The 56,218-nt window shown below is 44.3% G+C and carries 67 protein-coding genes; 21 read left to right on the top strand and 46 right to left on the bottom strand.

Annotated features, from left to right (window positions below):
* Positions 1-30: 30 nt before the first annotated feature.
* From O8C65_01320 to radC, 5 genes are all read right to left on the bottom strand, one after another.
* The gene (locus tag O8C65_01320) at positions 31-312 is read right to left on the bottom strand and encodes a hypothetical protein (protein MCZ7355548.1); all 282 of its coding nucleotides are present in this window, start codon (positions 310-312) and stop codon (positions 31-33) included.
* Positions 313-455: 143 nt separating this feature from the next.
* The gene (gene mobB / locus O8C65_01315) at positions 456-929 is read right to left on the bottom strand and encodes a molybdopterin-guanine dinucleotide biosynthesis protein B (GenBank protein MCZ7355547.1); all 474 of its coding nucleotides are present in this window, start codon (positions 927-929) and stop codon (positions 456-458) included.
* The gene (gene fdhD / locus O8C65_01310) at positions 926-1,672 is read right to left on the bottom strand and encodes a formate dehydrogenase accessory sulfurtransferase FdhD (GenBank protein MCZ7355546.1); all 747 of its coding nucleotides are present in this window, start codon (positions 1,670-1,672) and stop codon (positions 926-928) included. Before fdhD ends, mobB begins: the two co-directional genes overlap by 4 nt.
* A 1-nt stretch (position 1,673) precedes the next feature.
* Positions 1,674-2,285: a molybdenum cofactor guanylyltransferase gene (locus tag O8C65_01305; protein MCZ7355545.1), complete on the bottom strand. Its 612-nt coding sequence runs from the start codon at positions 2,283-2,285 to the stop codon at positions 1,674-1,676.
* Between the two features lie 2 nt (positions 2,286-2,287).
* On the bottom strand, positions 2,288-2,974 hold the full coding sequence (gene radC / locus O8C65_01300; protein ID MCZ7355544.1) for a DNA repair protein RadC: 687 nt from the start codon (positions 2,972-2,974) through the stop codon (positions 2,288-2,290).
* A gap of 114 nt (positions 2,975-3,088) precedes the next feature.
* Between radC and O8C65_01295 the strand changes: the two genes are divergently transcribed.
* Positions 3,089-3,247: a hypothetical protein gene (locus O8C65_01295; protein ID MCZ7355543.1), complete on the top strand. Its 159-nt coding sequence runs from the start codon at positions 3,089-3,091 to the stop codon at positions 3,245-3,247.
* A gap of 194 nt (positions 3,248-3,441) precedes the next feature.
* Here O8C65_01295 and O8C65_01290 read toward each other — a convergent pair whose 3' ends face one another.
* Together O8C65_01290 and O8C65_01285 are read right to left on the bottom strand one after the other, a co-directional pair.
* A complete protein-coding gene (locus tag O8C65_01290; GenBank protein ID MCZ7355542.1) occupies positions 3,442-3,732 on the bottom strand; it encodes a non-histone chromosomal MC1 family protein in 291 nt (96 codons plus the stop codon).
* A 226-nt stretch (positions 3,733-3,958) separates the two neighbouring features.
* Positions 3,959-4,378, bottom strand: a complete 420-nt coding sequence (locus tag O8C65_01285) for a rhodanese-like domain-containing protein (GenBank protein MCZ7355541.1) — start codon at positions 4,376-4,378, stop codon at positions 3,959-3,961.
* A gap of 124 nt (positions 4,379-4,502) precedes the next feature.
* Between O8C65_01285 and O8C65_01280 the strand changes: the two genes are divergently transcribed.
* A complete protein-coding gene (locus O8C65_01280; protein ID MCZ7355540.1) occupies positions 4,503-5,348 on the top strand; it encodes a sulfide/dihydroorotate dehydrogenase-like FAD/NAD-binding protein in 846 nt (281 codons plus the stop codon).
* Positions 5,342-6,715, top strand: a complete 1,374-nt coding sequence (gene gltA / locus O8C65_01275; GenBank protein MCZ7355539.1) for an NADPH-dependent glutamate synthase — start codon at positions 5,342-5,344, stop codon at positions 6,713-6,715. The genes O8C65_01280 and gltA overlap by 7 nt, the downstream gene beginning before the upstream one ends.
* A gap of 1 nt (position 6,716) precedes the next feature.
* Here gltA and dnaJ read toward each other — a convergent pair whose 3' ends face one another.
* The 7 genes from dnaJ to O8C65_01240 all read right to left on the bottom strand — a co-directional run bounded on the left by dnaJ (position 6,717) and on the right by O8C65_01240 (position 16,147).
* Positions 6,717-7,853, bottom strand: coding sequence for a molecular chaperone DnaJ (dnaJ, locus tag O8C65_01270; protein ID MCZ7355538.1), 1,137 nt, complete (start codon positions 7,851-7,853; stop codon positions 6,717-6,719).
* Between the two features lie 92 nt (positions 7,854-7,945).
* Positions 7,946-9,796, bottom strand: a complete 1,851-nt coding sequence (dnaK, locus tag O8C65_01265; protein MCZ7355537.1) for a molecular chaperone DnaK — start codon at positions 9,794-9,796, stop codon at positions 7,946-7,948.
* Positions 9,797-10,375 (bottom strand): nucleotide exchange factor GrpE, encoded by a 579-nt coding sequence (gene grpE / locus O8C65_01260; GenBank protein MCZ7355536.1) that lies wholly within the window; start codon positions 10,373-10,375, stop codon positions 9,797-9,799. It abuts the gene before it with no gap.
* Positions 10,376-10,513: 138 nt separating this feature from the next.
* Complete coding sequence (gene thsA / locus O8C65_01255; protein MCZ7355535.1) at positions 10,514-12,157, bottom strand: thermosome subunit alpha; 1,644 nt, start codon at positions 12,155-12,157, stop codon at positions 10,514-10,516.
* A gap of 230 nt (positions 12,158-12,387) precedes the next feature.
* On the bottom strand, positions 12,388-13,734 hold the full coding sequence (locus tag O8C65_01250) for an MBL fold metallo-hydrolase (protein ID MCZ7355534.1): 1,347 nt from the start codon (positions 13,732-13,734) through the stop codon (positions 12,388-12,390).
* A gap of 142 nt (positions 13,735-13,876) precedes the next feature.
* Positions 13,877-15,253, bottom strand: a complete 1,377-nt coding sequence (locus O8C65_01245) for a (Fe-S)-binding protein (protein ID MCZ7355533.1) — start codon at positions 15,251-15,253, stop codon at positions 13,877-13,879.
* 63 nt (positions 15,254-15,316) lie between these two features.
* Positions 15,317-16,147, bottom strand: coding sequence for a hypothetical protein (locus O8C65_01240; GenBank protein ID MCZ7355532.1), 831 nt, complete (start codon positions 16,145-16,147; stop codon positions 15,317-15,319).
* A 190-nt stretch (positions 16,148-16,337) separates the two neighbouring features.
* Here O8C65_01240 and O8C65_01235 point away from each other — a divergent pair, with 190 nt between their 5' ends.
* The 3 genes from O8C65_01235 to O8C65_01225 all read left to right on the top strand — a co-directional run bounded on the left by O8C65_01235 (position 16,338) and on the right by O8C65_01225 (position 18,315).
* A complete protein-coding gene (locus O8C65_01235) occupies positions 16,338-16,697 on the top strand; it encodes an RNA repair domain-containing protein (protein MCZ7355531.1) in 360 nt (119 codons plus the stop codon).
* 159 nt (positions 16,698-16,856) lie between these two features.
* Positions 16,857-17,114, top strand: a complete 258-nt coding sequence (locus tag O8C65_01230; protein MCZ7355530.1) for a hypothetical protein — start codon at positions 16,857-16,859, stop codon at positions 17,112-17,114.
* A gap of 118 nt (positions 17,115-17,232) precedes the next feature.
* Entirely contained in the window at positions 17,233-18,315 is a 1,083-nt protein-coding gene (locus O8C65_01225; protein MCZ7355529.1) for a TIGR04084 family radical SAM/SPASM domain-containing protein, read from the top strand.
* Between the two features lie 51 nt (positions 18,316-18,366).
* On the opposite strand, the gene O8C65_01220 is transcribed toward O8C65_01225, so the two are convergent.
* The 3 genes from O8C65_01220 to O8C65_01210 are packed head-to-tail and all read right to left on the bottom strand — an operon-like array spanning position 18,367 to position 19,477.
* Positions 18,367-19,026: a translation initiation factor IF-6 gene (locus tag O8C65_01220; GenBank protein ID MCZ7355528.1), complete on the bottom strand. Its 660-nt coding sequence runs from the start codon at positions 19,024-19,026 to the stop codon at positions 18,367-18,369.
* Between the two features lie 23 nt (positions 19,027-19,049).
* Positions 19,050-19,313: a 50S ribosomal protein L31e gene (locus tag O8C65_01215; protein ID MCZ7355527.1), complete on the bottom strand. Its 264-nt coding sequence runs from the start codon at positions 19,311-19,313 to the stop codon at positions 19,050-19,052.
* 11 nt (positions 19,314-19,324) lie between these two features.
* Positions 19,325-19,477: a 50S ribosomal protein L39e gene (locus tag O8C65_01210; protein ID MCZ7355526.1), complete on the bottom strand. Its 153-nt coding sequence runs from the start codon at positions 19,475-19,477 to the stop codon at positions 19,325-19,327.
* Between the two features lie 170 nt (positions 19,478-19,647).
* Between O8C65_01210 and O8C65_01205 the strand changes: the two genes are divergently transcribed.
* Positions 19,648-19,836 (top strand): hypothetical protein, encoded by a 189-nt coding sequence (locus O8C65_01205; protein ID MCZ7355525.1) that lies wholly within the window; start codon positions 19,648-19,650, stop codon positions 19,834-19,836.
* Positions 19,837-19,901: 65 nt separating this feature from the next.
* Here O8C65_01205 and O8C65_01200 read toward each other — a convergent pair whose 3' ends face one another.
* The 4 genes from O8C65_01200 to O8C65_01185 are packed head-to-tail and all read right to left on the bottom strand — an operon-like array spanning position 19,902 to position 23,255.
* Complete coding sequence (locus O8C65_01200; GenBank protein ID MCZ7355524.1) at positions 19,902-20,564, bottom strand: NAD-binding protein; 663 nt, start codon at positions 20,562-20,564, stop codon at positions 19,902-19,904.
* A gap of 4 nt (positions 20,565-20,568) precedes the next feature.
* Positions 20,569-21,567 (bottom strand): potassium channel protein, encoded by a 999-nt coding sequence (locus tag O8C65_01195; protein MCZ7355523.1) that lies wholly within the window; start codon positions 21,565-21,567, stop codon positions 20,569-20,571.
* A gap of 50 nt (positions 21,568-21,617) precedes the next feature.
* Complete coding sequence (locus O8C65_01190) at positions 21,618-22,973, bottom strand: PFL family protein (GenBank protein ID MCZ7355522.1); 1,356 nt, start codon at positions 22,971-22,973, stop codon at positions 21,618-21,620.
* 3 nt (positions 22,974-22,976) lie between these two features.
* The gene (locus tag O8C65_01185; GenBank protein MCZ7355521.1) at positions 22,977-23,255 is read right to left on the bottom strand and encodes an ACT domain-containing protein; all 279 of its coding nucleotides are present in this window, start codon (positions 23,253-23,255) and stop codon (positions 22,977-22,979) included.
* A gap of 225 nt (positions 23,256-23,480) precedes the next feature.
* On the opposite strand from O8C65_01185, the gene O8C65_01180 reads away from it, so the two are divergent.
* The 3 genes from O8C65_01180 (at position 23,481) to O8C65_01170 (ending at position 26,072) form a co-directional block, all read left to right on the top strand.
* A complete protein-coding gene (locus O8C65_01180) occupies positions 23,481-24,080 on the top strand; it encodes a hypothetical protein (protein MCZ7355520.1) in 600 nt (199 codons plus the stop codon).
* 85 nt (positions 24,081-24,165) lie between these two features.
* On the top strand, positions 24,166-25,341 hold the full coding sequence (locus tag O8C65_01175; protein ID MCZ7355519.1) for a hypothetical protein: 1,176 nt from the start codon (positions 24,166-24,168) through the stop codon (positions 25,339-25,341).
* A gap of 38 nt (positions 25,342-25,379) precedes the next feature.
* Positions 25,380-26,072 carry a CPBP family intramembrane metalloprotease gene (locus tag O8C65_01170; protein MCZ7355518.1) on the top strand — a complete coding sequence of 231 codons (693 nt, stop codon included), beginning with the start codon at positions 25,380-25,382 and terminating at the stop codon, positions 26,070-26,072.
* Positions 26,073-26,083: 11 nt separating this feature from the next.
* Here O8C65_01170 and O8C65_01165 read toward each other — a convergent pair whose 3' ends face one another.
* Positions 26,084-26,425, bottom strand: a complete 342-nt coding sequence (locus O8C65_01165; protein MCZ7355517.1) for a hypothetical protein — start codon at positions 26,423-26,425, stop codon at positions 26,084-26,086.
* A 589-nt stretch (positions 26,426-27,014) separates the two neighbouring features.
* On the opposite strand from O8C65_01165, the gene O8C65_01160 reads away from it, so the two are divergent.
* The 7 genes from O8C65_01160 (at position 27,015) to O8C65_01130 (ending at position 32,868) form a co-directional block, all read left to right on the top strand.
* On the top strand, positions 27,015-27,830 hold the full coding sequence (locus O8C65_01160) for a hypothetical protein (protein ID MCZ7355516.1): 816 nt from the start codon (positions 27,015-27,017) through the stop codon (positions 27,828-27,830).
* Between the two features lie 143 nt (positions 27,831-27,973).
* Positions 27,974-29,092, top strand: a complete 1,119-nt coding sequence (gene cfbD, locus O8C65_01155) for a Ni-sirohydrochlorin a,c-diamide reductive cyclase catalytic subunit (protein ID MCZ7355515.1) — start codon at positions 27,974-27,976, stop codon at positions 29,090-29,092.
* A gap of 70 nt (positions 29,093-29,162) precedes the next feature.
* Entirely contained in the window at positions 29,163-29,621 is a 459-nt protein-coding gene (locus O8C65_01150; protein ID MCZ7355514.1) for a GxxExxY protein, read from the top strand.
* 338 nt (positions 29,622-29,959) lie between these two features.
* Positions 29,960-30,751 (top strand): Ni-sirohydrochlorin a,c-diamide reductive cyclase ATP-dependent reductase subunit, encoded by a 792-nt coding sequence (cfbC, locus tag O8C65_01145; protein MCZ7355513.1) that lies wholly within the window; start codon positions 29,960-29,962, stop codon positions 30,749-30,751.
* A 21-nt stretch (positions 30,752-30,772) separates the two neighbouring features.
* Positions 30,773-32,212, top strand: coding sequence for a Ni-sirohydrochlorin a,c-diamide synthase (gene cfbB, locus O8C65_01140; GenBank protein ID MCZ7355512.1), 1,440 nt, complete (start codon positions 30,773-30,775; stop codon positions 32,210-32,212).
* A gap of 19 nt (positions 32,213-32,231) precedes the next feature.
* Positions 32,232-32,570: a twin-arginine translocase TatA/TatE family subunit gene (locus O8C65_01135; protein ID MCZ7355511.1), complete on the top strand. Its 339-nt coding sequence runs from the start codon at positions 32,232-32,234 to the stop codon at positions 32,568-32,570.
* 1 nt (position 32,571) lies between these two features.
* On the top strand, positions 32,572-32,868 hold the full coding sequence (locus O8C65_01130; protein MCZ7355510.1) for a twin-arginine translocase TatA/TatE family subunit: 297 nt from the start codon (positions 32,572-32,574) through the stop codon (positions 32,866-32,868).
* Positions 32,869-32,944: 76 nt separating this feature from the next.
* Here O8C65_01130 and O8C65_01125 read toward each other — a convergent pair whose 3' ends face one another.
* The 4 genes from O8C65_01125 to O8C65_01110 form a co-directional block, all read right to left on the bottom strand.
* The gene (locus tag O8C65_01125; protein MCZ7355509.1) at positions 32,945-33,355 is read right to left on the bottom strand and encodes a DUF1699 family protein; all 411 of its coding nucleotides are present in this window, start codon (positions 33,353-33,355) and stop codon (positions 32,945-32,947) included.
* Between the two features lie 205 nt (positions 33,356-33,560).
* Positions 33,561-34,340 (bottom strand): nickel pincer cofactor biosynthesis protein LarB, encoded by a 780-nt coding sequence (gene larB / locus O8C65_01120; GenBank protein ID MCZ7355508.1) that lies wholly within the window; start codon positions 34,338-34,340, stop codon positions 33,561-33,563.
* Between the two features lie 215 nt (positions 34,341-34,555).
* The gene (ftsZ, locus tag O8C65_01115; protein MCZ7355507.1) at positions 34,556-35,695 is read right to left on the bottom strand and encodes a cell division protein FtsZ; all 1,140 of its coding nucleotides are present in this window, start codon (positions 35,693-35,695) and stop codon (positions 34,556-34,558) included.
* Between the two features lie 18 nt (positions 35,696-35,713).
* Entirely contained in the window at positions 35,714-35,941 is a 228-nt protein-coding gene (locus tag O8C65_01110) for a ribbon-helix-helix domain-containing protein (GenBank protein ID MCZ7355506.1), read from the bottom strand.
* A 354-nt stretch (positions 35,942-36,295) separates the two neighbouring features.
* Here O8C65_01110 and O8C65_01105 point away from each other — a divergent pair, with 354 nt between their 5' ends.
* Both O8C65_01105 and O8C65_01100 read left to right on the top strand, forming a co-directional pair.
* Entirely contained in the window at positions 36,296-36,712 is a 417-nt protein-coding gene (locus tag O8C65_01105) for a DUF22 domain-containing protein (GenBank protein ID MCZ7355505.1), read from the top strand.
* 5 nt (positions 36,713-36,717) lie between these two features.
* A complete protein-coding gene (locus O8C65_01100) occupies positions 36,718-37,221 on the top strand; it encodes a hypothetical protein (GenBank protein MCZ7355504.1) in 504 nt (167 codons plus the stop codon).
* Positions 37,222-37,678: 457 nt separating this feature from the next.
* On the opposite strand, the gene O8C65_01095 is transcribed toward O8C65_01100, so the two are convergent.
* The 17 genes from O8C65_01095 to eif1A form a co-directional block, all read right to left on the bottom strand.
* Positions 37,679-38,932, bottom strand: coding sequence for a patatin-like phospholipase family protein (locus O8C65_01095; GenBank protein MCZ7355503.1), 1,254 nt, complete (start codon positions 38,930-38,932; stop codon positions 37,679-37,681).
* Positions 38,933-39,053: 121 nt separating this feature from the next.
* Positions 39,054-39,905 carry a beta-ketoacyl-ACP reductase gene (locus O8C65_01090; GenBank protein ID MCZ7355502.1) on the bottom strand — a complete coding sequence of 284 codons (852 nt, stop codon included), beginning with the start codon at positions 39,903-39,905 and terminating at the stop codon, positions 39,054-39,056.
* A 5-nt stretch (positions 39,906-39,910) separates the two neighbouring features.
* Positions 39,911-41,089, bottom strand: coding sequence for an acetyl-CoA C-acetyltransferase (locus O8C65_01085; protein ID MCZ7355501.1), 1,179 nt, complete (start codon positions 41,087-41,089; stop codon positions 39,911-39,913).
* Positions 41,090-41,163: 74 nt separating this feature from the next.
* Positions 41,164-41,901 (bottom strand): 3-oxoacyl-ACP reductase FabG, encoded by a 738-nt coding sequence (gene fabG / locus O8C65_01080; protein MCZ7355500.1) that lies wholly within the window; start codon positions 41,899-41,901, stop codon positions 41,164-41,166.
* Positions 41,898-43,088: a class III poly(R)-hydroxyalkanoic acid synthase subunit PhaC gene (phaC, locus tag O8C65_01075; protein ID MCZ7355499.1), complete on the bottom strand. Its 1,191-nt coding sequence runs from the start codon at positions 43,086-43,088 to the stop codon at positions 41,898-41,900. The genes fabG and phaC overlap by 4 nt, the downstream gene beginning before the upstream one ends.
* Positions 43,089-43,109: 21 nt before the next feature.
* A complete protein-coding gene (locus O8C65_01070) occupies positions 43,110-43,682 on the bottom strand; it encodes a hypothetical protein (GenBank protein ID MCZ7355498.1) in 573 nt (190 codons plus the stop codon).
* Positions 43,679-44,776: a hypothetical protein gene (locus tag O8C65_01065; GenBank protein MCZ7355497.1), complete on the bottom strand. Its 1,098-nt coding sequence runs from the start codon at positions 44,774-44,776 to the stop codon at positions 43,679-43,681. The genes O8C65_01070 and O8C65_01065 overlap by 4 nt, the downstream gene beginning before the upstream one ends.
* Positions 44,777-44,782: 6 nt before the next feature.
* On the bottom strand, positions 44,783-45,007 hold the full coding sequence (locus O8C65_01060; GenBank protein MCZ7355496.1) for a hypothetical protein: 225 nt from the start codon (positions 45,005-45,007) through the stop codon (positions 44,783-44,785).
* 42 nt (positions 45,008-45,049) lie between these two features.
* The gene (locus O8C65_01055) at positions 45,050-46,138 is read right to left on the bottom strand and encodes a hypothetical protein (protein ID MCZ7355495.1); all 1,089 of its coding nucleotides are present in this window, start codon (positions 46,136-46,138) and stop codon (positions 45,050-45,052) included.
* A 300-nt stretch (positions 46,139-46,438) separates the two neighbouring features.
* Positions 46,439-47,551 (bottom strand): hypothetical protein, encoded by a 1,113-nt coding sequence (locus O8C65_01050; protein ID MCZ7355494.1) that lies wholly within the window; start codon positions 47,549-47,551, stop codon positions 46,439-46,441.
* 39 nt (positions 47,552-47,590) lie between these two features.
* A complete protein-coding gene (locus tag O8C65_01045) occupies positions 47,591-47,782 on the bottom strand; it encodes a hypothetical protein (protein ID MCZ7355493.1) in 192 nt (63 codons plus the stop codon).
* An 11-nt stretch (positions 47,783-47,793) separates the two neighbouring features.
* Positions 47,794-48,045: a hypothetical protein gene (locus tag O8C65_01040; protein ID MCZ7355492.1), complete on the bottom strand. Its 252-nt coding sequence runs from the start codon at positions 48,043-48,045 to the stop codon at positions 47,794-47,796.
* A gap of 570 nt (positions 48,046-48,615) precedes the next feature.
* Positions 48,616-48,855 (bottom strand): hypothetical protein, encoded by a 240-nt coding sequence (locus O8C65_01035; GenBank protein ID MCZ7355491.1) that lies wholly within the window; start codon positions 48,853-48,855, stop codon positions 48,616-48,618.
* A 210-nt stretch (positions 48,856-49,065) separates the two neighbouring features.
* A complete protein-coding gene (gene fae, locus O8C65_01030; GenBank protein MCZ7355490.1) occupies positions 49,066-49,581 on the bottom strand; it encodes a formaldehyde-activating enzyme in 516 nt (171 codons plus the stop codon).
* 38 nt (positions 49,582-49,619) lie between these two features.
* Positions 49,620-50,156: a KH domain-containing protein gene (locus tag O8C65_01025; GenBank protein ID MCZ7355489.1), complete on the bottom strand. Its 537-nt coding sequence runs from the start codon at positions 50,154-50,156 to the stop codon at positions 49,620-49,622.
* Entirely contained in the window at positions 50,153-50,944 is a 792-nt protein-coding gene (locus tag O8C65_01020; GenBank protein ID MCZ7355488.1) for a serine protein kinase RIO, read from the bottom strand. The genes O8C65_01025 and O8C65_01020 overlap by 4 nt, the downstream gene beginning before the upstream one ends.
* A gap of 8 nt (positions 50,945-50,952) precedes the next feature.
* The gene (gene eif1A / locus O8C65_01015; protein MCZ7355487.1) at positions 50,953-51,270 is read right to left on the bottom strand and encodes a translation initiation factor eIF-1A; all 318 of its coding nucleotides are present in this window, start codon (positions 51,268-51,270) and stop codon (positions 50,953-50,955) included.
* A 141-nt stretch (positions 51,271-51,411) separates the two neighbouring features.
* Here eif1A and O8C65_01010 point away from each other — a divergent pair, with 141 nt between their 5' ends.
* Both O8C65_01010 and O8C65_01005 read left to right on the top strand, forming a co-directional pair.
* Positions 51,412-52,383, top strand: a complete 972-nt coding sequence (locus O8C65_01010) for a bifunctional N(6)-L-threonylcarbamoyladenine synthase/serine/threonine protein kinase (GenBank protein ID MCZ7355486.1) — start codon at positions 51,412-51,414, stop codon at positions 52,381-52,383.
* Positions 52,374-52,949, top strand: a complete 576-nt coding sequence (locus O8C65_01005) for a Kae1-associated kinase Bud32 (protein ID MCZ7355485.1) — start codon at positions 52,374-52,376, stop codon at positions 52,947-52,949. Before O8C65_01010 ends, O8C65_01005 begins: the two co-directional genes overlap by 10 nt.
* Before the next feature lie 39 nt (positions 52,950-52,988).
* On the opposite strand, the gene O8C65_01000 is transcribed toward O8C65_01005, so the two are convergent.
* The 3 genes from O8C65_01000 to O8C65_00990 all read right to left on the bottom strand — a co-directional run.
* Positions 52,989-53,813, bottom strand: a complete 825-nt coding sequence (locus O8C65_01000) for a hypothetical protein (protein ID MCZ7355484.1) — start codon at positions 53,811-53,813, stop codon at positions 52,989-52,991.
* Positions 53,814-53,880: 67 nt separating this feature from the next.
* Positions 53,881-55,791 carry a molybdopterin biosynthesis protein gene (locus tag O8C65_00995; protein MCZ7355483.1) on the bottom strand — a complete coding sequence of 637 codons (1,911 nt, stop codon included), beginning with the start codon at positions 55,789-55,791 and terminating at the stop codon, positions 53,881-53,883.
* A gap of 65 nt (positions 55,792-55,856) precedes the next feature.
* Positions 55,857-56,218 (bottom strand): hypothetical protein (locus O8C65_00990; GenBank protein MCZ7355482.1); only part of this gene is annotated, 362 nt, incomplete at its 5' end.

Genomic DNA, 56,218 nt, shown 5'->3' with positions numbered 1-56,218 from the left:
TCATGATAGAGTTATATTTTATTGCAGGACTTACATCATATAATTCTCTTTCTTCATTTTCGATAGGATAATCCGGACAAAGATCTTTTCGACCAGTTCTTTATCAACCGATCTGTTATTATCGCTGTATTTCAAGGTGAGATATTTTGCGTAGTCTGCAATGTCACCCTCTGTAGAAAGGATTTTCTTCTTGAGGACAGCACTTATATCCGCCTCTACATCGCCGCTCAGGGGTATCTCCGCCACTTTAGATAGATCATCCCCGGTTAATTTTTTACACAGCTCATCGAGATTTAGAGAATTCCATGCCATTTATCATGCCCTCATTCCGTTTTTCGACCCATGAAATATCAACTCTCACGAGTTCTATAAATCTTATACTATATAAACATGATTATTACTAAATCCACGCCCTTTCGGTTATCTGCATCTTCTTTGTATCGTGCTCTCTCAGATCACAGCCTGAATAAAAACCTCATGACTTTACCCGATATAGCCTCCATGTCATTGAGTCCCAATCCCTCCATACCCACAACCGCCAGCACCTCACTTTCCCTTTTGAAAATCTCGATATCCCCAATGTCGTCAGCAACTATTATACGTGGCTTATCGGAATGTGTGAACCCATCGGCAAGCACGATATCGCTATCCGTGAAATATTTGTCGCAGATCTCATCAATTTTCATTTCACCTTCGACAGCCTTGATCAAAGCGAACTTCACGGGTGATGCGATAGCCACCGTATCCGCTCCGGCTTTTGCGTATTTCCATGTATCCTTGCCTTCCACATCCATTTCAAAATCGCCGTGCTTATGGTATTTTAATGCGCCCACCCTGAGGCCGTGGTTTTTCAGCTCCTTTATCAATCCTGTCATCAACATTGACTTTGCGCTTTTACTTTTTCCCACGATGCAGATAACAGGTGTCACAGACCAAGCCTCCCCGGATGGGTGAACACGGACATTTTTTCATCTGAAACGAAGCATACTAGACAGACTCCTGCTTTCTCAGCGGCCTCCACGCCCGTATTAAGGGGCGCAGTCTTGGTTGCCACAAGAGGAATGCCTGCCCGGGCAGCTTTTTGAACCATGCCCGCGGACTGCCGCCCCGTGGAGAGCAGGAAATGTTCACCCAGCCTGACACCGTTTAGTATTGCCCGCCCCACCACCTTGTCAAAAGCATTGTGCCTGCCGACATCAATGGCCTTGACAACGCATTCCCCATCGTTATTTACAAGGCATGCGGCATGGGTTCCGCGCGTCTTCCTGTATATATCGGAATCCAGAAATCCAAGGCTTTTTCTAATTGCATCTGGGCTGAATATAGTATCGGAGCTCACAGAGATTACCTCGTTCTCATCCCAGCGAACGCCCACGCATCCCGAGGAGCGCAGCTCGCGCCAGAGCTCAAGATGCTCCGTGTATTCCATCCGGGTATGCACGGTTTTTCCCTCAATACGAAGGTCTTTGATCTCGTCCCGGGATTTCACTATCCCCTCGCAGATAAGATAACCGAGAGCAAGCTCTTCCAGCATCTCAGGCGTGGCCAGTATCGAAGCTACCCGGATATTATTTACAAATAATTCAATGGTATCTTCCACGGCTACTGAATATATTCTATCACGGGATACATCACCGTTCAATTCCCTGGCCTTGTAATTTCCTGTGTACATATTAAAATGATCTCTTTTTTATAACCTCTTGTATATCTTCCTGGGTATTCACATTCATAAATGTTCTTAAATCAGGGTCGATTTTTTTGATATCATCCGTAGAAACATAATTTACATTCAGTTTGAATACTGGGGAAAGTATCACAGTTTCACCTTTTTCTATCGCTTCTCTTGTCTCACGTATCATTGGCCTGCATCTGTAAACAGCATGCAACGGTTCAAGAAAGCCATCATCCCATCGAGGAATTGCTGCATCGAAATATTCACTTTCCCTGAAAAGTAACTCTACGGCCTTCTCACTAATAAAAGGCATATCGCAAGCTGCGATAAAACAATACTCATCCTCGCAAGCCAAAAGTCCGGAAAGCATCCCTGCAAGAGGACCTATGTTCTCATAAGCATCGTATGTGAGCTTGCAGCCAGCAAGCACGGATTTCAAACGTTCCCCCTGGGCTTCATCACGTGCGGAAATAATAATGTTGTCCGCGACTTTTTCAAGGCTCTCTATGACAAAAGATATAATCGGCCTGCCATTGATATCTATAAGGGCTTTTTCCCGATAACCCAGGCGGCTTCCAAAACCCCCGGCAAGTATGAGCGCGGAATAAGACATGATTAAATATGTCCCGCCTCCTTCATGCTGAAATGGCGTCCGTCGCCTATTATAACATGGTCAAGCACATCTATCCCTATTATCTTTCCCGTCTCCACAAGTTTCTTCGTGATCTCGATATCCTCCCTGCTCGGCGTGGGATCGCCCGATGGATGGTTATGAGCCACGATGATGTGCGCCGCGGATTCAGCCAGGGCAGTCTTGAATACTTCTCTTGGATGGACGATGTTGGCGTTCAATGAACCGATGGATATGGTTTCCTCTTTGATTATCTGGTTCTTGGTATCAAGGCATAACTCGATAAAACTTTCTTTTTTCTGCTCCCTCATTTTCGGGTAGATCCGCCTGTATACGTCCTCAGGTGAGTTGATCTTTGGTTTTGCGTCTTCACTGAAGGATTCCAACCTGCGTGCGATCTCAAAACATGCTGCGATCTGCGCCGCTTTACTTTCTTTGATGCCGTGTATGTCCATTAATTGTGAATGGTTAGTCTGCGAAAGCTGTTTCAGGCTGTACTGTGACAGTATCCTCTGGGACAGGTTTATAACGTTTTCATTTTGTGAACCTGTTCTCAGTATTATTGCCAGAAGTTCAGAATCGCTTAATACCGAAGGGCCGCTCTTTAAAAGCCTCTCCCTTGGTCTTTCTTCTTTTCTCATGTCCTGGATTCTTATTTTATATTCCTGCATAAATCCCCGCAATAGGTTCCTGCAATTATTTCCATAGGCTTAAAATGTTCCTAAAAATTGGAACGAACGGTACAACTATTATGAATCATAGCCAATATATTGTGAGGTATCTTTATGAAAGAGATGGATATTGTTCTGAAAGTTGACGGTGAGAATATCGAGATGAATGATTTTGTAGAGAAAATCCTATCTGGCACCATCGCTGGCGCGGTAGGAACTCTCAGAGATATAAATGAGGACTGGAAGACCATTAACATAACCATAAAAAGATAGATGGCTTGGAATGGGGCAGAACCTATTCACGATTTATCTATAACAGAACGCAGTCCCCGGGTTCGAATGTCCTACACAGGAAATTGCCATGATTTGCGTTGATCAAAAATCCCCAAATGGGTCACAGGCGCAACGGATGAAAATGCTTACGGGATAGGCGAATATACTAAAAAAATTAAAAAAGAAAAAGTAGTTTAAAGCTTATCAAGCTTTTCTGTCCCTACCTTTTTGACGAACGGCTTATTGATCTTATCCGGCATCCATGAGGGTTTATTCTTTGGGGCAGCGATGATCTGTTTCCACGCCTTGAATACATGGATTTTCTTTGTACCTCTTTCTCTCAATCTGATCTCGACGGGTTTATCTTTTGATCCGCCCATGCGGTTCGCTGCTTTAAGGGCTGCCTGGCGCGGTTGCCGGCCTGTAAATACACCTTCTTCTGTACCATTCTTGTTCCTTAAAATAAAATTCTTGATTTCTGACATTGATTTCAATCTCTCCTTGCACCCTTTAGATGCTACAGGCTCTAAAATACACATATACAGTAATAAAACTTATTTTATTGTGGCGCAGAAATAAATTTAAAGCAAAAAAATTCCGAAATGGCTTGATCAGAATACACAAGAAGATTTAACCTGACATTGAGCCCCACAATTCAAAATCGCTATTAAACCAATAGATGCATTAAAAATCGTTATTTTGTGATATTAGTTATTTTATTACTTCATATCCTGCCCCGGTCCAATCGGTGATGCCTCCTTTCATGCTGTACACTTCGGTAAATCCATTATTTACCAGCACTTCACTTGCCTGGGCGCTTCGGATGCCAGTCCTGCAATATACAAGTATTTTCCTGTCCCTTGGTATCTTTGTGAGCTCTTTATCAAGCTCTTCCTTTACTTTAATATCCTGAACGGGTATCCGGACTGACCCATTGATATGCCCGGCATCATATTCTTCCTGCGTCCTCACATCAAGAATAAAAACTCCACCGCCATCTATCATAGCTTTAGCCTGCTGCACACTGATCTCAGCATACTGGGTTTTTTCCGGCGCCTCTGTGCCGCTGATGCATCCTGATATGACTGAAAGCAATACGATGCCCACAAGCATAAAATTGATATATTTCATTCTTCACGCGGAATTCTGTAAACGTTCAAACTGTTTAATGTCATTAAAGATAAACGTTTTCATGAGTTTTGATAAGAGCCAAACCAATAGCTTTTTCATGTTAAACTCCACTTAAACCATTCGCATGTCATTTGAGATCCTTGAAAAAAAAGAGCTTGTCCCAACAATTTATTTGATGGAGATAAACGCGCCGCGCATTGCCAGGAAAGCCCAGCCCGGGCAATTCGTGATGCTAAGGATAGACGATAGCGGGGAAAGGATACCCCTGACCATTGCTGATTTTGACAGGGAAAAAGGCACGATTACCGTGATCTTCCAGGCAGTGGGCAAGACCACCATGCACCTCGCATCCCTGGAAGCAGGAAATGAACTCCTGGATTTCATTGGGCCGCTTGGAAACCCGGCGCATATTGAAAATGTGGGAACCGTTGTATTGGTTGGCGGCGGGGTCGGAGTAGCCCCGGTTTTCCCGCAGGCGCGGGCCTTCAAGGAGGCGGGAAACAGGGTCATTTCGATCATAGGCGCACGGAACATCAGTCTTCTATTATGGGAAGACAGGATGCGCGAGGTGAGCGATCAATTGTACATCACCACGGACGACGGGACAAAAGGCCATCACGGCTTTGTTACCGATATCGTCAAAAAGCTCATCGATAACGGCACAAAGGTGGACAGGGTCGTTGCCATCGGACCGCCGGTGATGATGCGTGCAGTTGCCGGCGTGACCCGGCCATTCAATGTTAAAACCATAGTTAGTCTGAACTCCATAATGGTAGACGGGACTGGCATGTGCGGGGCGTGCAGGGTGCTTGTGGCGAACGAGACCAAGTTCGCATGCGTTGATGGTCCCGAATTCGATGCACATCTTGTGGATTTCACACTCCTGATGAACAGGCTTGCCATGTACCAGCCGGAAGAAAAATTGGCACTTGAAAAGTATAAATGCGAAAGGGAAGGATGTAAATGCTAGAGCGCCAGAAAATGCCGGAGCAGGACCCCAAAATCCGCGCTACAAATTTTGACGAAGTGGCCCTGGGTTTTACCGGGGAGCAGGCGGTCGAAGAAGCAAAACGCTGTCTCCAGTGCAAAAAACCCACATGCATGAAAGGCTGTCCCGTAGAGGTAAAGATACCCGATTTCCTGAAATATGTTGCAGAGGGTGATTTTGACAGCGCGATAAGGGAAATAAAAGAAGATAATGCACTTCCCGCCATCTGCGGGCGCGTCTGTCCGCAGGAAACACAGTGCGAACAGACATGCATACTGTGCAAGAAAGGAGCCTCTGTCTCAATAGGCAGGCTTGAGCGCTTCGTATCGGATTATGAGCGGAAAAAGGGTGTGGCGGTTACGCTGACAGCGGAGCCCACAGGAAAGAAAATCGCCATCGTAGGCTCAGGCCCTGCGGGGCTCACTGCCGCCGCCGACCTTGCGAGAATGGGCCATTTGGTTACGATCTTTGAGGCGCTCCATGAACCCGGTGGAGTTCTTACCTACGGAATCCCGGAATTCCGGCTTCCCAAAGATATAGTCAGTTCAGAAGTACAATTCGTTCGCAAACTGGGCGTGACAATTCTTCTTGATTCCGTTATCGGAAAGATAGCGACCGTGGATGAGCTGCTTTCCGAATTCGATGCCGTGTTTCTTGGAACGGGGGCAGGGCTCCCTGTTTTCCTTAACGTCGACGGAGAGAACCTGAATGGTGTTTATTCGGCAAATGAATTCCTCACCCGCGTGAATCTAATGAAATCCTACAGGTTTCCCGATTATGATACGCCGATCAAGAAAGGAAAACGCGTTGTTGTGGTCGGCGGGGGCAATGTGGCCATGGACTCCGCAAGATGCGCCCTGCGCCTTGGGGCGGAGGAGGTTACTATTGTTTACAGGCGCAGCGAGGAAGAGATGCCTGCACGAGCAGAGGAGATAGAACATGCAAAGGAAGAAGGCATCAAGTTCAGGCTCCTTACGAACCCGGTAAGGCTCATAGGTGACGGGAAGAACTGGGTCACCCATGTGGAATGCATTAACATGTATCTGTGCGAACCAGACGAATCGGGAAGGTGCAAACCCATGCCTCTCGGTGGGACGGAGCATAAGATAGAGGCCGACGTGGTGATAATCGCTGTAGGAACATCACCCAATCCGCTTGTGCCGAGAACTACAGCGGGGCTTGAAATAACAAAACACGGCACGATCATCGCAAAAGAGAATGGCGCTACCACAAAACAGGGCGTTTACGCAGGCGGGGACGCGATCACAGGCTCAGCGACCGTGATAAGCGCAATGGGCGCAGGCAAGAAGGCAGCACGGGCGATAGACGAATACGTCAGGTCGAAATAACTTATCCGAAAATCCCTTTCTTGCGGATTTTTTCTCCACTTATCTCCGCGAATTCTCGCAGCAGTTGTTTTTGCCTATCAGTTAAATTTGTCGGGACATCGACCCTGATTTTTACCATTTCATCGCCTTTTCCCGACATGTGAAGGCTCGGGAAACCTTTACCTTTGAGGCGGAAAATATGACCGTTCTGCGTACCCGATGGGATTTTCATCGTTGCCTTTCCATCAAGCGTTGGTACGATGATCTCATCCCCCAGGGCTGCCTGTGCGAAGCTGATGGTGGTTTCCATCAGAATATCGTTTTCATGTCGCGTAAAAATATTGTGAGGCCTGACGTTTATTTCCACATACAGGTCGCCTGGCGGGCCGCCCTTCTCACCTGCTTCTCCCTCGCCTGGCACCCTCAGCCTTGAACCGGTATCAACACCCGGCGGGATCTTCACTTCCAGCTTTCGCCTTCTCTGAACAGTGCCAGAGCCGTGGCAGGCAGGGCAGGGTGCATCGATTATCGTTCCGGACCCGCGGCATGTCCCGCATGTGGAAGTTGTCATGAACCTGCCAAAGGGCGTGTTCTGCGTCCTGCTCACCTGGCCCGTCCCCCGGCATGCCGGACATGTCTTTGGCGATGTTCCGGGTTTGGCCCCGCTCCCGTTGCATGTATCGCATCTCTCTGTTCTTGGGACTTCTATGTCGATCGTTTTCCCGGATGCAGCATCTTCAAAATTGATGGATAATTCATAGAGTAAATCCGATCCCCGGCGCGGCCCTTCTCGCCTTCCTTCCCCTCCGAAGAATATATCGAATATGCTCTCTCCCCTGCCAAATCCTCCAGACCCACGCGCCCCGAAACCCCTGAGAATATCCTCTATGTCCGGCGCTGCGCCCCTGAAGATGTCTTCCTGTGAGTACCTCATGTCTATGCCAGCATGCCCGAACTGGTCATATTGCTGGCGCTTTGTCTGGTCTTCCAGTACGCCATAAGCTTCCGATATTTCCTTGAATTTCTCCTCTGCGTCAGATGCTTTGTTCCTGTCAGGATGGTACTGCATCGCAAGTTTACGATATGCTGCCTTGATATCATCCTTTGCGGCCTTTTTATCCACGCCAAGAATTTCGTAATAGTCGCGTTTAGTAGCCATAAGCAGCCGTCATAAATGACCCGACATAAATTAAGTATAGCGGTATCCAGAAAAAATAAAAGTGGGGTTAATACCCCTAATATGGAGCAATGTTATTTCTTGTCTTCATCTACAACCTTATATTCGGCATCCGTCACCTTTTCATCTTTCTTCTCTTCTTTTGGTTCTTCTTGCTGTCCTGGTTGCTGCGTTTGCTGCTGGGCTTTCTGATACAGTATTTCACTTATCGCGTGCATTTCCTTGGTCAGGTCTTCTATGGCAGACTTAATCCTTGAAACGTCTTCACTCTTCAGCGCTTCCCTTGCATTCTCAATAGCCTTTTCAACCTTCTGTTTCTGGTCGCCTGAAACCTTGTCGCCAAGCTCTTTAAGAGTCTTCTCTGTGGAATATATCAGCGTATCAGCCTGATTTGTTACCTCGACTTTCTCTTTCCGCTTCCTGTCTTCTTCCGCGTATTTCTCGGCATCCTTTATCTTCCGGTCTATCTCATCCGAGGCCATCTTGAGCGGTGCAGTAATGGTCATCTTCTGCTCTTTGCCAGTTCCCAGGTCTTTTGCAGTCACATGGAGTATCCCGTTCGCATCGATATCAAAAGTAACCTCGATCTGCGGAATGCCTCGTGGCGCAGGTGGTAAACCTACAAGGTTGAACCTGCCCAGAGTGACGTTATCGTACGCCATCGCCCTTTCCCCCTGAAGCGTGTGTATCTCCACTGTTGTCTGGCTATCGGCAGCAGTTGAAAATATCTGGCTTTTTCGCGTGGGAATGGTGGTGTTCCTGTCAATGAGCTTTGTCATCACATGGCCCAGGGTCTCTATGCCCAATGTAAGCGGTGTGACGTCAAGCAGCAGGATATCTTTCACTTCGCCTGAAAGCACGCCCGCCTGTATGGCTGCGCCCATTGCAACGCATTCCATAGGGTCAACACCCCCCTCCACTATCTTCCCGACATAGTCCTCTACGAACTTCTGGACAATAGGCATCCGGGTGGGGCCTCCAACAAGAATGACTCTCTTAATGTCGGCTTTAGTTAATTTTGCATCAGATAACGCCTGTTCCATAGGGGCGCGACATCTATCGATTATAGGTCTTATCACTTCCTCAAGCTTGGCCCTTGTCAGGGTCATTGTCAGATGTTTCGGGCCGCCTGCATCCGCGGTTATGAAAGGCTGGTTTATCTCTGTGGTGAGTGTTGTTGAAAGCTCTATCTTGGCTTTTTCCGCCGCATCCCTCAATCTCTGGTTAGCAACACGGTCTTTCCGCAGGTCAATGCCATGCTCTTTCTTGAACTCTTCGGCAATGTAATCCACGAGCCTGTTATCCATATCCGTACCGCCAAGCTGTGTATCTCCTGCTGTTGATTTGACTTCGAAGACCCCGCCTCCCAGTTCCATTAAGGTCACATCAAGCGTTCCACCTCCCAGGTCAAAGACAAGTATCTTCTGGTCGCCAGCCTTATCAAGACCGTAAGCAAGTGATGCTGCTGTAGGTTCATTGATGATCCTTACAACTTCAAGTCCGGCTATTTCCCCGGCATCCTTGGTGGCCTGCCTCTGGTTATCATTGAAGTAGGCCGGTACCGTGATTACCGCTTTTTCAACTTTGTCACCTAAAAATGCCTCAGCATCCTGCTTTATTTTTTGGAGAAGGAAAGCTGAAAGTTCCTGCGGCCTGTAATCTTTCCCGCGCAGACTGTACTTATAATCGGTACCCATTTTTCTCTTGAAAGCATAAGCAGTCCCTTCGGGATTTGTCACTGCCTGCCGGCGAGCCGGCTCCCCCACGAGTCTCTGCCCGTCTTTTGTGAATGCTACGTACGACGGGAAGGCCTTCCCACCGAGTGATATCCCTTCCGCGCTTGGTATTATTACAGGTCTGCTGCCCTGCATGACAGCAGCGGCTGAATTACTTGTACCCAGATCTATTCCTATTATCTTTGCCATTTAACTCACCTCACTAACTTCAGATTCTTTCTTCTTCGATACCCTTACTTTAGAATAACGAATGACCTTGTTATTCAGCATATAGCCCCGTGCAAACTCTTCGAGGACCATACCTTCCTCACATTCATCCGTGGGAGTCTGCATCATGGCTTCATGTTTATCGTGGTCGAATTTTTCCCCTATAGCTTTGATCGGGGAGAGACCATTTTTTTCAAGAATGTTTTTGAATTGCTTGTAAATCAGTTCCATACCTTCAATTAGTTTATCCCTATTTTTGGATTTCTTTGCATTCTCCAACCCCCGTTCAAGAGCTTCCATTACATCTATCAGCTCCAATATTAGCTTCTCGTTTGCATACTTTATGAACTCTTCCTTCTCTTTTTGAGTTCTTTTCCTTAAATTATCAAACTCAGCGTTAAGACGGAGGCATCTATCTTTTTCTTCTTCAAGCTGTTTTTTGGTTGTCTCTAATTCTTTTATGAGTTTTTCTTCCAGGGTCTCCGGGACTTCGATTTCTTCAATCTTGGCCTCTTTTTCCTCTTCTTGCGTTTCCTTCTCTTTCTTGCCTTCCTTATTCAATATCCACAACTCCATGGCAATTCGAAATCAAAAAAATAAATCGCCAGATATTATTAACATACAACCTCTCATTTACACCGATACCACAGGTCGAATTAATATGATGCCTCTTCTTATATTAATTATTCTTCTTGAAGATCAGTCTTCTTCAATACTCGGGGCCTGTATCCCATCGTAATAATCCGCAGTATGCTCGGGCTTGACATCCATCATGCCTGTTTCTTTTGCCATCAGGATATCATCAATGCGAAGTATCATGTTGGCTGCATCGGTGGCGGACTTTATTATCTGCGTCTTTACACGCAGAGGTTCGATGATCCCTAACTCAAGCATATCATCTGCTTGTCCGGTGAACACATTCAGGCCAGCAGTTCTCTTGCCTTCACTGTGCAAGTTCCTTAAATCCGCCAGGATGTTGATCGCATCAAGACCAGCGTTTTCTGCAATGCCCTTTGGTATTTCCTCCAGGGCATCCGCATACATTAAAACTGCAAGCTGCTCCCTGCTGGAAAGTGTGGTCGCATAGTCGCGAAGCTTCATCGCAAGCTCCATTTCTGGCGAGCCGCCCCCTGCAACGATCTTTCCGTCCTCTATCACATCGCCCACAACGCGCAGTGCGTCATCCAGCGCACGCTCAACTTCTTCAGCAACATGTTCGGCCCCGCTGAAAATAAGGATGGATACTGCTTTGGGATTCGCGCATCCTTCGACATGGACCATTCTGTAATTGCCAACGCCGCGTTCCTCTACTACATCTGCCCGGCCGAGGTCTTCCTCTTCGACCCCGTCAACCTTTGAGACCACGCGCGCTCCCGTTGCTTTCACGAGTTTCTTGATCTCCTCGTCCTTGCATCTTCGGACTGCGAAAATACCTTTCTTAATAAGGTAGTGCATGCCGATATCATCTATGCCTTTTTCTGTGAAAACTACATTGGCGCCACTTCTAGCAAGCATTTCGACTTTTTCCTCTACAAGCTTGCTCTCCTCCAGTCTTGCCTCAGATATCATCTCTGGCGAGGAAATCTGGATTTTTGATGTCGCTTTTGTTTTTTCAACCTCGATGCCCGTGTCAAGTATCGCGATCTTTGCATTCTCGACTCTCTTGGGCATGTTCTTGTGCGCCCTCGCCTTGTCGATCACAAGCCCGTGGATAAATTTGGTATCCTTTATGGTGCCGCCGCGCTGGCGTATGATATTAATGTTTTCCTTTACGTTGACCTTCCCGCTCTCTTTGATCGACTGGGCAACTTTCACGCATAACTGGACCAGCGGTTCCAGTGCGAGGTCTGCGCTTTTTCCTGTGAGCGCCGTTCTTGCTATATTTTCAAGTACCTCGTCCGTAGCGTCAATTGCCATTTCATCCAGGATCTCGAGCGCCTTGATTGAAGCAAGGCTGTAACCCCTCGTGATTGTTGTGGGATGGACATTCTGTTCGGTCAGTGTTCTTGCCTTGTTGAGGAGTTCTCCAGCAAGAACCACCGCGCTCGTCGTGCCATCGCCCGCTTTGTCTTCCTGTGTCCGTGCGATCTCTACCATCATTTTGGCCGCAGGGTGTTTTATGTCCATCTCCCGCAGGATGGTCGCCCCATCGTTGGTTATTACCATATCCCCCACAGGGTTTACAAGCATCTTGTCCATGCCTTTAGGGCCAAGTGTAGTCCTGACCGCATCCGATATCGCCTTTGCGGCTGTGATGTTGAACCCGAGAGCTTCTTTCCCCTGGGTCCGTGTTTTTTCCCTGTCCAATATAATAATAGGCTGGCCTGATAATTGTCCTGACATAATCGATTACCTCCGAACGTAAAGATGATTCTAAGTGTTTGTGGTTCTATAAATAATTTGCGTGAAATTCTTTGAGATTTTCACTGTAAATGAATTTTCACGATTATTAAACCGCAGATAAGCTCTCCGAGTCCCGCCTGGGGAGGCCCGTGATTCCGCCCATATCTGCGGCTTATCTGCACGCTATTCAGAACAACTAAGCATATCCTGCATCGATCAGTTACGTTGTTCTAGCGCTCTGTCGGATACCCTTTTTCCTTCCATGCTGTCATGCCCCCTATCAGATTATACACCTTCTCAATCCCCTGCCGCTTCAGAATGCTTGCGCCAAGCCCTGCCCTGTTTCCCGAACCGCAAACGGCGACCACGGGACGGCCCGGGGGAATCTCAGCAATCTTTTTTTCGAGCTCTCCGACATAGATATTCAATGCCCCCGGGATGTGCCCTTCTGCATATTCTTCGCTATCACGCACGTCCAGCACCAGCATATCTTCTTCATTCTCACGAAGCCCACTTGCGGTCAATACGCCGCTTCGCTCAAGCGGCATCCCGCGGCTGTACCAGCCCCAAATGCCTTCACAGAGATGACCCCTCAGTCTGTCAAAGCCTATCCTGGCAAGGTACAATCTGGCAAGTTCCACATCCTCTGGTCTCTCGGTCACGAGCAAAACATCCTTGTCATAATCAAGAATCCAGCCCGGGAACGTGGCCAGCCCATAGAGCCAGATGTTGTAAGAGCCCCTTACATGCCCGCCCGCAAAGGCAAGAGGGGAGCGCGTATCGATAACAGAACATTCAGGCATTGCCTCCACAAACATGGAAACGTCTACTGGCTTTATTTTCCGCAGCTCAAGAAGCTTCGGACCATACAGGTTCTGTTCGGCCATCAGTGCAAAATACGGCGGCAGCGGGATGATCTCATTCTTTTTTACTCCGATGAACTCATCCCGCCCCATCCTGAGCAGCGGATTAGAAGTCCGCTCACATCCTATCGTGCTTACCGGTACATCGGACATGCTCCCACCGCATGCTGAGCCCGAGCCATGCGCCGGATATATAATGACCCCATCTCCCAGGGTGAGGAACTTGCCATGCAGGGAGTCGAAAAGAAGAGATGCACATTCGGATGTTTTTTCCCTTCCGAGCAGATCTGTCCGCCCGACATTGCCGTAAAAGAGGGCGTCTCCTGTAAAGACAGCCCATGGTTCATTTTGTGAAAGATAGAGCACAAAACTCAAACTTTCGGGAGAATGGCCGGGTGTCTCAATAATGTTTAAATTCATGCCGCCGATATCGAACGTATCTCCACCTGTCACCGGCTCGCCGTACCCGAAATCAAGACGGTCGCTGTGAATTATCCGGCAACCTGTCTCTTTCTCAAGTTCCAGAGAGCCGATAAGATAATCTTCATTGCGGTGTGTTTCAAAAACAAATTTTATTTGGCAACAATTAGCTTCGGCAATTTTGATATACGGATCTATATCCCTCCTGGGGTCAATGATGAATGCCTCGCCGTTATCACCTGCAATATAGGAATAATGGGTAAGGCCATCAGAAATAATTCTCTCAAGGAACATTCCACTCACCTCATTGAAATATGATATTCACAGCTATTTAATTTTGCCGTGTAATTCCTGAGATGTGGAGGCCTGAGAAAATAATTAGAATTATCTAAGTGTTCAAAAGATGCATGAAAAAAGGTTAAAAGTAGGCAGATGCCTACTTCTTTGGAGCTTCCTTTGGCGCTTCCTTAGGGGCAGCCTTGGGTTCTTCCTTCTTCGGTTCCGCCGGCGGCTTGGGTGGTATGGTCTGCGTCCTGAACAGGTCGCTGATAGATTCTTTTGGTGCACCTGGAGCCGGAGGTTTGACATCCGTGCTCAGTCCCATAAGATTTGCCGTGAGAACCACAAGGTCGTCCACACTCATATCCATCTTGAGGTCATCCCGGCCGTCCAGCAGGTTGCGCCTGCAGAAGGGACATGTGCTGATCAACGCTTCCGCGCCTGTTGCCTTGGCATCGTTCATGCGGTCTTTGGCAACTGCCAGGGCAAGGTCGGGAATACCAGCTTTCACTCCTCCGCCTGCACCACAGCACCGCTGCTCATTGCGGTTCCTTTCCATCTCAACAACCTTGATGCCAGGCATGCTCTTTAAGACCTTTCGAGGCTCTTCAAATACACCCACATGTCTTCCCAGGTGGCATGGGTCATGATAGGTGACCGTCTTGTTCAGGCTCTTTTCCCATTTTATCTTCCCGGCATCAAGCTGCTCAGCAAGGAACTGGGACATGTGGATCGCCTCGAAGGGAAGCGCTTTCCCGTAAGCTTTGGGCCAGTCGATCTTCGCAGCCCTGAAGCATCCCGCACATGCGAATATTACTCTCTTTGCACCTCTTGCTTTAAGTGCCTCGACATTATGCAGGGCAGCCTGCTTCGGGACGTCGCCGAGATGTTGCTGTCCGGTTCTTATGAGCGCTGACGCGCAGCACCATTCATCCTCTCCAAGTACCATGAAAGGAACATTCAGCTTGTTCAAAATCCTTGCCGTGCTGACTCCAAGTACCTGCTGGTTGTACCCTGCGGTACAGCCAATGAAATATGCGATATCTGATTTTTCGGCTATCTTGATGTCAGGGGTCATCCAGGCAAGGCGGTCTTTTTGCTGTTTGAGGTAAGGGTTATGCCCTTCTCCAATTAGTTTTGGGAAAAGGCTCTGTTTACCGTAAGGCCCTGTTCCGAACTTTACAAGGTTCGCGCGGTTGGCTTCCCAGAGTTCTATTGTGTCAATGCCGGCGCAGCAAACTGTTCCACACATGCCGCATGTGGTACAGTTGTAAAGGTCATCCGTATATTTCTTGATTTCTTCTTGAGGGATCGCTTCTGGTCCGAAGAGCTTCGCCTTCCATCCGTAGCTCTTGGTGACAAATTCTCTCCATCGGAGGATCTTGTCTCTCGGCTCTATATTCTGGTCTTTATTCCTCGCGTTGTATGTAGGACAGTATTTGACACATTCACCGCATCTGGTGCAGGCATCATACTCCATCAGTTGCGTGGGTGTGAAATTTTCGAGTGTAATAGCGGGTTTATTTTTTGCCATATTTATCACCTATTTATCATATACTATAAATATTGTTCGTAGAGCGACTAACATTCAGGTCTCCTATGCGTTTACCTCCACATAGCCGCCTTTGTTGATCATTATTACAAGCGGGGTCACGAACATGTGGAATAGCTTGCTGAAGGGCAGATAAGCAACACAGAACAGCAAGGTGAACACTTCATGGAAAAGCACAGTCGGGTTGTTGAAAAATGCAGGGACAGCCACCCCGTACTGACTTACAAGCATACGCCCTGCCACATGATAAACATCTATCCTGAGATAGAAGGCAAGGAAGCCAGAAATTATAACAATAGCCAATCCTGTTATGGATATCCAGTCAACGCTGGTGAACCTTGCTGGCGGGACATCCGCGAAAGCAAGTCTTCTCACTATAGCTATTATTATCCCAATAGTAAGCATTGCCGCAAAAATAAGGTTCGGTAATTTAAGCGCCTGGAATGTATTGATGAAAAATTCCGGTTTACCAGTAGGTTCATTCAAGATGAACGGTCCATAAAATTCAGCTGCTGCAGCGGTCGCAGTAAGGATGAACAATCCAAAATATCCCCAGAAAATAAGTATGTGCATCAGCCACTCGGTCTTTCTCCGCCTCCATGTCCTTCGCTGGAATAAACCATCCAGGATTATTATTCCAAGCGCCGGTCCAATCCCTTTTTCGAATATTTTGTGGACTATCATTTTGAGCGTGCCCCATGCACCAAGGGGTTTTGTGGCTCCTTCCGGGATGCCTTGTCCCCATTTTGCTAATTGCAGGTATATTCCCACAAGGAATATGATTATAGAGATAATCGATACTGAAACCATTATCCTGTAATCTACAAAGAGCGTATCAAATACTTCCTTACCAAATATCGGCAAACCTTCTGTCATTTTATCCTCCTACTTTTGCCTGATCGGCTTTCGTTCTCCTAAGAATCACTTTTATATTAAGCTTTCGTTATGATGAACTGAAATAAGAGCCTTTAACAGTTTCCGATAATGGCGGTCTGTGCTATTACGGTTACCAATTTGCGTTAGAACCCGAACATCCTTATGAATACCTGCAGCAAGACTGTATCGTATGTTCAAATCAAAACATCCAAGGCCCATACTCAATGAGATCAAATGGAGATTTGACCTGAACAAATGTAAAGTCTATTATATCCACAGGGGAGCACCTGAGGATACAAAAATCGTTGATGGTGGTACTATCAAGAAAATAGATAGAGCATTCCTTATCCTTGAGGGCAAAGAGCAAGATGTGTATATTCCATATCACAGGATTTTCAGGATTGATTTCGAAGGCAGACCTGTCTATATGCATAAAAAACCTTCGGGAGATCCTGCAAATATCAGTCACCGGGGAATAGATGACCGCTATGAGGATAATTTAAAATTGAAGTTGGCGGCTTTTATGGAATTTCATTATGAAGATAGATAATGGGTATCAAATCTTCTAAGTTGGAAGAGAAGAAAACAAAAAATCCATTTAAGAATTCATATCCAACAAACTTGATTTTCATCCAAAGATGCCGAAAAGGATAACAGTATTAAATAGTATAAAAGTTCTTATTAAATGCAAGCGATTAAAGTGTGAATTATGGCAGAAACTTTAGTAAGCAATGCCCTGACCTTTATTTACTCCATAGGGCACTGGATGGGTGAAAAGATAGTGAGCCTGATACAGTCGATTTCCGGAGTCACAATTCCCACTAATATGGTCGATGCCATAGGAATACTCGTGATTCTGACCATCTTCCTTGGAATAGCGGAAGTGGCAAAGAAAGCGGTCTGGATCGTAGTGGCTGTGGGATGGGTACTGATCGTAGTCAAAATCCTGATGCTTATGATTGGGTAACACTAACGCCATCTTTTCATTATCTCGAAATTTTTTTATAAAACACAGTATAAATAATTAATATATGCGTATTATTTAAATATGTTAACTCGCTATTCCCACCAAGGATGACATCTTCATGCATTATCATATTATCCTGACAAAGAACTGCAATCTGAACTGCAATTATTGCGGAGGCGGGAGCGACGAAGAACCGAAGGAGATACAGTATTCTATTTCAGACCTCAAAAAATTCATATCCCTTGATAAAGTCCCAGTTATTGAGTTTTATGGCGGTGAACCGCTGCTTCGCATCGAGATGATGAAAAAGATAATGGATGCAATACCCGCGAGGTATGTTATCCAGACGAATGGCTTGCTTCTTGATGGGGTAGAGCCGCAGTATCTGGAGAAAATCCATTCGATACTGATATCGATCGACGGGACAAGGGAAGTGACGGATGGGAACAGGGGCGATGGTGTTTACGACCGTGTAATGTATAATGCAAGGATCATAAGGCAAAAAGGATTCCGGGGCGACATCGTTGCCAGGATGACAGTGCCGCAGGGTACGGATATCTATGAAAACGTGCTGCACCTTGCGCAATTGAAAGCATTCTACCATATCCACTGGCAGCTCGGGTTTGAAATGTTCTGGGAAAGTGGAGAAGAGGGGGATAATGGACCCGGGGAATGGATACGATCATATAATGCTGGCATCTCCCTGCTTGTAGATTGGTGGGTAAAAGAAATGAGAAATACCCATCAAGTTCATGGGATCGTTCCCTTCATAGGAATCATGAATTCAATGCTCAGCAGTGCCCCATCAACCCTTCGATGTGGTTCAGGTATTGATTTTTTTACGATAATGCCAGACGGAAGGATTTCGGCCTGCCCGGTCTCCATTGATTTTGATTTTTCGATAATAGGATCGATATTTAATGGGACTCCGGTCTCCCTTTGCAATAAAGTACTCGTTGGCGAACCCTGCGTATCGTGCGAAATATTCATGATCTGCGGAGGAAGGTGCCTTTTTGTTAACCGTGCCCAGGATATGCTCCGGAAAAATGGATATGAACTTATCTGCTCGACCGTGAAACATCTCGTGAGGGAACTTGATGCTGTTCTTCCCATAGTTCGGGATTTGGTCAAAAATGGAATAGTAGAAACGAAGGATTTCGATTACCCCGGGCTTAATAACGGGTGTGAGATCATCCCATGACCTTTCCTGAACACACTTGAAATCTACTTATTGCAAACGATAAAGCATTCTTTATTCAAACCCCAGCGTATCCTCTATTCGACTGATCTCTGGACCCGTCGTATCCTCCCCGGCCACATAGCCCTTGCTGTTTGCAAGAAGACCCGAACCCACAAGTGGCGAGCCAAAGTTGACCGTGCCTATGTCAACCGGGAGGTCGAAAAGCTTCTCAAGCATACCGATCTCGGCTGGGGTGACTTTTGGATGGACAAGAACCCCTTTGTTCGTGGCTATGCCTGCCATGCCAACAGTCTTCAGGCCCCCGATAGTGCCCCTCTGGACATCAACGCCCAATGTCCTTTTGATCACCCCTACAGCTTTATCAGAAATATCTGGATGCACCAGCGCCGATGTATCATTGGCAAGAATGAGGTTTCCCGCAGCATTCAATTCCCCGGATAAACGCGCAGCTTTCGTATGTTTCCTGATAGCCCGTATTTCCCTTTCAAGAATGAAACCCGCTGCTATCACGCCATTTGAATTACCGCGCATCAGCGAACCTATGATAGCGCTCCCACCCACCAGAGTGCTTATTGCCTTCACACCAAGGGATTTTTCCAGTTCTTCTGCTGTTTCAGGAGGGATCTCTTTTGGGATAAAAACAAATTCCTCTGTGCAGGTCGCGAACACACCCAGCACAGGGGTACCTGAAATATTAAGTCTGCGCTCCAAATCTGCCCTTTATTACAAAAAAGTTATTCCTGGACGAGTTCTGCCTGAACTCCGCCTGCCTCGAATTTGACCGCTCTCACGCGGATCTTTAATGGCGGTTTCATGGAGCCTCTCTCCCAGAGCTTCTCGTTGATAGTTTTATCGATCTTTACTTCTTTCAGGTCGGTCTTAAGGTGCTTTGCAAGATATGCCCTCACCTTTCTGGCCGCGCTCTCTGCTCTCTTCCAGCGCGGAACTTTCCTTGCATCCGTAAGCGGGATTGTATATATCCTTTCAATGTCTGCCATATCATATCACCTTAAACATCCAGCGTGCTGCGTCTCCAATGGCGTCTCTTTGGATGGGTCATTACGTTCCGTTTGGTCTTCACAATAACCCATGCCGGGACACGCTGGTTCTGGTTCTGTGCTTTTGCCAGTCGTTTCTTCTTACCTTTTGTCTTTTGGGTCATAAAATCCACCGAATAATCTTGAACGGGATTATCCTTAACGTACCCTTCTATTGATAAAGCTTTTGGAAAGAAATATTCTTTACGGGGCATGCTGCCGGCTTTAAATAGAGGCTTGAGAAAAGATTTTTTGAGCAATGTTTATATACAAATGGGTTTAAATATTAAAACCAATGAAAAAGCTAGAGGTGCTTTTTGTTTTTATCGGGTTTGCGATCGTTCTTGCAAGTCTCACGATTCCTCTTTGGTGGGATCGTGCGCAGCCTTACATCTTTGGGCTTCCCGGATATATCCATGACGTAATGTCCAACCTAGATAACATGATCCGACATCTATTGATCGAAATACAAAAAAATATCTAATATAAAACAGGATTGTGAAGATCAGGAATATTCGCGATCCCTGATGATAAGGCTCAAACCTGAATTTATGAACCCTTAACGTACTCTTCCTTGAATTTTTCGATCTGTGAATTGTTCCCGATAATCGCCAGCGTCATTCCTTCCTTAATGACTATCGAAGGGTCTATGTCGGTCGTGGTCTTCTCGTTCTCTTCGATGCCTATTATTGTGCAACCTATCCTCGAGCGGATACATGCATCCTGGATCCGTGCCCCTGCCAACGGGGAATCTCTCGTCACATGATATCGTTCTATTTCCAGCCCTTCGAACATCATTATTGTCTCCTCGATCTCATGCCCGAGGATAATGCGCGCTAGCATCTGCGCGGCTACGATAGAGAGGGATGCTACATAATCTGCCCCTGCCCTGTAAATCTTGTCAATGGACTTTGTGGAATTAGCCCTGGCGATGATGATGCAATGAGGATTCAGGGTTCTGGCAATGAGCGTTGTGAAAATGATATCCGTGTCGTCATTCAGGACTATTATAACTGACGTTGCCCTTTTCAGGTCAGCTCTCTTGAGAACATCCTCATCGATCGCGTCTCCGACAACGTATCTAAATCCTTTATCCTTGAATTTAGCTTCATTCTTATCCACGACCACAAAACTCACATGGGCATTTTCCAGAACCTTGGCAATGCTCATTCCCACGTCGCCGTACCCGATGAGAATAAAATGTTTGTCCAATGTATCACCTTGTCATCTTTTTCAATACTTCAAGCTGTTTCTCGGCACCCACAGCGAGCAGTATGGAATTCTCTTTGATCATATCTTCCGGCTGGGGATTCAATGATAATATGCCGCCGGTCCAGATCCCGACGACATTTGCTCCCGTCCGGGCACGTATCTGTGCATCTTTCAATTTTTTCCCGATGAGAATGCTTCGGGGATAGATAGGAAGTTCAACAATGCTCAGGTCTTCAAAAAACCGGGTAGCCCCGGAAAGATGATCGGTAAGGGGGTCGATAGCTTTTCTTCCTATGTATATGCCAAATAGATTTTTTGGGGATATCACCCGGTCGGCTCCCGCATATTTCAGATATCCTGCCCGTGCCCTGTTCTCAACAAGAGATATTACTTTGATATTGCACAACCCCTTGGCCGTCAAAATTATGCTGGCATTTTTTTCATCGTTCTGATTGGCTATCAGCATCCTTGCAGAAAAGATATTGGAATTCAATAACACATCCTCGTCTGCTGCATCCCCATGAACGCATAGTATCTTTCTGGAAATTAATTGAACGATGTTTCTTTCATTTTCATCGATGACCGCAAAGGGGATCTTATACTCCTCAAGTTCTGAAATAAGAGTTTCAACGAGCTGATTATAGCAGCATATTATTATGTGGTCTTTCAGATCAATCGGGACTTTCGAAGGTAACTCTTTCCTGAACATCCTTTCAAGCCCTGGGGTTACTACCAGAGGGAAAAGAAGGGCAAAGATCATGATCACGCCTGAAATAATGACAATTATTGTAAAGAGATGCCCGATAACAGTAGTAAAATAAATCTCACCAAAACCCGTTGTCGTCATGGTACCAATTATCCAATAAATGGCGGTTGCAAATCCCCAATCCTTGTTCTCGTATGTATGCATAAGATACAGGAAAGCAAGGCTATAGAATAGCACAAGAAATGCAAAAATGGAAACATATACTATGATGGATTTACTTATTCGAAATTTAAACATCCTTACTATTATTGTATTGATGACCTAATAATATTACTGGGAGAACAAACTTAATTTCTCATGCTTGTTATCGGACTCGGCATCCTCCCCCCGCGCAGTATAAAATCCCGGGAGCTGAATTTGCTTATGTCCATAACATACGTCTCGCCGAGCAACCCTCCCCAATTCACATAATCCCCCGCTTTCTTGCCGGGGACAGGGATCAGTCTTACGCCTGTGGTTTTCCCATTCACAATCCCTATAGACAGTTCGTCCGCGATAATAGCCGATATCGTCTCCGCGGAGGTATCCCCCGGGATCGCGATCATATCCAGACCCACAGAACATACGGCCGTAAGAGCTTCAAGCTTTTCGATGGAAAGTGCGCCCGATTTTACCGCGGCATTCATGCCTGAATCCTCGCTCACCGGGATAAAAGTGCCGCTAAGGCCGCCCACATTCCCGGAAGCCATGGCACCTCCCTTCTTTACCGCATCGATGAGAAGAGCCAGGGCCGCTGTGCTGCCCGGTGCTCCCATCTTCTCTATACCCATAAGTTCCACAATCCCCGCCACCGAATCCCCCACTTTCGTGGTTGAGGCGAGCGAAATATCCACTATCCCAAAAGGCACGTCCATATTTGAGGCAAGTTCCCTGCCTATCAATTCACCTGCCCTCGTTATCTTGAAAGCCGTACGTTTGATAGCCTCAGAAAGCTCCGTAAGATCACATTCTTTGTTCTTTTCAACAACGCTCCTCACCACACCAGGTCCGCTAATACCGATGTTCAATGAGAAATCCGGTTCCCCAACCCCGTGAAAAGCTCCTGCCATGAAGGGATTATCCTCGGGAGCATTTGAAAAAACTGCAAATTTCGTGCATCCGATGCCGTTTTCTGTCCTGTCTGCAATATCCTTCAGAATGGTTCCGATCCGTATCACAGCATCCATGTTCATTCCAGCAACCGTAGAGGCAACATTTAGAAAAGCACACACCCGTTCCGTGGTCGAGAGCACCTCGGGAAGCGAATCCATAAGCCGTACGTCAGCCCGTGTCATCCCTTTCTGAACTAGCGCCCCGTATCCCCCAATGAAGTCTATACCGGCGTCTTTAGCCGCCCTGTCCAGCGTCTTTGCGATTTCAATCGATGAATCGCCAGCACATGCCTCTACTATCAGGGAAACGGGGGTCACAGAGATCCTCTTATTGATAATCGGAATGCCATATTTATCCTCGAGTTTCTCGGCTTCGCTTACGAGATTTTCCCCGTAATCTGTGACCTTATCATGAACATTTGATTTAAAGATCTCAAGGTCCGAATGAATACAATCTTTCAGGTTTATGCCAAGCGTAACAGTCCTGATATCAAAATTATGGTAAAGGGTCATGCGGACTGTTTCCATGACCTCATCGAGTGAATACTCCATACCTTACACCCGGTGCATTGCTTTGAAGATATTCTCGTGCTGGACCTGGATAGAAAGGTCCATTTGAGTCTCTATCACCGCAAGTTCTTTTTTCAATTCTCCGATCGTAATACTGGAATCCGACATATCGGCAAGCATTGTCATCACAAAGTAACCCCCCATTATTTTCTGGTTCAAATCCTCGATATTGATATTATGCCTGAAAACAGCGTTTGAAATACGGGCGATTATTCCTTTCTGGTCTTTGCCAATTACAGTTATGAATACAAGATTTTTTGTCATTTGGTTTCATTTTATATCACGATGAGAGTTTAAATCTTGCTATAATAGTTCATTCGATGAATTTCCCAAAGGATATGCCCCTGGAATATTGAATTGATGTATTCTTATATAAATTCTATTTTCTCGAATATTTCTATAGGCACTGTTTTCTTGATAGAATTTTTTCATAATTATCATAATGATAATGAGTAAGCTATATATATTTTAAAAGACAAGACTACTGAAGTGTCTCATTTTAGTAAGAGCAGAAGGGAAGAAATCCAAGGTGATGGTATCGGCAGGAGAGATAGAGGCAGCGAAGATACAGAGACAAGCAATACAATATTCATAAACAATGCACGGTTTCTGAAGACAGATAGTTCAAGATATAACGCCTGGCAGACGGCAAGCGTTATCCCTGTCTCATCTTGGGATATTGGCATCCTTTCTACTGGATATTCCGCATTAGCGGTATCATACCGGGCCAAAACCCGGTCTGGTGCTGCAAAGGTCATGGTGCCGTCCAATTATGTGCAGCCTTCAAATGAGGTTTTTTTTACTAACACTAACAACAATGCCTGCGCAAACGGAAATGCTATTTTCAATGATTTTGCAAAGATAACCAAAAATATTCGAATACTCGGGCTTATGGCTATAATAAGTTATATGACTGTGATCCTTTTCACATGGATATACGCGAATATCAATGGTTATGTATATTTTTCGGCCGGTGAGCCGATTCTGAGTATAAAATACCCGGAATGGTTACTAGGATTCGTAGGAATTCTTGTGGCTATCGATTGCCTGCGTAAAGAATTAAATGACTTAATATATCTCAATAAATAAGATCTTCATTCATTGCATTTTGAATCAGGAATTGGAATCAAAACCACTACTTAATATATACACCATTGAAGAATTAATACAAAAAATGAAAGTTGAACCCAAAGACGGCATAAAATCATCGGGAGTAACGCTTTTAGACAATGTACTGGGAGGAGGCATCCCAGCCGGTTCAATGGTTTGCTGCCTTATAAATCCGAAATCCATGGCCGAGGTCTTGATACATCAGCTGGCATCGGTCGGGAAAGTCCTGTATTTTACAACGGAGCGAAAGCCAGAGCACATAATCCAGGGATCAAAAAAATTGGGTTTTGATACGAAGAACATTTCCTTTGTTGACATATACAGTAAATTTAACTACGAACAAAAAGAGAACCTGCCACCCACTGTCAAAAAAAATCTATACGAATTATCTTATAATAGCGCAAAGAAAGACGCAAATATCTTCACCGAGAGCGTCAAACTGCCAAAAGATACGCTCTGGAAGTTCGAGTTCTGGACAAAAGAAAAAGCAGCAGAAATCCTTGGAGATCTATCAAACAAGGTATTTACCAAATTGATGAAAACAAATGAGCAGAGCAGCTTTCGGTTCTCAGAGATCGACCCGAAGAACAAGAAGTTCACAATAGAATTTAACAATTGCCCTGAATGCAATGAGCTTTCCGGGTTTAAAGAAAGTATATGCTACTATCACGCCGGGCTGTTTGCCGGTCTCCTCACGTCACTCCTTAATTCAGAGATGAGCGCTTATGAAATCCAGTGTCATGCTGCCGGGAATGCAAACTGTACGTTCATAGTGGGACCGAGCAGCGACAAGGATATCCAGGATAATATGAACAGGTATTTTAATCCCGCATCGATGAGAAAGGATGATGAAATATCCCTTTTCACCGAACACTCGCTAAAGCAAATCCAGGCCAGCGAGGACAATAGGATTATAATAGATAATTTCTCATTTTACATAGATCTCATAAACGACCGTGATAGAACATGGCGTCTCCTGAATAAGATCTATGAGATCACATCAAGCACTAACAGTATATGCTACCTGTATATTTTCAATAATACCCATGGGAAAGAAATTGAGAACATGATCGCAAATAAATGTGATGTTGTATTCGACCTGGATGTAACAATTAACGGAGACGATATAACAAATCTACTGATCATATCGAAAATACGGGGAATGATACCTCCAACGAAAAGGATGAAAGTCAATATAAAGGATCGCATCACGCTGGATACGTCACAAGAAGTGGTATGAGACCTTTAATAAAAAGCCTTTCAATGTATTGCCTTATAATGGGATTGTTGGTTTTTAACCTGGTTGCAGTATCTAATCCCGTTTCCATATATATCATATATGTAATAATTATTTTAGCTGTTATTTATTTAAATAGCAATATCTCATGGAGAGGAAATGTTGCTTCCGGATTATTAATAGGGACCTCCTTGATTGGAATAGTGTTTGGAATCGAAATTCTTGCTGATTGGGTCAAAATTGAAGGATTTGATCTAAATCTTTATCTACTTTCTTCGTATTTTATTCTCCAGATAATCGTTGCCCTGGGGGAAGAAATCTCCTTTAGAGGTTATATGCTTCCGAACATTATCTCCGAAACCGGGACCCGGGCAGGTATTTTCCTTTCTTCTTTAATGTTTTCCACCATTCACATACCTTCCATAATTTACTATGGCCTGGATACGTCAAGGGGAATCGTGGCATTTTCCGTTATTGGGTTACTCGGAGCTATCGCTGCGATAATCTATTTAAAATATGGACTCATGTCTGCAGTAGGGTTTCATTTCGCATGGAACTTCCTGCAATATAATATCTTTACCCTTTCAGATATACATATTGGATTAATAAAATCAAGATACATAGAGCCCAGCATACTCACTGGAGGCAATTATGGGCCTGAGGCCGGGATACTGGGTTTAATCGTGGTGTTTTTTGCTTTCGGTTTACTAATTAATAAAGTCCCGAAATCATGAAAATATGAAATTCATGACGCAGGCCCGTCTATAAGATTACCCAGTTCAATGAAAATCAGGACAATAGCAGCGTATATAAATATTACTAAACCCGGCTCCGAAGGCATTGCACCATTAAGCACCCTTATGTTAAAATATGTCCCTATCAATCCCCCCGCAATTATGGCGAGCAGGGTCCCATTTACAGTCCAGTAAATTCTGCCCTTATGCCGCCACTGGTAAATATGGATCGCAAAAAGCATAATGGCGGTGACCCACAGCTTGGCCAGAACCATGTACTCCAAACCAAATGTTATGAACATATCCCTTAAAACAGGATTGGCTTCAGCATATGGACCTCGAACAGTCATCATATGGGCTCCACTGACACTATCCCCTATGCCAAAACTAACAAACGCCAAGATATACAATAGGGTCTGAAGGTTTATCTTGATTGCTATTAATTTCATTAGTGCTTTAAATAGCATCGTTCAGTCTCAAAAGCAAGTTTTGATCGTAAATAACACTGCGATTATTTATATACATCGGAATGATAAATATTCTGTTGAAAAGCTGAATCCCACCCCAACCTGCCCTTAAAACCCTCCTGGTTAATGATAAGATTATAGTGCCACCAATAAATACTATCTTACTATTAGAGTGACACCGTATAAGAACCCGGATATAATGCATTTTAATATATCAAAAAGTATAAATACTAATGAAATACTAATGTTAATAAATTAAAGGTCCGTGCATAAACCAATGCTTGTTTTTATCATGCGGATGCAACTTCTTAATGCCGTTAGTTTTTTATGGAATGCAATCTATAATTAGATCCAATGCTAAAACCTCCCTTTTGCTGCACTGTCCAACTTCACGATTTCTCAAATTTCATATCTTTAATGAGTATCTGTATTATTGCTGATATGAAAAATCGACCTGATGATAAAAGAGTTTGGCATGAATCCTAAATTATTTTTGAAAATATCAATTCCCGTCAGCTTCGGGATTTCTGTCATCGCCCTGCTCTTGCCGAGGAATATAGCCGGTATATACACGATTAATATTATGCTTATATCTCTTTTAATTGCTTTCTTGTTATCTCTTAAAGTAGCATTCAGCTATGAACGGGAACTTAAAAAAGTATTCTTCTACCTTGCTTTTTTCATATTGTTTCTATTTTTCGCGAACCTGGATCAGTTCTGGAGCTTACTGTACAGCATATTTGGCCCGCTCCCGTATATTTCCCTGGCCGTAGCCGGAATAGCCTATGTTCTTCTAATCAGGTCGTGTATAAATATATTGAAGATAACAGATTTCACAAGCATACACAAAAAGGAGTGGATATTTATAATTTTTATGTTCATCCTTGGAAATTTCATAATCTTTTATTTCCTTTTGAATTACAGGATCGAGTTCAATGTGGAAGTATTGACGAAGATATTGTTTAGAATCATAGATAATGCAATAGTCATTATGCTTCTGCCGATCCTTTTTCTTTACAGACAGCAATCCAGTATGGAAAACAAAGAAAGCATCACATTCACTATAGTACTTATAGGAATAATCATCAGCACAATAGGAGATTATGTCTTGGAGATCCTTTCAAAAATATCCTATCAGGAATTAAGCAGTGGATTTCACACTGGAACATTACTTGATTCAATTTACATTTTGAGCTATCTTTTGATCGCACTCGGGCTATATGCTCACCTCAACTATTATAGATGGACAATGAAAAAGATCGATCTGGACAGGCTTGACCTGACCATCTAATACCTATCCATTAAGCGCTTTCTTGAAGATAGTATTAATTCCTATCCGAAAGCTAAAGTGGTAGAAAGTATTATCACAATAAGTGTCTATAAGCTAAAACCACGATTTTCATTGGTCCTATTGGACTGATTTGGAGAAAAAAGATGCCAGTAAGAGAGAAAGAACCCCTGATAATGCATCCGCGCCCCAGCTCGATCGTTGCCGCATTATACACCTTGAGAGACCTTGATACCGATGTTGTTATCCTGCATGGCCCTCCCGGATGCAGTTTCAAGCATGCACGCCTGCTTGAGGAGGATGGCATGAGGGTTGTCACAACATCGCTCGATGAATCTGGGTTCGTATTCGGCGGGCACGATGCACTTGTTGAAGTGCTTCAAAAGGTCATCAAACGGTTCAATCCAAAACGTATTGGCATCGTGGGAACGTGCGCGAGCATGATCATAGGTGAGGAATTACATGAAGCCGTGACGGAAGTCCAGCCAGATGTTCCAGTCATTGAAGTCGAAGTCCATGCGGGCTACAGGGACAATACAAAAGGAGTCATCATCGCGCTTGAATCAGCCCTTGCCTCTGGAATAATAAGCGAAGCGGAATTCGAAAGGCAAAAATTACTCCTGAAGGAAGCAACCAATGTCGAAAAGCGCCATGGAGCCGCAAGCCAGGAGTATCTGGAACCCAGCAGGGGGGATTTGAAATTTAAAGTTGCGGGAAGATTGCTTGAGCTTATAAAACAGGGTAAGAACGGACTCAACATCCTCAACGCGAAGAAAGAGACCGCGTTCATGTTCGCTGACATCAATCTCGCTGTCACTCAGGTAGCAAAGAAATTCGGTTCAAACTCAAGTATCATAAATATGGCAAACCTTGATGAGAACCTGGGGCTTCCCAAGAACAGAAGAAATGCACGCGAAATCAGAGAAGAATTAACGCAGAAAGGCTTTGAAATCCACCACATAATAGGAGGACTGGACGAGTACCCCATAGCGGGGGATACAGCCAGCCGGATAATAGGTGAAAAATACTCCGATTTCGATTTTGCGGTAATAACTGGTGTGCCGCATGCGCTTCCCATGGAAAACATAAAGAACATGGAGTTATTCTCCATCACCAACGGACCGCGGCAGGTTGTGCCTTTAAAAGAGATGGGGCATAAGCACGTGGTGGTGGAAGTCGACCTGCATCCAAAGACGCTGGGTGTGAACCACATCGTGGAGTCAGAATTCGGCGCCACGCTTCGGGAGATGGCGAAAAGTGATTGAAAGAAGATTTCATATTTGGGCAAAAATCAATCAAATCAAGTGCCATCATGTTTCATAAAAGGAGAACAAAATGCTCCATGCTGAAATAACCGACAAAATTATAAGTGCATTTTACAAAGTCTATAACACGTTGGGTTATGGCTTTTTGGAAAAAGTTTATGAAAATGCCATTAACATTGAGATAAAGAATATGGGGTTATGCACTTCACAACAGAGAAGTATAAAAGTTTACTACGAAAATCAGGAAGTTGGTAATTATTTTGCGGATATTGTTGTAAATGACCAGATCATCATAGAAATCAAAGCTGCTGAGAGTTTAAGGGATGAGCATAAAGCTCAGTTGATCAATTATCTAAAAGCAACAGATAAAGAAGTTGGAATGTTGTTGAATTTTGGTAAAAAAGCAGAATTCAAAAGAACAATATTTACGAATGATAGAAAAATCTGGAACATAGATAAAAAAATCTGTGAAAATCCGTCAAATCCGTGTCATCCGTGTTCCATTGAGGTGCGTGGGGTCGATGAATAGAACACGGATTGCACGGATAACACAGATTAACACGGATTTATCATCATGTATCTGCGTTTATCTGCGTTCATCTGCGGTTAATATTATAAATGAAAGCATTTTATTTAGCTATAAAATAATTAGTCTTCTAAAATCTGTTCGCATAACATTAATAGAATTGCATTTCAATAAGATAAGAATATTGAAAAATATTTGAAAGAAAAAAGTAAGAATACAGACGGACGGAAAATAATAATTGGAGAAAAGGTCGACCAATCAATAATACCTGATGAAATTGATGATGAACTAAAAAGAATTATCGAACGAATTTCAACTGAATTAAATATAGGATAAACAGAATGCCTAAGCAAATTGCCATCTATGGAAAAGGAGGCATCGGAAAGTCAAGTACAGCATCAAATGTGGCTGCGGCCTGTGCTGACGATGGGTACCGCGTAACCATAATCGGATGTGACCCGAAAAGCGACTCTTCCATTACATTATTGCGCGGAGAGCGCATCCCCACGATCATGGACCTGATGAGGCAGGGCGAGGAAATCACCGAAAAGGACATCGTATTCAACGGGTATAAAGGTGTAAAGTGTATAGAGATTGGCGGACCGGAACCCGGGATAGGGTGTGCAGGGAGAGGCATAATCGTGGCAATAGCATTACTTCGGAAAATCTCAAAAGCCATCGAGGATACGGACCTTGTGATATATGACGTGCCGGGTGATATCGTGTGCGGGGGTTTTGTAGCTCCTGTCAAGAAAGGTCTGGTGAACGAGGCATACGTTCTGACCTCAGGCGAATACATGCCGCTGTATGCTGCCAATAATATCTGCAAAGGGCTTTCACGTCTCGAAATGACTCTTAATGGAGTGATCTGCAACTCCCGGGGGGCGCCTAATGAAGAAAATATAGTCAGCGAGTTCGCAAAGGAAATAGGAAGCAGCTTGCTTGCATTTATCCCAAAGGATGTTCTTGTACAAACATGCGAGAGAGAAGGTTTTTCAGTTATTGAAAAAGCGCCCGATTCCAATATAGCAGGCGTTTACAGGAAACTTGCGCGCAGTATAATGGCGAAAAGAGATGGGAAAATCCCTGTGCCGCTGGATGATAAAAGATTAAGACAACTTACGAGAATTTAACTCAGCTTTACATCATAAAATATGACCGATGCAATAGATATTCCCCGTATCCTCATAGCAGGAGATCGCTCTTCAGCCGGGAAAACCACAATTTCTACAGGCATAATGTCAGTACTTCGCGATATGGGATACACAGTGCAGCCGTTCAAGGTCGGATTGGATTTTATTGATCCCAGCTATCATACCGAAGTAACAGGCAGGTATTCCCGCAACATTGATGGATATCTGATGACGGAGGAAGCGGTATGCGAGGTATTTTCCCATGCTGTGGAAGGCGCGGATATTGCGGTTATTGAGGGCGTGCGAGGCCTTTTTGAAGGTCTTGAAGCCACAAGCGATACAGGGAGTACTGCCCAGATCGCCAAAATATTAGAATGCCCCGTCATTCTGGTCATTAATGCCAGAAGCATTACACGGAGCACAGCAGCCCTTGTCTCCGGATACAAATCATTTGATCCGAACGTGAACATTGTAGGCGTGATCCTGAACAATATCGGAAGTGATCGACATGGAGAAAAAGCCAGGACTGCTATTGAATATTACACCGGTACACCGGTCATAGGTGTAATTCCAAGAAACGACTCCATGAGGATCTCGATGCGACATCTCGGGCTGATTCCTGCAATGGAGGGAAGGCGAAGACTTGCTGATTTTGATGAGAATCTTGGTCGGATCAAGGCGATCATTAAAGAGGGCATCGATATCAACAGGCTGATATCCCTTGCAGGCTCCGTACAACCTCTAAAGAAGCCTGCGGAGAATATTTTCAAATCATATTCCACTGAAAACAATATAAGGATCGGGGTGGCATTGGACGAAGCTTTCAATTTCTATTACCGTGATAATCTCGAATTGCTTGAGCTTGCAGGTGCCGAACTTGTTTATTTCAGCCCTGTGAACGACCGTTCTATCCCCGAGGTCGACGGCATTTATATCGGCGGCGGCTATCCAGAACTCTTCGCCAGGGAACTTGAGGACAATACCCCTATGCGCGAAGCCATCAAACAGTTTTCATCCGATGGCATGCCTTTATATGCCGAATGTGGTGGCCTCATGTATTTGACGCACGAGATTCAAACCGGAGTCTCTGGTGCCGGCAATTATCATATGGCTGAAATGGAGGAAGGAACCTTTGCGATGGTCGGTGCGATCCCGGGAAGGACATTGATGGGGCACAAAAGGGTTGTGAGCTACAATGTCGGCAGCTTTGTAAAGAATAATGTTATAGGAAAAGCGGGCGCCTCTTTTATCGGGCATGAATTCCATCATTCCGAGATAGTTGATCTTCCTGAAGATACAGATTTTGCTATCAGACTTGAGCGTGGAACAGGGATAAAGGGGGATCTCGATGGCATACTTGTGAAGAACACGCTTGCTGCGTACGCACATCTGCATGCTGCTTCATACACGAAGTTTGCGAGAACGTTTGTGGATTTTTGTGTACAAAGATTTAAGTATTGAAGCAATAAAGAATAGATTCATGATAGGAACATCAGAGTTGATATTGATTTTGATCGTTGCATTGTTCTTATTCGGGCCAAACAAACTCCCGGAATTGGCACGCTCTCTTGGTAAAGCCGCCGGGGAATTCAAGAAGGCCCAGATGGAAACCGAACATGAACTTAAACGATTGGATTCGTCAATTAATGACAGAGATACAAAGATCCATAATCTTGCGATAGAAATGGGTCTGGATGCACAGAATAAGACAGCTGAACAGTTGATAGAAGAAATACGCGCAAAAATCAGGTCTAACGAAGGATTAAAATCAAATGAAAATCTGAAATCCGTCGAAGGATCAAAACCCTCAGGTATATAATATGGCTATAGGAACACCCGAAATATTGTTGATCGTTCTTGTCATAATAATCCTTTTTGGAGCTAACAAGATCCCCGAACTTGCAAGATCGCTTGGCAAGGCCACAGGCGAGTTCAAAAAAGCACAACATGAGTCAGAGCTTGAACTCAAGGATATAGAGAAATCAAGTAAAGATGAGAAGTCGCCTAAGATAAGACAGATGGCAAAAGATCTCGGTATAGCTACTGAAGGAAAGAGCGACGAACAGTTGCTTGATGAGATAAAGAAAAAGATGCCAACTGTAAAATCCAATACCTGAAAATAGTTCCGAATAATGCTTGGTTTTATTCAAGCACCCCAATTAAAAATATTAAAAATAGATCACAAAAAAGTGTCTATTTCTTTTTGGATTTTTCTTTCAACAGGAATTTCAATAAATCCTTGCTGAGCCGGGTCTCTCTTCCCAGCCTGTCGAGAACAGCAGATTCGGACAAGCCTTCACCTTTCAGTTCTTGCATCCTGTCAAAGACCTCTGGTTTGATCTCGGAATATTCGTTAATATCCTTCCTATGCCCCCAGACATCCCCTTCCAGCAATGAAATGCCCTGCATATCAAGGAACATCTTGGTGGAATGCGATATCGTTTTTATATAAGAACTCGGTATATGTATTGCTTTCACATTAGGACAGGATTGAACTAATGCAAAAATGTCTTTGTTTGATGGCCTGAAAGCCAGGTGAATGATCTTCTCGCCCTCTCCCAGAGAATTAATCTCCTCTTTTGAACTCACAACTCTTATTCTCATATTTTCTTACCTCTCATAACTTTTTTAACAACATATTACTCTCTCACATAGTATAAAAATTTATTCAATTGGCAAAAATGTATTTGATACACCCCATAAATTTTATTTCAAAAAGCGTAATTTGGAATAAGTTTATCAGCCAGGATTTCAACTTTTTTGAAGTTTATTTTTTGGATATGATTTCCAAAAGACATTCTAATGCAATCTATTCCATTTGTTTTCTATACCGCACAGCCTGATTTGCAATCCTTGCCGCGAACGCTCCAGCCACAAAACCCGCGTCGATATTCACCACAGTCAGAACGGAACAGGATTGAAGCATCGAAAGAAGCGCAGCCTCTCCTTTTCCCCCTGCGCCGTATCCGGTCGACACAGGAACCCCGATAACAGGGATATCCACAAGCCCGGATACAATTGTGGGAAGGGTGCCCTCGCGTCCTGCGGCAACAACGATAGCATCCACACCGGCTTCAATAAGCTTAGTCAATTCGGGAAAAAGCCTGTGGATTCCCGCTACCCCGACATCGTATATTGTGGTGACAGAACAACCCATCTCTTCTGCTATCACCCTAGCTTCCTCTGCCACAGGTATATCCGCAGTACCCGCAGAAATAACACCCACTTTCCCTCCGGTCTTAATGGCTGGGCGGCCCAGGACTGCCATTCTTGCCCTTTCTTCGCATCTGATCTCAACACCCAATTCATTTGCCAGCGACCCCAGGGCTGTATAATTCTCATCGCATACCCTTGTAATAATCACCCTACCTTCATTTTTTAAAAGGATACGCGCAATATTGACGACTTCTTCGCCGGTTTTGCAGTCTGCAATAATGGCTTCAGGGATACCTGTCCTTTTTGCGCGGTGGACATCGATCTTTGCGATATTTGAAAGATGCTCTAAACCAGTTATCCTGAGCTGCCTTTCCGCCTCTTCAATACTCATCTCGTTATTTTTCAATTTTTTTAGAGTATCGTATAAATCCATGAACTAAAATATGCCTGCATATAGAATATTCTTATCGATTAGAAAAATAAAAAAGAAAACTGGCAATTTCTTGCCAGGTTTATATCGGCGCTTTCACCAATTTCTTATGGTAATACCCGCAGGCCACTCCACACTCGCACGCACGCATCTCTTCCCATGCCTGGTTAATGATGCGTGTGACACAACCTATCTTAGAGTGCTTGCATTTCATATTTTCACATTATTTGATCAATTATCGAACCTTTTGTTGCCCTGCCAGCTGGAACTCTTATTCTTTCCTCAACTGCCGGGGAACTGTTCCTTGAAGCATTTCTCTGCTCGCTCGGTCCCATTATTTGCGCTGACTTTATACCGGTCATTATTGCCATGCAGCGGACTTTGCTCTCGTAATCCTTCCTTACCCTTGCACCCCAGATCACGTTTGCATGGGAGTCAAGTTCATAGGTTAATGAGGAAGCGATCTGCTCTGCCTCGTGGAGAGACATGTCAGGTCCGCCTGTGATATGTAGCAGGCACCCTGTTGCACCCGTTGTATCCACGTCAAGCAGCGGATGATTCAATGCCGCTCTTACGACCTCGTTCGCCTTATCCTGGCCCTTTGCTTCTCCGACAAGCATTACCGCAAGGCCTCCGCCCTTCATTATGGCCCTGACATCAGCGTAGTCAAGGTTGATCAATGAAGGCTGGGTTATTGTTTCGGCTATACCCTTAACGGTCTCCGATATCAACTGGTCCATTACCGAAAATGCCTGGTCGATCGGGAGATTTGGAACATAGTCAAGCAGTCTGTTATTGTCAAGTACGATAACGGTGTCCGCACAGTTCCTCAGGTCATCAAGCCCTTCTTCCGCTTTGACCATTCTTGCACGCTCGACCCTGAACGGGCTTGTAACCATTCCGATCACGATCGCGCCCTGGTCTTTTGCGATCTGGGCAACAACCGGTGCTACGCCTGTTCCTGTTCCGCCACCCATGCCTGCTGTAACGAATACAAGGTTCGCGTTCTTGAGAACTTCCTCAAGTGTTCCCCTTGCAAGCTCGGCCGCTCTCTTTCCGATCTCCGGGAATCCGCCTGCTCCAAGCCCCCTTGTTATCGACTTGCCTATCAGGATCTTCTTATCTGCCTGGGTGATATCAAGGTGGATCTTGTCGGTATTTATGGCGATCGTATCTGCGCCGGCAATGCCTATGTTGTAAAGGCGATTTACGGTATTATTGCCACCGCCGCCGCATCCGACCACGACGATCTTCGGGGTCCCGAAATCGTCAACATCTTCAGCAGCGCCTGTTGCTGCTCTTTTCAACTGTTGTTCTTTTTCTGCCATTTTTAAGGCATCTTGTACAAATGATTCCATATTCATCCCCTCAGTATTTTATTGCTTTTCTTCTTTCAAACGCAGAAAACTATCTGCATATTTTGTTTGATCTTGCGTTTTCTCTAACAACTTCATCCTGCCAACCAATTTTTCGCTTCTCAGATCGATGAGATCCCTTATAGCCGTCCTGATTGCTTCGCTTGCGGACGGAAATTCTCCAACCTCTACTAACATGTCGATCATTTTTAATTGCTGTTCCGGGAGCCTTAGTGTGACTCTTTGCATTTTGGTATCTCCCCTTTGGAAGGAGGCTAATGGCATACGTGCGCCATTTGTGCGACATTAGTATGCCAATTGTCAGACGTAAGTCTGACACAAAAGTATATAAAACTATCGATTAAATAAAAATATTTATGAAAATATGCTAATTGAAAATTGAGCTTAGGAGGCATGCCTTTTAAATAATTTAAAGCTCGGTGTCAGCAATAGATTTAAATTTAATCTCTATTATATATTGCATCCGCCGGCTTTAAATGTCTAAGATTATATTAATAATTTAAATCACGATTGATTATTATAATTATTAAACATGATAAAATTTAAGTAGTATAAGGAATATATAGTCTATGGTGAGCCTTTATGAGCGAAATAGTAAATGTAGTTTCCCGTGAGAACGGGAAAGTATCTCGGAAAAAAGTCAAAGCATCGCCTTATGAATTTACCATAGCCACAAGGGCAAAATGGGAGATGGTAATCGCGGACGAGGACGTAACCATCGGAGCGGGGAAATTGGAGCGTGTAAAGGTAAAGGATATCAAAGTCCAGAAGGACATGCTTGCGATGCCCTGTGCGTTCAGCCATCATCCAATTGTTTCAGTCGTAAAGGTAGGGGCTAAAGGTGGTCCTGCGCCTGTTGAAACAGACCGAATCATTAATACCGCCTATGTGCTCGGTCAGGAATCTGGCGAGATCAAGAAGGGGGACCTCCTTTCAGTGCTGAACCTTTATCCAATAATGTTCACACGAGAGGCGACCAAACCTGTGCAAGTCGGGTGAGAAGGATGGAAACCTGCAAGATATGCAAGGGAGAGCAGGACTCCAGACTCTACAAGGGATACAATATATGCACCGAATGCTCCGACCTCATGGAAGATCTGATGAGTGAGTATTTCCTGAGAACCATGAGAGAGGGCTCGAATACAAAGACGGGGTATATGAAATATCTGGAGAGCGGGAAACAGTATGTGAGCGACTACCAGAAAATAAGACAGCATAGCAAACGCCACATCAAACATATGGAAGAGCATGTGCTCGATGAGATGAAGAAAGGTGCAGAGGGTGGAAAACAGAGGTACCTTGAGAGGCTCCTCCAGGCCATCAACTGGCTTGAGCGTTGCCCCGAGTTCTATAACTACTATTTCAAAGAATACTACGTCTGTCCTAGCTGTGGCGCATCCATATTTGAAAACTACGATAAACAGGATGTGGGCGACTGGCTCATGATAACATGCGGGAAATGCGATACAGTGATTAAGAAGTATTTCTTGCCCAAGTTCGTGAGTTAGTCCCTTATTTTTTCATTTTTGCAGATTGCCGCAATCGATGTGTTATGCCGGTTTATTTTCTGACCAGTTTCTTTTGGTTTAATTAAAATATAATCCTGCCCTTACAATATGGATTTAGCTATGAATGAAGAATATAATCTATGCAACTTCCTCAGTATTGGGAGGCCCCATTTAAATAACAGCCGCGCGGAACCCATATTTTTCTTAGAGTCGGAGGCTTTCTTCTAAAGCGTGGGTATCAAACGGATTTATGATAAAAGGCGCACCTTCTCGGATCAGAGTACCAGTGATCGGGTCAACTTTGACCTGAGTAGTATCTGGTACCTGTTTGACACACGCGACCACTAACGTTTACTGCACCTCCTGATATCTGAGCAAGCACTAAGCTGCTAATTTTTCAAATTTCTGCGATTCGGAAGCAGGATATTTCGGAACTACAATGAAATTGTACTCAAGATCATTGAACCACAAGGTTGCGTAATCGTTCCATATGGCGCTTGGCTGGCTGTCTCAAAAATTCCTCGGCCTGTTTTTCACCGTAGCTCTTCATTTCTTCTATGAATTCCGGACGGCGATCAAGCTTTGTTTCGAGATCCAGTTCGCGAAGCATCTTGATAAATCTCACCTGAATAGGTTTATATTTTGCTTTGGTTCCTTCAAAATATCCTTTATCTATCCATTCATTGACTTTTTCTATAAAGAATAATTCCTGATACAATGAAATATTTCCGGCAAGCTCATTTCGCCTATGGCCGATAGCTTCTATCGACTCTGGCAATTTCTTATTCATTCTTGGATTGATCTGTATCACCCATATCTCGTCAGGTTTTTCATCAATACCAGAAATAAAATCTCTTACGGGAGGATTCTGGGAAAACAAGCCGTCCCAATACTCACTTTTTTTGACTATGTTCATCTCTTCATTTTGCATCTTCACGATAAACTCATACGTTTTATTTTTATCGATTTTTAAATATACAATGGTTTTTTTATCGTTAAGTTCCCATAAAAGAGATTTTGTTCCTTTATAAACTTTTACGATATTACCATTATCGGTTTTTTCAATTTTTGCATTTTCAGTCCATTCAATATTGAAATCTTGTTTTAGAAATTCCATGAGCTTTTCATCATCAGCGCCTGGAATTTTATTCCAGTCAAATAGATATTTATCAACTGGCACAGCCCGTAAGAAAGTTGGTATTGCCGCTGAAGCTAAAATTACATCAGAAGTAATCCTGCTATTCTTGAAAACATTGAAATCACCAGAAAGAACATCAACCGCTCCAACAAGCAATTCAGGTTGAGGATCAGTAAATGTCTTAATTTTTTCAAATTCTACATTTTTTTCAAGAAGGGATCTCATATACTCCTGCGCAAATGGGGGATACAGATATGGGCTGATCTGAGGTATTGCATAACCTTCATTTTGCATGCGAGATGTCCCGACGAACCATTCGTTTAAGAGCATATCTCCAAATGTATTGGCAGAAATATCTTTCCAGAAGGAATCCAGCAATTTGGCCGCTTTATCATTACCACCTGTTAATAAACCATACCAGGTCAGCAGAGCACAGATAGCACCACCTGATGTACCGCTAAGAGCTACAATGTCGTACATTTTTTTGTTTTCTTTTAGAATTCTTTTCAGCACGCCAGCTGTAAAAGCCGTATGGCTTCCACCGCCCTGGCATGCGATGGCAATTTTTTTCATATTAATTAAACCCCCTGATGAGATTGTATATTGGCACTATATATTAATTTATCCATATTGATTGTTGTTGAGAATGGAGATACGCAACCGATTTTACCCGTATCGCCTAAAATAGTTTTTTTCAGATGTAAAGACCCCCATTTATATCAATGACCTGACCTGTTATGTAATCCCCATCTTCGGAGACCAGGTATGCCACCGCACCTGCCACCTCGGATGGCTTCCCGAGTCTTCCCAGGGGTATCTCTGCCAGGATTTTCCCCATTATTTCTGTGGGAACCGATTTTAGCATATCCGTTTCTATGAATCCAGGCGCAACAGCGTTCACGGTTATACCCTTGCCTGCAAATTCTTTTGCCAGCGTTTGCGATAGAGCTATCAATCCTGCCTTCGAAGCTGCATAGTTCGCCTGTCCACGGTTGCCCATCCTCCCAATAACTGAGGAGATATTCACGATCCTGCCATACTTCCTCTCCAGCATACCCTCTATAACCGCTTTGGTGCAGTAGAAAGCACCGTCCAGGTTAACAGATAATACTTCTGTCCACATCTGGGGAGTCATTTTTACAAACGATTTATCCCTTACTATTCCTGCGTTATTGACCAGTATATCTATTCTGCCGAACTGCTTTACCACCTCATCCCGCATCCTGTTCACCTGCTCAAAGTCATTGACGTTTGCCTGGCATATGATAGAATGCTTGCCCATAGAATCTATTAACTCTGATACTTCCTTCGCGTTCTCCTTTGTCTCCATCAGGTCTATCTTCAGGGATAATCTATCAAATTCGTCCATCATGCCCATCTGGTCTATGAGCTTTGATAACTTCTCAGCTTGCTCTTTAGTTGCCTGATAATTAATTGCAACGTCCGCGCCGTCTTCAGCCAGACGCAAGGCGATCGCCTGACCTATCCCCCTTGATCCTCCTGTGACCAAAGCGACTTTACCTTCCAGTCCTGCTTTCTTTCCCATATTATCTATCTCTTTACCACCATGGCGATACCCTGCCCTCCTCCAATACAGAGGGTTGCAAGGCCGTAGGTGCCTTTCCTTCTTGCTAATTCGTGCAGGAGTGTGACCAGTATCCTTGTGCCGCTGGCTCCTATGGGATGCCCGAGGGCTATAGCGCCGCCGTTAACATTAACCCTGTCAGGATTCAATCCCAGTTCCCTGCTAACTGCTATACTCTGTGATGCAAAGGCTTCATTGAGTTCTAGCACGTCCAGTTTGCCTGCAGCAATACCAGCACGTTCTATGGCTCTCTTGGTCGCACAAATAGGACCAAGACCCATCAGTTCAGGAGGAACTCCACATAATCCATAGCTTTTGATGGATGCCAGGGGCACAAGCCCTTTGTCTTTTGCCTTTTCTTCAGACATAAGAAGAACCGCAGCAGCTCCATCGTTAATTCCTGAAGCATTGCCCGCAGTTACTGTCCCATCCTTTTTAAATGCTGGTTTTAGCTTTGCAAGTGTCTCTTTTGTTGTGCCGAACCTGGGGAATTCATCTGTATCAAAGAGAACGGGCTCGCCTTTTGGCTGGGGAACTGCTATCGGGACTATCTCATCTTTAAACTTACCAGCCTTGATTGCAGCTTCTGCCTTATTCTGGCTTTTTGCCGAGAATTCATCCTGGTCGTCCCGTGTAACATTATATTTTTCTGCTACGTTCTCCGCTGTTACACCCATATGATAATTGTTGAAAATATCCCATAATCCATCATGTATCATCAAATCCACGACTTCATCGTTCCCCATCTTCGCTCCCCACCGGTTTTTTTTCAACGCGTACGGGGCTGTTGACATGGACTCCATGCCGCCTGCAAGGACGACATCCGCATCACCCAGCATGATGGCTTGAGCACCTAGAACAACCGATTTCAAGCCCGAGCCGCACACTTTATTAACGCAAAAGGAAGGGACCTCTTTTGGAATCCCCGCCCAGATCGCAGCCTGTCTTGCCACGTTCTGGCCATGACCTGCTGAAAGAACATTTCCCAGGATTACCTCATCAACGTCATTTGATTCAACATTACCCCTTTTAAGGGCATCTTTCAACACTACCGAGCCAAGTTGTCCGGGGGTGAAATCCTTCAAACTTCCCCCGAATTTCCCCACTGCAGTTCTTGTTGCCGACACAATAACTACATTATTCATTTTTTCACCATTTTATTTAATCCTCTGATAGTCCCTCGAAAGGCCCCTGAATTAATTCAGGGTCTTTGGGGTCATTAAATTACTAATCCGCCATCCACACAAAGCACTGCCCCATTAATAAAGTTTGCCTCATCCGAAGCCAGATACAAATATGCATAGGCAACATCCTTTGCTACTCCCAGCCTGCGCAATGGAGTTTTTTCTTTCATCATTTCAAGGATTTTTTCAGGTACGTTTGAGGTCATAGGAGTCGTAATAAACCCAGGCGCCACAGCATTGACCCGTATCCCTTTTTTACCGAGTTCCTTTGCCAGGGTCTTTGTCATGCCTATCAGACCGGCTTTTGTTGCAGCATAATTGACCTGGCCGACATTGCCGTTGAGTCCTACGATCGATGATGTATTGATAATTACACCATTCCCCTGGTTCATCATGACTTCAACCACAGCCTGGGTGCAGTTAAAAACTCCTTTAAGATTGACGTTGATAACCTTATCCCACTGTTCCTCAGTCATTTTTGATAAAAAGGCATCCTGAACAATGCCTGCATTATTTATCAAAACGTCTATTTTACCATATTTTTCAAGAGTGATTTTAACCATCTGTCTTGCTTGTTCCCTGTTGGATACATCTAATTTAACAAAAAATCCCTCTCCATTTTTCTTGATCTCTTCTACTGTCTCCTCGCCAGCCCTTTCATTCATATCGGCTACAACAACTTTGGCTCCTTCTTTTGCGAACAGGAGCGCAGTCTCTTTACCAATACCGCTTCCCGCTCCTGTAATAACTGCAACTTTGTTTTCAAGTCTCATTTTTTGTTCACCTTTGATTTACGCTTCCTTCTATTTTGTTCAAGCGTCTTTTCCTTGGCTAATTCAGGCTTCTCTTCGTTTCCTGATTCAATCTTTTCTTCTCCTTTTCCATTGAAAAGAGACCTGGGCTTCAACCACGCTGCGATCCTGGGACAGACCTCTTTCTGGGATTTTGAGCCCACAAATATTCCTATATGACCGGTCGGGAAGACCAGAGTCTCTTTATCTGTACTCGATACCGCATTTGACAACGGCTTACTTGCATCGTTAGGAACGAGGTGGTCGAATTCTGCCATGACATTAAGCAAAGGCATGGTAATATTTTTCAAATTGATCTTCGTACCATTGAGCTTCATCTCATTCTTGATGAGAAGGTTTTTCTGGTAGCAGTCTTTCATGAACTGCCTGAAGGTTTCCCCCGCCTGGTCGGGACTGTCGAATATCCATTTCTCCATTCTAAGGAAATTCCTGACAATCTCTTCATTTCGAAGCTCGCCTTCTTTATCTCCAGGTTCGCATTCGATCCGTTCGAACAGACCTACATACTTATCGATCATAAGCCTGAATGGGTCTGTGAGCAGGAATCCGACATTCAGGAAATCCCCGGGCACTATTCCGTAGTAGTCCACGATTTTATCCACGTCTAAGCTTTTTGCCCAGAGATGAAGCATCCCTTTATCAGTATCAAAGTCCACAGGAGCCACTAAAGTAACCAGATTTTTTACTTTTTCAGGATGCTGTGCGGCATACATCACAGAAAGAGTCCCACCCTGACATACTCCCAGCAGCGTAATCTTATCCTGCCTGGAAAGCTCTATGATCTTTTCCACAGCATTATTTATATAACCGTTCACATAATCGTCGAGTGTGAGGTATCTGTCTGCACCCGATGGATATCCCCAGTCAATGACATAAACATCAAAACCTTCTTCCAAAAGCTTCTTTATCACACTCTTATCTGGTTGGAGATCCAGAATGTAGTACCGGTTCACGAGTGCATACACTATGAGTATTGGAACTTGATGTGGTTTTTCAACAGCTGGGATATAATGGATAAGTTTCATCTTATCTTCGGAATAAATGATCTTCGATGGCGTTGTTCCAACCGAAAATTCGGGTGGTTTCAGGAATAATTCCATTCCACATTTGAATTTCTCATAATCTCCTATTAAATTAAGTCCGTTCATGTCATCTCCTTCTCCAAATCCCTATTTTTTCTCCTTTAGTTCTCTGATCTGGCTGGTCAGTTCTTTTACTGTTTTCTTAAGGGAATACAACTCTTTGTTGATCTCGTCGATTTCCGTCTTTGTAGGGAGATTCATGGGTTTTAGATAATTCTCTTCAAGCATTTCCCTGTTGTATTTTTGAAATTCCATTAAATTCGAATTTAATTTCCCCATATCCGACGCAAAGTGGCCTGATTTCAAGAATTCCTTGAAAGTCTCGCTATACGTCTCTATCCAGATCTTGTAAAAATCTTTGCATTTCTCAGGACTGATTTCCCCTTCCATATCGGTTGCTGTCTTTTCCTGCACTTTGCGCATTGCTTCCATGAATACAACCTGGAAATTAGAACTGGTATCCATCCCTGCGGCATAAAGGTTAACAAAGGTAGAGAAACCCTTCATCATTTTTTCAGATTTCTCACGCGCTGGACCCAGGGCAGGCATCTCTACGAGCCTGCCTGTGGTGGCGTTGTATACCTTTAACCACTGGTCAAAAAATTCCTGGGTGGATTCAAAACCTGATTTTCCCATATTTAACCCGTCTGAATCGCTCATTTTTTATTCTTTCCCGGATATGCTGATGCCGAACCGAAATCAGATTTTACCCACATCTTTGACATCTTGGTAAATGTGTCAGCGTAAATCTTAGCCATGACCTTTACAGACTCCATGATATCTTTCATAGGGCCTCCTACTGTAGGCATGTCCTCAAAAAAGCTATCAAAAGCCTTTTCATACATCTTTACCCATAGATTATAGAATTCTTTATATGCCTCTGGATCAGAGGTTTGTTTCGACAGCTCCTTAGCCTTTTCTGACATTTTTTCAAGTGCAGCTATCCAGGACTTGTACATGCTCACATAAATATTGGTGCTCTGAACAAAATGCTCAAACATTACCTTGGAAGGTTCCATGGACTGGATATGCTTTCCATAGATTTCCTGATATGTATCCATCCATAAGGTATAAAATTCCATATAGGCTTCTGGGCCTGCATCTCCCCGAGAGATTTCTGCCATTTTCTCGGAAAGTTTCAGCATGGATTCATTCAATGGCCCGCAAAGCTGTGCGTATGACTTCTTCCACAGTTTTGACATCTGCAAAAAGCTCCCTAAGTAGATATCTGGTATGCCCATGTAATTCCCAAATATCTCTTCTGTACTTTCTTGAGCAGGCAGTTCTAAAAGCTCATCGAATATTTTTTCATAAGTCTTCATCCATATATCATAGCATTCTTTATATTTTGCCGGATCTGGATTGCCCGAAAGTATCTCTCTTGTCTTGCTGGAATTATCTTCTAACTCTTCGATCCACGACCTGTAGAGTTTATTGGAATCCTCTGCGCTTGAGAGGAATTTTTCAAGCGTTTCTTTATTGGATTTCAGTGTTGGGATTGGATAAAATTTACCAAAGGTATTCTGGTATGTTTTAATCCATTCATCATAGAATTCCCTGTATTTCTGTGGAGCAGCTTCTTTTGAGAGAATAGATGTCTTCTCAAGCATCTCTCCTGTGGATTCGATCCAGGGCTTGTATAGCTTTAAGTAAGAATCCTCCCACATTTTTGAAACTGCTTCATAACTGTCAACCCATGTCTTGGAAATCTTCTCTTCATTCACGTCTTTTTTTTCTTCAGTTCTCTTGACCATAATAATTCACATCCCCAGCATTTCTTCTATCATTTCATCTGCACTCAGCAGGTATCGCGCTCTTTCTATAAACATATCGGAAGGCGTATCTCCGTATACTTCTATTTCTTGGAGGATATTGGAAAATTTATAATTCCCATATCCCACAATGTTAATAAACGAACCTTCGTTGTCAATTTCCTGGACTGCACCGTCTATAATATTGGGTGAGCCAATTTCTTCAGGATCCATATGATTAAGCTCCATATTCTAATTTTTTGGATTTTTGAATTCTTAAGCCCCACTTGTGGAGGCGGTGTACGATTTCATCCAGATCTTTGACATGCTGGTAAATGTATCTGCGTATATCCTGGCCGCATTCTTTACAGGCTCCATAATCTCTTTAAACGGGCTGAATGTGGGCGTGTTCTCAAAGAAGTTGGCAAGTGCCTTTTCATATGTTTGTGCCCAGAGATTATAAAATTCCGTATGTGCCTCTGGATCTGCGCTCTTTTCTGATAGTTCCTTGGCTTTTTGTGACAGTTTTTCAAGGGTTGCTATCCAGGACTTGTAGAGGTTCAGATTAACGTTTTCGCTCCGTACGAAATACTCCAAAACTTCCTTTGAAGGCCGCATGGACTGGGTATCAAACAACCTTCCATAGGTCTCCTGATAAGTATCCATCCATAATGTATAAAATTCCTTATAGGCTTCAGGGCTCGCATTCCCCCGGGAGATTTCTGCTGATTTCTCTGAAAGCTCCAGCATAGAGTCCATATACGGCACGTATAGCTTTGCGTATGAATCTTTCCATAGTTTTGATATCTGCTCAAATGTCGTTGAATAGAAATCCGGTACGCCTGTGACATTCTCAAAGATCTCTTTCATATTTTGCCGCAATGGCAGAGTAAGAAGCTCGTCGAGCATTTTTCCATATGATTTGATCCACATCTCATAGACTTCTTTATATTTTGCAGGATCTGCTTCGCCCTGGAGTACTTCGCGGGTAGCCCTGGAATTCTCCTCTAATTCGGCGATCCGTAACCTGTAGATTTTATTCGATTCATCTGCGCTGATGAGGAGTTTCTCAAATGTTTCCTTGTTGGACTCCAGGGTCGGGATTTCATAAAATTTTCCGAAGCTGTTCTGGTATGTTTTCACCCATGTATCATAAAATTCCTTAAATTTTTCAGGTGCAGCATCTTTTGAGAGTTCAAACGCTTTCCCGAACAGCGCTTCTGTGGATTCGAACCAGGGCCTGTATAGCTTTAAGTAGGAATCCTCCCACATTTTTGAAACAGCCGTATAGTTGTCTTCCCATGTCTTGGAAAAATTCTTGTTTTCTTCGTTCATATATTTTTTTTCTTCAGTTTTCTTGACCATAATAATTCCCTTCTCCAATTTATTTTATCTAAACCGGCAGTTCTATCATGGATGGTTTCCCCACGATCCCGAAATTCAGCATCTACCCGATTTAGCTATGCCTACATCTTCTTTATCATATATAAAGTTATTTTTCTATATTAATCATTAAATTATGATTAATCATTAAATTAATATTGAGATAGATGTGGTTTACAATAAAATTTAAGATTGGATTTTTCCAATCTTAAACCGCACTTGTGGAGCTGCGATACCAGTATTTAAATACGGGGTATTTTATATTTAAACCATCTGATTCGCTTATGTTGTATGCTTTCCCTTTCTCGGATACGCTGACGCTGAATGAACACCCGATTTCATCCATATATTGGATATGCTGGCAAATGTATCTGCGTATATCCTGGCCGCATTCTTTACAGGCTCCATAATCTCTTTAAACGGGCTGAATGTGGGCGTGTTCTCAAAGATGTTGGCAAGTGCCTTTTCATATGTTTGTGCCCAGAGATTATAAAATTCCGTATGTGCCTCTGGACCTGCGCTCTTTTCTGATAGTTCCCTGGCTTTCTGTGACATTTTTTCAAGGGTTGCTATCCAGGACTTGTAGAGGTTCAGATTAACGTTTTCGCTCCGTACGAAATACTCCAAAACTTCCTTTGAAGGCCGCATGGACTGGGTATCAAACAACCTTCCATAGGTCTCCTGATATGTATCCATCCATAATGTATAAAATTCCTTATAGGCTTCAGGGCTCGCATTCCCCCGGGAGATCTCTGCTGATTTCGCTGAAAGCTCCAGCATAGAGTCGATATACGGCACGTATAGCTTTGCGTATGAATCTTTCCATAGTTTTGATATCTGCTCAAATGATGTTGAATAGAAATCCGGTACGCCTGTGACGTTCTCAAAGATCTCTTTCATATTTTGCCGCAATGGCAGAGTAAGAAGCTCGTCGAGCATTTTTCCATATGACTTGATCCACATCTCATAGACCTCTTTATATTTTGCAGGATCTGCTTCGCCCTGGAGTACTTCGCGGGTAGCCCTGGAATTCTCCTCTAATTCGGCGATCCGTAACATATAGATTTTATTCGATTCATCTGCGCTACTCAAGAGTTTCTCAAATGTTTCCTTATTGGATTCAAGGGTCGGCATTTCATAAAATTTTCCGAAGCTGTTCTGGGACGTTTTCATCCATTCATCATAAAATTCCTTAAATTTTTCAGGTGCAGCATCTTTTGAGAGTTCAAACGCCTTCCCGAACAGCGCTTCTGTGGACTCGAACCAGGGCCTGTATAGCTTTAAGTAGGAATCCTCCCACATTTTTGAAACGGCTGTGTAGCTGTCTTCGGAAGTCTTGAAACTATCCTTATTCTCTTCGTGTATATCTTTTCTGTCTTCAGTTTTTTTAACCATATTATTCATCTCTTTATTTAGTCCCCGTATACGGGGTCTTTATTTATTCTCAACCAGTCCAGTGGGAATAAATCTCACTCCCAACAACTTTTTGATATCAAGCAACGGTATGTGATAATCTTTAGATACATAAAATTCAGCCTTGATCAAGGCTTCATTTTCGTTCACACCTGCATGCATGAATGCCATCTTTCTTTTTGAAATTGCTGTCAATACATCAAATATATCCATGAGTAGCCAGCTTACCCCTGGGTTTTGCCCAGCATTTCTTCTAACATTTCGTCGGTACTTAGAAGATATCTTGCCCTTTCCATGTCTATCTCCCCAACCATCTTCCATGAAGACCGGTCATGGACGAGTACTACTTTGGGAAAAAAATTCATGAACTCTGGAACTGGTCCATTTCCCGCATCAACTGCGATGCCAGCAAACAATCCTTCGCGATCAATTTGCTGGATGATACCTCCCGGTATATTTATTTCTTTAAATTCCATTTAATTCACCTTCCAATTAATCCCTGAATTAATTCAGGGCTGAACCCAGTAGAAAAGTTCTGCTGTTTTTTGGGTTCTAATTACTCACAACCCCGCAACCTTAACAATTTGGGCTATTCAATAAGGGTCACTCTCATATATATAGCAACAACTATCATATATAATTTTTGTTTAATATTACTACTTACATTTATGATTAATCATTAAAGTTAAACGTGATCATTCTCGCCTTGTTATTACGATAAATTCCACTTTTCTAAATATTCCCATCCAAAAAATCACTCATTTAGTTCGCATGCATCAGGCATCCAGATGTGAGCCGGCGATTCTATCCCCAGGAATTTCCCGAAATCCTCGCTATTTTCCTATTTCTATGGTTCCTCCGATTTCTCTTACACAATTTAGTTGTTCTGTCATCCTTTTAATATAAAAAGGAGAGTAAACTACGCCTGTTGGCACGTATCTTTTTTCCCTCACAGGTCCTTAGTGTCATTTTCCGTAGCTAAATCATTCCATATGTGTTGTCATTGCTCTTCTTAAATACATTCACCCCGAGGACCATATGAGGCATTAATCCAATTCCCGGATACTTACCAGACCATGTTTATAGACAATGGTTTTTATCGGTTTCTTTGATTTAATATCCTTTGTTTCCACTAAAATAAGTTCATACTTGTCACAACCTGTCAATATTCCCGTTATTGTTTTCCCGCTCAAGGTTTCACAAACAACTATTTTATTCATGAAATCATTCAAATATTTATTTGACTTCTGTGACAATTCATCGATATTTTTCTGTTCTGCAAACATATTCGTATCACTCTATATTCAGAATAAGAAACCAACATAAAGCTCGTTGCTAAAATTTGAATCTCTTCTGACCAACCCTAACCATGATTTCCGAATTTATAAAAGATTTGATTCAAATTCAGTTTAAGAGAAGGAAAAGAGAAAAATATCGGGTAAAGTAATAAGGCAGAAAATTCCATTTGGAAAATATCAGCCTTAATTGCGATCGATCTACGCGAACGGATGCTTCGCCTTTTCCTTCTTCGAGAGCGCTTCCTCGACTGTTGGCTCTCCTTGCATCGCTCTTTTTATAGCAAGTTTCGTGGCCTCGTAGTTAAACTTGTAAACCTTGTCCTTATCCTGCGCATCCCACTCGATGAATACCGAAACGATAATGAGAATGTCCTCAGCCTCGCTTTTATTGATAATTCCTTCCTCCACGGAATCCATCACAGCCTTAGCAATGGCGGCCTGAGCTGGACCGAACATGAGTATTGCCTGCGAGGCTTTCCTGATCGTTACCTTATTGACCATCAGCGTTGCCGGCTTCGGCTGAAGGTTGGGTTCAAGCACTGCCAGGAGAGGCGTATGCCCGTATCGAGGCATTGCAAGCGAATTCATGAAAGCTGTTTCTACTGCACCGCCCTTGGGTCCTATCACGAGGTCGATATGAGCGATCTCGGGACCTGAACCTGCAAGGGCTTCACCAATTAGACTCTTAGTAATTCTTTTTGCCAAATTAGTCACCCGGTATGCCTAAAAGAGGTGATAGTATTTGACTTTAATCAAAACCCGAGCTCAACTTTTTTCAACTCACTTTTCTTTTTCTCAAGGAACTTGTAAACCGGCCCATGCGTTGATCCTTCCAGAAGCATATCGATACCCGCCCGCGCCACAGCATTCTGTTCCGGATACCCGATCAGGCATATGGTCTTTCCGTAAACGGAAATACGCGCATTGGTAAGCGTCTCAAAAACCTCGCGGGTCTTGCCAGCTTTTCCTATGATCCTTCCTTTCAAACGTTGAAGATCTTTTTCAGTCCTGGCGATATTGGACAGGTCTATGCTTTCAAATATCAGAAGATCATCATCAAATAGACGAAGAGCTTTTTCGGGACTGAAGCCCCTTGCTATCGCATGTACTACCTCGCTGGCTCGCAATCCTTTTATAGGGTCTTTGGCATTCGATATTTCAACATCCCCGCTCTGGCTGTCTATATTGAGGGCAGCAGTCGATTTTTCTTCAATAAGCTCTTTTGTTCCGCCTTTTGGCCCGACTAGAACCGCAACTCTCTCAAGCGGGATCTTAATATGGTCTGTCATTTCTTATCCTCCTTTATAGCTGAAATCATCTCTTCTTCATTCACAGTAATATCGAATTTCCTGAAGAATCTGGCGATATTGGTCACATCGCGCCGCAGAAACATATCTGCATTAAAATGGTCCTTAGTTACCGATTGCCCCATGTCGATTATAACGGGTTCAAGAGTATTCATGTCAACCAGTATATTGTATTCGCTCAGGTCGGCATGAATGAGCTCTGCTTTGGAATACAACAGTTTCATATATTCAACGGTCCTGTCGAAAATATGCTGCATCTCTTCCTGGGTTATATCCACGTCTTTCAATTGCGGCATCGCGATGCCATCTTTTCCAATAAATTCCATCAGCAGGATGTTCCTTTTGGTAACATATGGCTTTGGAACCCTTACTCCTGCTTCTTCAGCCCGTTTGAGATTTTTGAATTCCTTCTTTGCCCACGCAAAGATGATATCTTTTTTTGAGTGTCTGATACCTGCAAAACGCGGATCCCCCAAAATATAATCCTTCATTGCATTGAAATTCGCAGTGGTGATCATATATATCTTCACGGCTACTTCAGAAATGTCATCCTTTTTTGAGATCGCATGAAAAATATTTGATTCCTTTCCCGTACTTACAGAACCCCCAAATGCATCAATGAAACCTTTCTTGGAAAGCTCATACAGCGCCATCAGAGTTGCATCATCAAAAACATCACTAAACGCGGCCCTCTGGCTGGAATCTTTGATCCGCATCCGGAATTCATCGACGATGACATCCATTCGGCTGAGCTTCTTGTCACTGACCATATTTCCCGTTAACTTTTCAAAAATCCCTTACGTTCAAGCCAGTTTACCTGAGGTCCGCTGTATTTCCACGCGATATCTGCTTTTTCGTTCTGGAAAGACCATGGAACAACGATAACAACATCCCCTTCCCTTATCCATATGCGTTTCTTGATTTTACCGGGAATGCGAGCAAGCCTTACTACCCCATCCATGCACCTCACTCTTATCTTGTTTGCTCCGAGCAGGCTTTCTACAATTCCAAGCACCTCGTTTGCGCCTTTTTGTGGAATGCGAACCCTTGTGAATTCTTCCTCGGGCCTGGGGCCACCCTTTGCTCGCTCTTTCAGTATAACACCTCGTAATTCACATTTCTATATGTCTCCGCTGTATGTAAAGGTTACTGAAATATAATTCCAAAAAATTCTATAAAATTATACGATACTTATTTTAGAAGAGATTACAATAAGTCCTGCAACCCTGAGGAACCAATGTCCATTTCAATATTAGGCCTGGAAGGAACAGCATGGAACCTGAGCGCCGCGATCGTTGACGAGAACGATGTCATAGCGGAGACCACGGCCACTTACATGCCTGAGGCCGGAGGGATACATCCCCGTGAGGCCGCGCAGCATCATTCAAACCATATCGGAGAAGTGGTAGGTGAAACCTTAAAAAAAGGCGGAAGGACTGTCAGCGCAGTGGCTTTTTCGCAGGGGCCGGGTCTAGGGCCATGTCTTCGCACAGTTGCCACAGCAGCAAGGGCGCTTTCATTGTCTCTTGGTGTGCCCCTCATAGGGGTCAATCATTGTATTGCCCACATCGAGGTGGGAAGATGGAAAACACCTGCTAAGGACCCTGTCACGCTATATGTGAGCGGTGCGAATTCCCAGGTGCTGGCATACAGGGCAGGACGCTACAGGGTTTTTGGCGAAACACTCGATATCGGGGTAGGCAATGCCCTTGACAAATTCGCAAGATCGGCAGGGCTCAGGCATCCCGGCGGTCCGAAAGTGGAGGATTTCGCTAAAAAGGCAACGCGTTATATCCCGCTACCCTACACAGTAAAAGGAATGGATTTCTCCTTTTCGGGTCTGACCACAGCTGCACAGGAGTCTTTAAAAAACTCAAAGTTGCCCGATGTGTGCTATTCCTTCCAGGAGACGGTCTTTGCCATGCTCGTGGAGGTGACAGAACGCGCCGTCGCTCACACGGGAAAAACTGAAGTGCTTCTGGCAGGCGGGGTGGGCGCGAACTCACGCCTTCGAGAGATGCTTAAAATAATGTGTGAGGACCGGGGTATAGAGTTCTATGTGCCTGAAAAGCGGTACATGGGTGACAATGGAGCCATGATAGCTTACCTCGGCCTTTTAATGTTCAGGGCGGGGTATAGAACCGGGATTTCCGAATCCGCCGTCAACCCGAATTACAGACCCGATGATGCGGAGGTCGGATGGCGGTGATCGCAAGCGGGGCTGAGGCCGTAATAAATCTGGAAGAAAATACCATAATCAAGACACGGATAGAGAAACGGTACAGGTTGAAGGAAATAGATGAAAATATCCGGAGAGAGCGTACAAGAACGGAAGCAAGGCTTATTTCTGAAGCGCGAAGATGCGGTGTCCCGACGCCGATAATTAAGGACGTTTCTGATTTTGAAATAAGAATGGAATATATCGACGGGACTGCACTGAAAAATATAATAACACCAGGTCTCAGTGAACTGACAGGAGAACTTATCGGGCGGTTGCATTCCTGCGGCATTGTTCACGGCGACCTTACCACATCTAACTTATTATTCCGGAATGGAAAATTGTTCCTTATAGACTTCGGCCTTGCGTCTCTGGACAAGAGTGTGGAGGCGAGGGGGGTGGATGTCCACGTATTTTTCCAGACACTGGAGAGCACCCATGAGAATGATGAGGAACTGATTGCTGCTTTTAAGAAAGGTTATTCAAGAACCTTTGAAAATGCAGAAAAAATCATCGAAAGAGTAGAAGAGATTGAAGCCCGGGGAAGATATGCCTGAAAAAAATTAAGGAGTCGGTTAAGACCCCTCTAATCCGGTTTAATATCCTCCTCCACCCCCAGTGTAGCGTGAATTGACTACTATGGGGTATTCCTGCGAATAGACGTCAACACCATCGACCTTCGCATATGCCCGAACGTAAATGCTGCCACCGCCTGAAGGGGCAGTGAATTGAGCGCTGAATTTCGCCGGCGTATTACCGCTCTGTACGCTGCTGACCCTGGGATAGCTGGAGATATTAGCACTGCCGCTGTTGAAGCCCCAGTAAATCGCAGTCTGGCTGATGCTGCCCTGGGTCCCACCAGAGACCTCCCACTGGATAGTGAAACTGGTATCTCCATCCACGCTCGAAGGATGGGATGTTACTTTAATGGCCGCTGGAGTGCCTGATACGGCGGGGGCCGGTGTTATTGTGATGGTTTGTTCAGGAGACCAATAGAAGACCGTATCTATTATAGCATGCGCCCTGAAATATATCACTCCTGGATTGTTTATGGTTATGTTTGCGCTGAAACTTGCGGGTATTTTCCCCCCCTTGGGTGTTGTCAGGCTCGGGTAGCTCTGGAGTGTCAGAGGCTCGGATTTCGACTGATTACCGTAATGCACTGCTGTATGGGTGATATTCTTTTCAACCGGACTGTTGACCTTCCAGGTTACTTCAAAACTGCGCCCCGCCTCCGCTGTAGCAGGGGCTGTCAATACTTCCACGCTGGTTCCCGCGGCCGGGGTGGGTGCAGCTGGTGCTGTAGTTGTAGGTTTTGCTGTTTGTACGGTTTGCTGTGGAGGCTGGCTCACGCAGCCTGAAATGACAGACAATACAATAGCAACAGCCAGGATATTATACACTATTCTTCCCTTAAACATGAATTAACCTCCAATTTTATATTATATAAGATGGTATTTAAGACATTCTACTGGCACCGGCGGATTATCAGGGCCGGACGATTTCCCCTGTCCTGTCGTATGTACTAAGCCCCGATGGCAGTTTTTCTTTAAACTCTTCAGAGCGCAGAGCTTTCAAAAAGATCTGTATCTCCCTGCTATCCAGCAGGTTCATCGGAATCACGAAATCATATTCTTCATCTGCGATTTTGATGAATTTAAGATCGTTGTGCTCTGCTGCCGCGCGGATCCCGATTCCGGCATCAGCCTTTCCAAGCTTCACCGATGCTGCAACGGCGCTGTGTGTTTTCGCCTCCATATGGTAGCCCTGTATGCTGCCCGTGAGTTCCTCAAGAGACAACCCTTTTTGTTCTGCTATTTCCTTTAATTTCATATCGGTCATAACCCTTGTTCCGGAACCTGTGTTCCTGTTTATCATCCTGACATTGATGATATCCCCAAATCTCCAGATATTGCTTTCATTTCTAACTATCAGACCCTGTTCCCTCAGATAGCCTTTTATCAATACTGCATTCTCTATACCGAACTTTTTCAGGAAAGGCAGATTATACTCCCCCGATTCATCAAGCAAATGCACCCCCGCAATATCGGCAATACCGTTCCTGATCGCATTCAATCCGCCCGAAGAACCCGCGTTTATCACGCGTATTTTTAATTTCGAAATATCAGAAAGAGTATCCAGCCCGATGCAATTGCTCCCCACGAAAAGCAAATCCGGCGTTTCAGGTTCCCCAAATAAGGTGACCTCCACACTTTCACCCGCACTTATCATCTCTGCATCAAGCGGTATCTCAATAAATCCATCAGCTTCGGAAAGTGTGGTTATGGCACCGGAACCTTTCTCGATCGGGTATGCCCTTCCTCTTACCAGACCGACCGGAAGGAGCTGGCTTCGTCCCTCGCTGCGGACGCGTATTGCAAGTTTTGCCGTTACACTGATTTGTTCCTTCTTTTTCCCTGTCAATTTCCTGATAAGCGGTGCCACGAACTCATTAAAAATGATAAGTGAAGATGCCGGATATCCAGGGAGGCCGAAAATCGTTTTGCCGAATACTTTTCCGATGATCGCTGGTTTTCCGGGTTTGATATCGATCCCGTGGGCAAGTACAGTCCCGTTCTCCTCAATTATCCTGTACATGATATCTCCGCAGCCTGCAGATGTGCTCCCCGACGTAAGGATGATATCACAGTTCCCGGCAGCTTTTTCAAGGACTTCTTTCATTTCAGTCTCATCGTCACCGACTATGCCGTAGCGCGCAGGAGTCCCGCCGCACTCCCTAACGGCCGAGGCGATAGAAAATGAGTTAATATCGTATATCTCTCCTGCCTCGAGTTCTCTTCCCGGTTCCGCAAGCTCATTCCCCGTGGAAATAATACCCACGTTCAGGCCATATACCCGGACATCTTTCCTCCCTGTAGCAGCAAGGACACCTATCTCCCTGGCACCAAGTGAAGTTCCCTTTTCCAGTACCCTTTCACCAGCCATGATATCTACCCCTGCGTGCATTACATTTTCATTGATGGAAACGGGACGAAGTACGAGCAGGTCTGTATCAATAATAGTGTACTCTACCATAACCACGGCGTCGGCGCCTGAGGGCATGACCGCGCCTGTCGATATCTCGGCAGCTTCTCCCGTACCTACGTGGACATCGGAATTTATACCTGCCGGGATCGAACCCGTGAGTTTGAGTTGCACAGACCTATCTTCACGCGCCTCGTAGGTATCAGAAGCATGAACCGCATATCCATCCATTGAGGCTCTGCTGAAGGGAGGGACATCCACAGGAGAAACCGAATCCTCAGCGAGGACACGCCCGGATGCATTTTCAATATCCACCTGCATTATGCGTGGCTGGATACCGAGGTGCCGGATTATGTTTCTTGCTTCATCCATTGTGATGAGTTTTCTGAATTCTTTTTGCACTTTCACAATCATGGAGCCGTTTAGTTAAATCGTTTACCCACTGATTCAGTTAAATGAATTTGACCACAAATTTGTATTCAAGTCATGAAACCTTCGTAATTTCCAATTTGTTCTAAGCCAATGGAATAAGTTCCCATCCAGATATAAGGCCGGACAAGATTTGCAGAAAGTGCTGGTCTTGAGGCAATGCCGGCAGCTTCTGGAACTATACTGGCGATAACTTGTACCCCACTTGATTCTGTCATTTGCAGGTTTTTATTAGCTATCTGACGATCTGCCTTAATGATCTCAAAACCTTCCTGACGACATGTTAATGCCTCCATTAATCTTTTTGGGTAGCGTGGTAACGGTCCGATTACCAACATGACCATATCGGTCGACTTCGTGACTGGACCTTTCCGCGCAGCTGTCGATATGCATAAAAGAACATGCGAATGGC

It is taken from the genome of Candidatus Methanoperedens sp., from assembly GCA_027460535.1.
Lineage (GTDB): Archaea > Halobacteriota > Methanosarcinia > Methanosarcinales > Methanoperedenaceae > Methanoperedens.
The sequence above is the reverse complement of the archived record's forward strand: the minus strand, read 5'-3'. Positions and strand labels throughout refer to the sequence as shown.

Bases quoted from the DNA above. Each gene is read 5' to 3' on its own strand.
- O8C65_01320 (MCZ7355548.1), bottom strand. From the start codon at position 312: ATGGCATGGAATTCTCTAAATCTCGATGAGCTGTGTAAAAAATTAACC.
- fdhD (MCZ7355546.1), bottom strand. From the start codon at position 1,672: ATGTACACAGGAAATTACAAGGCCAGGGAATTGAACGGTGATGTATCC.
- O8C65_01305 (MCZ7355545.1), bottom strand. From the start codon at position 2,285: ATGTCTTATTCCGCGCTCATACTTGCCGGGGGTTTTGGAAGCCGCCTG.
- radC (MCZ7355544.1), bottom strand. From the start codon at position 2,974: ATGCAGGAATATAAAATAAGAATCCAGGACATGAGAAAAGAAGAAAGA.
- O8C65_01295 (MCZ7355543.1), top strand. From the start codon at position 3,089: ATGAAAGAGATGGATATTGTTCTGAAAGTTGACGGTGAGAATATCGAG.
- O8C65_01290 (MCZ7355542.1), bottom strand. From the start codon at position 3,732: ATGTCAGAAATCAAGAATTTTATTTTAAGGAACAAGAATGGTACAGAA.
- O8C65_01285 (MCZ7355541.1), bottom strand. From the start codon at position 4,378: ATGAAATATATCAATTTTATGCTTGTGGGCATCGTATTGCTTTCAGTC.
- O8C65_01280 (MCZ7355540.1), top strand. From the start codon at position 4,503: ATGTCATTTGAGATCCTTGAAAAAAAAGAGCTTGTCCCAACAATTTAT.
- gltA (MCZ7355539.1), top strand. From the start codon at position 5,342: ATGCTAGAGCGCCAGAAAATGCCGGAGCAGGACCCCAAAATCCGCGCT.
- dnaJ (MCZ7355538.1), bottom strand. From the start codon at position 7,853: ATGGCTACTAAACGCGACTATTACGAAATTCTTGGCGTGGATAAAAAG.
- dnaK (MCZ7355537.1), bottom strand. From the start codon at position 9,796: ATGGCAAAGATAATAGGAATAGATCTGGGTACAAGTAATTCAGCCGCT.
- thsA (MCZ7355535.1), bottom strand. From the start codon at position 12,157: ATGTCAGGACAATTATCAGGCCAGCCTATTATTATATTGGACAGGGAA.
- O8C65_01250 (MCZ7355534.1), bottom strand. From the start codon at position 13,734: ATGTTCCTTGAGAGAATTATTTCTGATGGCCTTACCCATTATTCCTAT.
- O8C65_01245 (MCZ7355533.1), bottom strand. From the start codon at position 15,253: ATGGCAAAAAATAAACCCGCTATTACACTCGAAAATTTCACACCCACG.
- O8C65_01240 (MCZ7355532.1), bottom strand. From the start codon at position 16,147: ATGACAGAAGGTTTGCCGATATTTGGTAAGGAAGTATTTGATACGCTC.
- O8C65_01235 (MCZ7355531.1), top strand. From the start codon at position 16,338: ATGTTCAAATCAAAACATCCAAGGCCCATACTCAATGAGATCAAATGG.
- O8C65_01230 (MCZ7355530.1), top strand. From the start codon at position 16,857: ATGGCAGAAACTTTAGTAAGCAATGCCCTGACCTTTATTTACTCCATA.
- O8C65_01225 (MCZ7355529.1), top strand. From the start codon at position 17,233: ATGCATTATCATATTATCCTGACAAAGAACTGCAATCTGAACTGCAAT.
- O8C65_01215 (MCZ7355527.1), bottom strand. From the start codon at position 19,313: ATGGCAGACATTGAAAGGATATATACAATCCCGCTTACGGATGCAAGG.
- O8C65_01210 (MCZ7355526.1), bottom strand. From the start codon at position 19,477: ATGACCCAAAAGACAAAAGGTAAGAAGAAACGACTGGCAAAAGCACAG.
- O8C65_01205 (MCZ7355525.1), top strand. From the start codon at position 19,648: ATGAAAAAGCTAGAGGTGCTTTTTGTTTTTATCGGGTTTGCGATCGTT.
- O8C65_01195 (MCZ7355523.1), bottom strand. From the start codon at position 21,567: ATGTTTAAATTTCGAATAAGTAAATCCATCATAGTATATGTTTCCATT.
- O8C65_01190 (MCZ7355522.1), bottom strand. From the start codon at position 22,973: ATGGAGTATTCACTCGATGAGGTCATGGAAACAGTCCGCATGACCCTT.
- O8C65_01185 (MCZ7355521.1), bottom strand. From the start codon at position 23,255: ATGACAAAAAATCTTGTATTCATAACTGTAATTGGCAAAGACCAGAAA.
- O8C65_01175 (MCZ7355519.1), top strand. From the start codon at position 24,166: ATGAAAGTTGAACCCAAAGACGGCATAAAATCATCGGGAGTAACGCTT.
- O8C65_01170 (MCZ7355518.1), top strand. From the start codon at position 25,380: ATGGGATTGTTGGTTTTTAACCTGGTTGCAGTATCTAATCCCGTTTCC.
- O8C65_01165 (MCZ7355517.1), bottom strand. From the start codon at position 26,425: ATGATGACTGTTCGAGGTCCATATGCTGAAGCCAATCCTGTTTTAAGG.
- O8C65_01160 (MCZ7355516.1), top strand. From the start codon at position 27,015: ATGAATCCTAAATTATTTTTGAAAATATCAATTCCCGTCAGCTTCGGG.
- cfbD (MCZ7355515.1), top strand. From the start codon at position 27,974: ATGCCAGTAAGAGAGAAAGAACCCCTGATAATGCATCCGCGCCCCAGC.
- O8C65_01150 (MCZ7355514.1), top strand. From the start codon at position 29,163: ATGCTCCATGCTGAAATAACCGACAAAATTATAAGTGCATTTTACAAA.
- cfbC (MCZ7355513.1), top strand. From the start codon at position 29,960: ATGCCTAAGCAAATTGCCATCTATGGAAAAGGAGGCATCGGAAAGTCA.
- cfbB (MCZ7355512.1), top strand. From the start codon at position 30,773: ATGACCGATGCAATAGATATTCCCCGTATCCTCATAGCAGGAGATCGC.
- O8C65_01135 (MCZ7355511.1), top strand. From the start codon at position 32,232: ATGATAGGAACATCAGAGTTGATATTGATTTTGATCGTTGCATTGTTC.
- O8C65_01130 (MCZ7355510.1), top strand. From the start codon at position 32,572: ATGGCTATAGGAACACCCGAAATATTGTTGATCGTTCTTGTCATAATA.
- O8C65_01125 (MCZ7355509.1), bottom strand. From the start codon at position 33,355: ATGAGAATAAGAGTTGTGAGTTCAAAAGAGGAGATTAATTCTCTGGGA.
- larB (MCZ7355508.1), bottom strand. From the start codon at position 34,340: ATGGATTTATACGATACTCTAAAAAAATTGAAAAATAACGAGATGAGT.
- ftsZ (MCZ7355507.1), bottom strand. From the start codon at position 35,695: ATGGAATCATTTGTACAAGATGCCTTAAAAATGGCAGAAAAAGAACAA.
- O8C65_01110 (MCZ7355506.1), bottom strand. From the start codon at position 35,941: ATGCAAAGAGTCACACTAAGGCTCCCGGAACAGCAATTAAAAATGATC.
- O8C65_01105 (MCZ7355505.1), top strand. From the start codon at position 36,296: ATGAGCGAAATAGTAAATGTAGTTTCCCGTGAGAACGGGAAAGTATCT.
- O8C65_01100 (MCZ7355504.1), top strand. From the start codon at position 36,718: ATGGAAACCTGCAAGATATGCAAGGGAGAGCAGGACTCCAGACTCTAC.
- O8C65_01095 (MCZ7355503.1), bottom strand. From the start codon at position 38,932: ATGAAAAAAATTGCCATCGCATGCCAGGGCGGTGGAAGCCATACGGCT.
- O8C65_01090 (MCZ7355502.1), bottom strand. From the start codon at position 39,905: ATGGGAAAGAAAGCAGGACTGGAAGGTAAAGTCGCTTTGGTCACAGGA.
- O8C65_01085 (MCZ7355501.1), bottom strand. From the start codon at position 41,089: ATGAATAATGTAGTTATTGTGTCGGCAACAAGAACTGCAGTGGGGAAA.
- fabG (MCZ7355500.1), bottom strand. From the start codon at position 41,901: ATGAGACTTGAAAACAAAGTTGCAGTTATTACAGGAGCGGGAAGCGGT.
- phaC (MCZ7355499.1), bottom strand. From the start codon at position 43,088: ATGAACGGACTTAATTTAATAGGAGATTATGAGAAATTCAAATGTGGA.
- O8C65_01070 (MCZ7355498.1), bottom strand. From the start codon at position 43,682: ATGAGCGATTCAGACGGGTTAAATATGGGAAAATCAGGTTTTGAATCC.
- O8C65_01065 (MCZ7355497.1), bottom strand. From the start codon at position 44,776: ATGGTCAAGAGAACTGAAGAAAAAAAAGACGTGAATGAAGAGAAGATT.
- O8C65_01060 (MCZ7355496.1), bottom strand. From the start codon at position 45,007: ATGGATCCTGAAGAAATTGGCTCACCCAATATTATAGACGGTGCAGTC.
- O8C65_01055 (MCZ7355495.1), bottom strand. From the start codon at position 46,138: ATGGTCAAGAAAACTGAAGAAAAAAAATATATGAACGAAGAAAACAAG.
- O8C65_01050 (MCZ7355494.1), bottom strand. From the start codon at position 47,551: ATGGTTAAAAAAACTGAAGACAGAAAAGATATACACGAAGAGAATAAG.
- O8C65_01045 (MCZ7355493.1), bottom strand. From the start codon at position 47,782: ATGGATATATTTGATGTATTGACAGCAATTTCAAAAAGAAAGATGGCA.
- O8C65_01040 (MCZ7355492.1), bottom strand. From the start codon at position 48,045: ATGGAATTTAAAGAAATAAATATACCGGGAGGTATCATCCAGCAAATT.
- O8C65_01035 (MCZ7355491.1), bottom strand. From the start codon at position 48,855: ATGTTTGCAGAACAGAAAAATATCGATGAATTGTCACAGAAGTCAAAT.
- O8C65_01025 (MCZ7355489.1), bottom strand. From the start codon at position 50,156: ATGACAGACCATATTAAGATCCCGCTTGAGAGAGTTGCGGTTCTAGTC.
- O8C65_01020 (MCZ7355488.1), bottom strand. From the start codon at position 50,944: ATGGTCAGTGACAAGAAGCTCAGCCGAATGGATGTCATCGTCGATGAA.
- O8C65_01010 (MCZ7355486.1), top strand. From the start codon at position 51,412: ATGTCCATTTCAATATTAGGCCTGGAAGGAACAGCATGGAACCTGAGC.
- O8C65_01005 (MCZ7355485.1), top strand. From the start codon at position 52,374: ATGGCGGTGATCGCAAGCGGGGCTGAGGCCGTAATAAATCTGGAAGAA.
- O8C65_01000 (MCZ7355484.1), bottom strand. From the start codon at position 53,813: ATGTTTAAGGGAAGAATAGTGTATAATATCCTGGCTGTTGCTATTGTA.
- O8C65_00995 (MCZ7355483.1), bottom strand. From the start codon at position 55,791: ATGATTGTGAAAGTGCAAAAAGAATTCAGAAAACTCATCACAATGGAT.